This window comes from Paenibacillus sp. 1182 (assembly GCF_017833915.1).
GTDB lineage: Bacteria > Bacillota > Bacilli > Paenibacillales > Paenibacillaceae > Paenibacillus > Paenibacillus polymyxa_D.
In genome coordinates this window covers 115344-173014 of the sequence record NZ_JAFICR010000013.1, presented here as the reverse complement: position 1 = coordinate 173014, position 57671 = coordinate 115344, and the positions used below count along the sequence as shown (strand labels likewise).

The following is a 57671-nucleotide window of genomic DNA, read 5'->3' as shown; positions in this document are numbered from 1 at the left end:
CTCCTGACGAATCAATGACCGCGTTGTCGATGTTGTCTCCTTTTCCACGCTTCACACCGCCATCATTAATAAAAATAACAAAGGCCGGATCAGAAGAGGGTTCTTCCTTGGTGTATTTGGCGATGACATCGCGCATCACAGGCGGCTCATCATTACGACCGAACTTGGGCAAATAATCATTGGACAGAATATGTCTTTCAACATAGTTGTCAACATCATTTTCGGTAACGGAAGGTAACCGTGAAAAACGGTGATCATACACCCATACGTCCAGTACACCATCATCATCCAAAGCACTCGCTACTGCAACAATTCGTTCCAACACCTTTTGAACGGTACCATTTTTGTACAAACTTCTCATAGATCCTGAAATATCGAGCACCAATCCAACTCTCGCAGTCACATTCGTTAGATTCTTTTTAGTCAGTACCAGTTGCGCATTCTTTTTAAGTAAAGAAATACTGCTCATGTTCCCCACGCTCCTCTATGATGTTTGCGTTTGTACGTCTAGTACGTCTACTCTACCATCTGCGTCGTTCGTCGCCTCTCAGGGGAAAGTCGCTTAATTCTCCGAGTTGGTCATGTGCAGCCTTATAGATTCGAAGAATAGCTTGTACCTTGTTAAAATCATTGTCTTCGGGGCCGAATCCTTCCATATACATTTTTTGAATGATGTTTTGGAAAAAGTCCATACGTTCGCGGACGGAATCCTGCTCGATTTGCAGTACCTCTTCAAAGCTGTGTGTCTCGGCAAAATCAGACAGTTCATCAAATTCCTGTTCCTGATATCGATCTCCCCGAGTTTCGGGATTGAGATCAATAGAGGTACGCAGGGTTGATAATAAAATATTTTCGCGTGCCAGCATGACATGAAAATCTTTGTTCTTAAACAGATCCGTAACGATCAGACGGCACATTTCCTTGTTCTGCAGTAGAATCCCGTCAAAAGGATGCAGCGTCCACACACCGTAGTTAAAAAATAAATTAAAATTGAAGCTGCTGCTTCCATACTGATATACAATGTTAATTTTCGATTCGTCGATGATTTCAAATGAAAATTCCAGCATGCATTCTCCTTTTGGATTCCAATATTTAACTCTATCCTATCAGAAAATGCATGATTTTCAATAAAAAATTTTATTTCACAGAATCATTTAACTCCACAATTGAATCTGCTTTTTCGCTACTGGCAGCCACAAGTAAATAGACAATGACACAGCCCAAAATAAAAGACATCATACGCTCGCTCTCTCCTTTTGTCATTCGCTTTTTAAGAGTTTATGCACGAGAATGCTATGTATGTTCATCATGTCCTTTATTAGCTGCTGGCAAACCAAAAAAAGACGCCCTTCGGAGTCATCCCGGCGTCTTTTTCATAGATTGGTCTATTATTCTACATTGTCATCAGTTCAAAAACGAGCTAAGACCCTCAGAAGAATTACTATCCTTCAGCGGTTTGGAAGGTTCTTTCCCTTCGATCCCCAAACGTTGGCTAAGGTTGGCATTGATTGCTGTCATTTTACTTGTATAATCATGGCAGCTTTCAATAATCCGACGGTTTGATTTTTCAGACAGATCCAAAGCAGATACCAAATCACCAATCGCCTGATTCACAGCCTCCAGTGACATAGAAGGCTTGCTAAGCAGATCTGTCGTTCTCTCGGTCGTCGTTTTGAGAAGCTTCGCATTTTCCTTGAATTGATCTTCAATGGTACGGTTGGTCGCATCGACGGCTGAAATGATTTTGTCCTGATCCGCCAGCGCCATCGCGATCATAGCCGATACAGTGATCAGATTCGATGTTTTATCAATCGCATTATTTACAGAATCAATCAGTTTATCATTGTTATCATTAATAATATCCGTTGCCGCAATCGCCTGATTGTATAACAAAATCATTTCGGTCATAGACTGCGTACGAGTAACCACCTTGCGCAATCCCCGCTCCAGATGAGGCTTGCGGTTTTCATTTTCCGGCTTGGCAATCTCGGTCTCAAACAGTTCTTTCAGGCGATTACCAAAGGCGATCTTCGTCTGTAAATTGTAGATTTCTTCAATGGAGGCTTTCTTCAACTGTCTCATGCTGACGATGTTTTCTTCCAGATTATCCTTACCATCTCTCAAGGCAGTAATGATTTTCTCGATGTTCGTCTTCACCGACTGATACTTGTAAATGTAGTTTTTTAACGGGCTTTTACGCAGAAGCTTGCCAAAAAAACTCACATTTTTGCTCTGCTGGAGCGTTTCACATTCATCACGCAGCTTTAAGATCATATTGGATACCTCAGCCCGATCACCGGACATGAGGTCGTTTACCGGACGATCCAGCATTTTAAGGGTCTGCCCCGCACGTTCCTGCGTTTTAACCCCCAACTTACCGATATCATCCATTAAGGTATCCAAGCTCATGACATCGCTTTGTGATACCTTCTGAATCAGCTGTGAAGCCTCCTCAGTCACCTTCTGTTCATCTTCTTTTTTCAACTCAGCCCATGGGGTCGCCATACGCTACCTCCTATTCTAAAAAACAACTGTTCCCAAGTATAATCGTTGTTTTTCAGAGCAGCTAATTTGCTACTTTTTTATTTTCTTACAAATCGCCTACAATTCGGAACTGCTATAACGCTGGTGAATAAGCTCCGCTTTGCTCTGTAATTCCATCAGATCCTTATGCTCCACCGTGGATACAATTACTGATATTTTACTATCCACATCCCGTAATCCGTTTAACAACGTCCTCCGGTTGGTCCGCTTCGCATCGCCGCTGAGCCGAAGAAACGGATTAATTAGCCCATTCAAATCCTTCAAAATCAATCTCCGAACCGTATGATTCACTTCGCTGTTGTTCAGTTCATGCAAAAGCGGAATGACCCGCTGCAAACGTGCAAATAGAGCCAGCGCCTTCTCGACAATCTCGTTATCAAGCGCATCCTTCTGTCCCTCGGAGATCACCATATCCTCCAGTACCTCCAAATACTCCATCACCTGAGCAAATTCACTGCTCACCTGATCTGGTTGACGTACTTGTCCTGTCATAGACTCCGGTCGAACGGCAGCTTCCTTTTCATGCTGCTGTGTCTCACCGACCTGCTCCTGCACCACCGGAATCACGGAACCGGTCAGATTGGGGCGAGGATGGCGAACAGCCATGAGGGCGCTGTATCCTCCCAAACCAAGGATCGGAATCGCCAAACACACAAACAATGGCAACCAAAAACTTAGTAAAAGCGCAATCAGGTAGCTAACCACAGCAATCGTGGCACCCCACATTTTTGACGTCATAGCTTGTACCTCCTGACGTAAACCCTTACCATATTGTAGAAAACAATATTTGTGTGTGTCAATGTACGGATTTACGTATGGTGATTGGCTGCTCGATATGACTGGCTAAAATGTCGTATTGCGGATGAAGTGAACCGATCTCATGACCCAAGGCCGATTTCACCGCTAGATAAGGAAAGTTGATACCTGACAAACACGATACATGAAGTCCTCCGGACATCCGCGGATTGATCTCTAGCAGCTTGGCATGCTCGCCGTTATATTTTACCTGAATATTATAATTGTACGGAATATGATACGCCTCAGCGACCTTCTGTGCCACCTCCAACAGCTCGGGATGCTGCTCCAGCAGCCGTAATCGTCCTCCTGCCTTCCTACGCGGAACTGCCGCTAGCAGCTTTCCGTTCCGGTCAGCCAGGCAGTCAATACTGTATTCGTATCCCTCCAGCAACTCCATCACCATCAGATTGGGAAATGATTCTGTGGATGACAATACGCGGTGTGCTTCCTCAAACGAAATATGATTCAGCGCATGTCCGAACAGTTCGTCCAGCGGATTACGTTCATTGTCGATGATACGAAAGCCCATTCCGCCTTCTGCATTACATGGCTTAAAGCATACCTTATGCCCAAGTGCTATTAACGACTCATAAGCCTGTTTAAACTGCTCGGCATTGCTGGCAATGGCATAATCGGGAATCGTGACAATGTCCTTTTGACGGATGGATTCATAAAACAGATCCTTTTCCATCAGTTGCTCCAGCAGTTCGGTATCTTGGCATACCATCACTTTTGTCCCAATATCATCGAACAAATAAAGATGCTTGCTAATATCGAGCATATTCCACCGTGGGATAAAGACATCAATTCCGTGCCGCCTGCAAAAATCAGCGCAAAACCGTGCGTACTCCACACCACTGGTGCGAGGCTCTACTTCAGCTACATCACTGGCCTGTAACGCCATATGCTGCGGATCAGAGTGCGTCGCATAGATCTCGAACGGAATACCGTCCTCATTGTTACGAATAGCATTCATATAATGATACGCCACTGAAAACCAGCGGTTAAAATACACTTTAACCTTCTTCACAGAGCCACGTCCCCTATCTATTCTGAAAATGAAGTTTGAGCTGCGAACACACTCCGGTGTATTTCATGAACATACGCCATGATTTCGTTCGCTGCATAAACCCCCGACACTTCTGTAAAACGATAATTGACCTCCAGCTTATCCCGCAGTTGTTCCCGATACAATTCACCATGACGCGGAGCAATCGCATAATCGGCATAGTCCAGCAGACAACGGTCTAGCAAAGAGTCACCGGACGCAACCACGGTCCCTCCATTCGTGAGGTTACGGATATGCTCCACGGCTGCCTGTTTATTCACGGCTGCAGGTACCAAATACACCTTACGACCTTGAATGGATACCTCCCAGCCCATTTCACGCATGATTCGCGCCTTCTCCAGCACCTGTTCCAGCGGCATACGATCCCGTTCAATCATGAAAGCATAGAATAACTCGTCGCAAAAGCGTTCGTTTACCACCCAATCTTCATGCAGCACCTGCCCGAACACCTGACGTGCTTCTTCCGCGTGAGCACCATCACGGCGCACTTGTTCATGAATACGTCGATTCCACTCTCGATCCACCTCGCCTCCAACGATGATGTTTCCGCCATTACTCGTCACGGCATATGCGGGAACCAACTCCGTCTGAAACACGGTGATTCGTCGATACTGTTCCATCGTCCGAGTCGTCACGGGCATAAACATCACATCTTCAGGCAGTATCTTTAGCCATTGCAGGGCTTGTTCAGAAATAAAAGCCGATGTCGCCCCGTTTATCTGTTCCGCAGGCAACAGACCAGGGGACTCCAGCGGTACGCCAAGCGAACGTTTGGAGTAAATCAGTGTCTGATCCAGATCACTTGCGTAGATCATTCTTGTCCCCCCTTGAGCGGCTTGATAATTCCGCAGCAGGAATAAGTCAATCCTTCAAATACCTCTACGGGCACTCCACGATCCTTTGCCAGCAGCATAATATGCTGGAGATTCGGATTATCTTCGCGATCAATCAGAATTTTCCACGGCACTCTGCGCAGCAGTACACGAGTCGTCTCCCCCACTCCGGGCTTGACCAGATTGATATCCCGAATGCCAAATGCCTGCTGAATCGCCTCAATATCCCGTAAGCCCTGCCATGTCACCGCAGGCGGATTCAATGTCATTAGTTCAGCATATGCAACGGCCGCTTCAGCCACGTCTTGAAAATACCCGGATACCGTATCCACAAACGTATTGGACTGATCCACTGACCGCCAGGATTCATAAAATTTGGCCCCATGGAAATCGTCAGGGCCTATGAGATCGTCGCGTAATACCGTCCGACTCATTAAACCTGATACAGTCGAATTCAGACAAGCACTTGGAATCAAATAATCTTCTCGTGTACCAAAGGTTTCTGAACATCTGCCCGGATCGGCCAGCACCGCCAGATCATCATTTAGGCGCAACCCGTAATCCGCATTCATCTCACGGCAGGCCTCAATCAATACCTGGCGAATTGCCCCTTTCCCCGTCCAGCCATCGACAAACTGAAGTTCAATCCCCAGCCCATGCTGCTGTAAAATGTATAATATCGCATTCCGGTCAATGCCTTTGCCACGAATAATAGAAATGCTGTAATGCGGCAAGGATACGCTATACTTCCAGTCAATATAACGCTTGATCAGGATACCAATGGGCGTCCCTGCTCTAGCCAGAGAAACAATCGCCGTATTTAAGCCTCTTTTTCTCACAATCATCTCAGCCACAGAAGCTGCCGCTAATGCAACCTTTTGGGCAGATTGGGCAAGCGTTTCGTGAAACAATGCAATATACTCTGCGGTGGGCTCGTATTCCACTGGCAGCATTTCTGAATAATGGACGCCCGACTGAATCGCCTCTTCACGATCCTCCGTCCCTTTTTCCAACGTAACCCTACTCAAATCCTTCAATAAAAATGTGACATCCGAGGCAGGATAACTGCCTAGAGGTTTGGGCGGATGAATGTTCTTCTGTTGTATTTGCTCCATGAGTGCTTGCTTCATATCCGCGCTCCTTTACTCTCCTGTCTAGTTAAACCGTTAAAATAAACGACATGCACTTTATCGCAGCCCAGACGGTTCAAAGCCTCCAGCATGGGGTTCATCCGCTCTAGGTCCGACTCCCTTTCCATCAAAACGAATATTTCGTCATACTGACCAGGGTCTACATTATAAATAAAATTGCGTATCGTACTGTCCTCAGGCGATGGATATGTCACACCACAAGCGACTCCATACCCTTCTTCTCGGTGGGGATATACCGGGCTGCGTGTCGTCGATTGAAAATACACATCCGGGCCTAACTCTGCTGCAATCCGCATTGGAATGTACATGAATTCTCCCGTGCCCATAACCAGCGTGCGTTGCCCAGAACGAAGTTGCTTCAGTCGTTCGGCTGTACGCGTGATTTCTGCATCCAACGCTGAATTGTCAATGGATTGTAGACCAAAACGGCCTGTATATTTTAGATAAGGAGCTGTATTGGTGTACCCGTCCGTTGACATGGAGCTGTGTACTACCCGCTCAAAACCGGAAGCCTCCTGTTCAAAACGGTGGTCAATTATTCCAGAAGCATCTTTATTAACCTCTGCCATGCTAGTGGCTGCATGTTCTGGGTTCCCAGCCTGTCCAGCATATTCTGCGTGATCCAGTATTGGTACTCCCTGTACCTCAATCTTTCCTTTGAGCAAGCTTAAAGGCGTAATCGTAATGCCTAGCTCTACCTCCAGATCAGCGAAAGCCTGCTCGTCGCTGTCTGTCCGCCAATCCAATAACGAAGCAATCACATACTGTTTACGCGGAAAATGCTCCTGAATATCCCGTATGATATTAAGCGTTGTTTTCCCCGTCGTAATTTCATCATCTACCAGCACAATCGGGCCATCACCCGCAAAAGCACCTTCATCCAGTGCATAGCAACGATGATCAACAGCGTGCGAATGCTCTTCTTCAAACCGAATAATAGGCCGAAGGCCCGGGATATCCTCGCGTGTCGTATGAATATACGAGGTACCGTCGTCAAACAACCGATACATACTGTGTCCCAGTGCTGTAGCCGTCTCGGCAAAACCAACAAACTTGATCGGCTCCGTAAAAGCAAAAGCTAAACGCTCATCCATCAGCTTTCGATAGGCCTCTTTCGCATAGTCTGGGTTAAGTAGTCCTCTCACGGCCTCTCCAATCAGTTCATCCATCTGTTGTCCCGCTTGTGGGACAAGCTCCTTATATAGCAGGATCGCCAGCGCCGCACCACTGAGCAGAGAGGTGTATGGGTTTACCGGAATATGCTTGCCCAGCACCTTGCTGACAAATAAAAATGAACGCTTTTTATTGACCCGTGCCGCCATCGCAAACAGCTTGTCCACAGGAAGACGGAATGGATTATGAGTCTCCGTAATTTTAACGCTGAACTGCTCCAGGATTGGCAGCAGATGTGTTTTCGTGGTTGGGTAAGAGACTGACAAAATGTTGTTGTTCATGTAACACCCCGTATACTTTTGATCTATTGATAATTCGATGAGCCCAATTCAAATGCGGCTTAATTTCATTCATTTTGTTGGCATAGGTACTTTTGAATACACCCAGACTACCGTCGTTACGCTCAACAATTTCAAGTGCATCCATATACTCTTCATGTGTCACCGCATACATGGCCTGTACCGGCTTAATATGGGAGGGATGAATAATCGTTTTGCCGATAATCCCATTCTCTTTGTCCATCATGACTTCTCGGATCAGTCCGTCTACGGCATCTGAGATGAAGTCCATCCGCAAGTGTCGGCCCGGCTTCCCAAGTGCATCTTCGAAAGGAGATACTCTTAATTGAGGTTTAAAGACACGTTCTCGGTGAGAGAAATATTCCCATACAGGACCGGAAATGACGTAATTTGAGCCCACGCGTCCAAACAAGTTAATAATATCTGCGATGCAATCCCGAATGACGGCAATTTCATAAATCGTAATATCCGGGCTGCGTCTCAAGCCATACAGACTGGAAAAATCGGTTGCTCCAATGCGTACATTCAACACATATTCCTGGTACTCGTCTAAGATTTCTTTAATCGACAATAGCTCTTTCCAGCGGGTTTCCCGATAAATGATTTTGGAGCTTTCAAGAATCGGTAGCCCGTACAGCACAGGCATGTTGTTTTCGTTTCCTGCCCCTGTATGCATACTCCGGTTATATTCTGCAATGAGTGCAAAATACGCTCGTCCATTATCAGAAGAGAACTTGGGTAAGACAAAGCCCGTGAGCAGTGACAAAGATTCACCCAAACCGTTCAGTAGTCGTTCCAACTGCTCCACAGAGCGCACACGCACAAATAACAAAGGTAATTGCTGTTCACTCATCATCCCCGTCCGTACATAAGACAATAGTTGAAACAGCTGCTGCGCCAGCGATTGTTCCGCCTGCCCGACCTGCTGATCCCCTATCGCATCCTCCAAATCCAAAATGACCGTTGTTAACCCTTCATGTTTTCCATTTTTGATCTCTTCCGCTACTTCCGAGCGGGTCGCTGGCATGTACAAAGCCGCTCCTATCGCATAAGCCAATATACTTTTGGGAGAACGGTTATGAAACTCCAACGGTGGAGTATAAAAGATCGCTTCTACTTCCTCAGAGGTTAAATCATTAAAATATTTCAGGGCTCTTCCCCTCCTCTTGCTCTTTCTTGCCTGACTGAAGCCCTGTGCTCCGGGTATAAAAGAAATCCCCCCTTAGTTTCAGGAGGGATTTCGCTATACTTTGTACATTAAGCCTCTTTGTCGGCCTTTTTCTTTCTTTTCGCCGAGCTGATAACCATTGTGCCTACAAAGACAGCAATCAAAATGCCGAAAAATAAAATCTGCGACATATGAAAGCCAAAAGCAGCAGCCAGCATTTTACCCCCGATAATGGCGATCATAATAAAGGCTGTCTGTTCCAGTTCCGGAAATTTATCAATGAGCTTGAGGAACACTTGAGCAACGCCACGCATCATCAGAACGCCGAGAATACCACCCAGGAACAGAACCCATACTTTCTCGCTCACACCGAAAGCTGCAATGACGCTGTCAATACTGAAGGCAATATCCATCAGTTCGACCATTAATACCGTTTTCCAAAAAGAAGTAGGTTTGTTTTTCACTTCTCCATCACCTTCGGACTTGAATAAGCCCTTATAAGCGATATAGAGCAGATAAGCTGCACCCAGTACCTTAATCAGGGTGAACTTAATCAGGAATGTACCCAAGCCGATAGCCAGGAACCTGAATATATACGCACCCAAAATCCCGTAAAATAAGGCTCTCTTCTGTTGTTCCTTAGGTAAGTGTTTAACCATAACTGCGAGAACCAAGGCGTTATCCGCCGATAAAAGTCCTTCCAGCAAAATGAGAGTTCCTATAATCCCCCAACTCACTGGATCAGTAAGCGTACCTACAACATCACTCCATGAAAAGAAATGGCCGTAGTTTTCGCTGATATTTTTAAACAAATCATTCAACATGAAAAGAGTGCCTCCGATAATTCAATTTATTTGCTACCCTGCGACCAGCGCATGCCCCAGTTATAGGCCCGATCCAACTCACGATGACCGCCATAGAACTGCACGAGTCTTTCAATGCTAAACGTTTCATCGTTTACATTTTGGATCATGGCAATTGCACACATCCCTTTGCGATTGTCATGTTCATTCATGTGAACGATAATGTCCGGCCCATCCTTCTGGTACAGCGTGACTACCCCGTCCGCTTGTGACCAGTTCGTGACTCCTTCATAGATGAAGGTAAACACCAAAATTCGCTTAATTTCAGAAATTTTAGCACCGTTGATGCGAAGATTTTCCCCTGTTTTCACAGAGCCTGTTCGGTCGTCGCCATCCAGAGCAATGTACGGAAAGCGATTTAGAGAACCGAAAACTTCCCCGAGCGCCTGTACAACGCCTTTATCTCCATTCTTCATCTCATATAAGCAGCCCAGATCCAGATCGACACCCTTGGAGCCGCGATTAAAAAATCCCTTGCTTTGCTGCACCTGATTCCAGTTCAGATTGATCAGGATTTCACCCAATCCGCCTGAGCCCTTTTTCAGATTAATGGTGTCGCCCTTCTTCTTCAGCTCAATTTTCCGCAGATTCAGATTCACCGGTGTTGCAGATGGCTCTGGCTTCGGAGCAGGTGGTACTGGTGGCGGCGTTGGTGCTGGTCGAGGCGCTGGAGACGGAGGTGTAGGCACTGGCGTGGGCGGAGCCGGATTATTTTCCACTTCAATCCCAAAATTAACGCACAACGCATCCAATCCACCGGAAAAACCTGCGCCAATCGCGTTGAATTTCCATTCCCCGTTATGACGATACAGTTCACCAATAACAATCGCAGTTTCCACTGTAAATCCACTGTCCAAATTAAACCGCAAAACCTCTCCACTAACCGGATGAGCAAAACGAATGAACCCACCTTGAACCTGTCCAAAATTTTGCCGTTTCTGATCCGCATCATAAATCGTCAGCGTAAACGCAATCTTCTCGATGTTTGCAGGAATTCGCGTCAGATCAAGGGCAAATTGCTTTTTGTCACCGGACTGTTGTCCGTCTGAATAGGTGATAAAGGGCGTGGTCGGATTGTTATAAAAAATTAAATCCTCATCGCCCGATACTTTTCCTCCAGGACCTAGCAAAAATGCCGAAGTATCCAGCTCCAGAGACGCTGGGGACTCCCAGCCAATCCCTACGTTGACATGGGTCAGGCCCGGATTTGTTTTCGTCAAATCCGCCTTCTGTCCCTTTACTACGATAACAGCCATGATTGTGTCACCTTTCTGTCGGTTTGTCATGTGTCAGCGTACGCTAATGTAGCATTTTGGATCATTCGATTCCCAACGCACATAAGAACAATATAAAGACAAACTAAAGCGTTTCGATCTATATATTGCTGATTTGAAAATGCTCTTGGGATTTATGCAAAATGCTCAATGTAATAGCTTAAAAAGAAAGGGTAGCGCCCTATGGACACCACCCCAAGTGGATATTATTGAGCGTCCAAGCCATAGTTTTTAGCAAGCGCACCCAATCCACCAGCAAAGCCACTACCGATAGCCTGGAATTTCCAGTCTGCATTCTGACGGTAAAATTCACAGAATACGACGGCCGTTTCGGTGGAAAAATCTTCTCCCAAATCGTAGCGCAGCACTTCACGATCCGTTGCTGCATCTACCACACGCACAAAAGCATTGGACACTTGACCAAAGTTTTGCGCGCGTGCCTCGTAATCATAAATGGTAACCGTGATCCCGATACGATGGATGTTCGCAGGAATCTTCGAGAAATCAACGATGATTTGCTCGTCATCCCCATCGCCCTCACCTGTGCGGTTATCGCCTGTATGGGTAATCGATCCTGCTCCACCTGTCGGGTTGTTGTAAAATACAAAATCATCCGCAGCTTTGGCTTTGCCGTCTTCATAAAGTAGGAAAGCTGAAGCATCCAGGTCAAAGTCCGCGCCACCACTGTATTTATTCGTATCCCATCCAAGACCTACAACGACACGAGTCAAGCCAGGATTCGTTTTGGTCAGATCAATACGTTGTCCTTTGGAAAGGCTAATGGTCATTCCGCATACCTGCTTTCTTTGTATAGATTTTTTATGCCAAACCGTAATCGCGCGTCAATCCTGCAAGACCATCTTGATAGCCGCTACCAATGGCATTGAACTTCCATTCACCGCTATGACGATACAGTTCGCCTACAACAACGCCTGTTTCGATTGAGAAATCTTCTCCCAGATCAAAGCGGACCAATTCTTCATTGTTTGCTTCGTTTACGATACGAGCGTAAGCACGGGACACTTGTCCAAAGTTTTGGCTGCGTTCTTGTGCTTCATAGATTGTAATCGTAAAAGCGATCTTTTCAACGTTAGCTGGCACGCTACCCAGATCAATTTTAATTTGCTCGTCATCTCCGTCGCCATCACCTGTGCGGTTATCCCCTGTATGAACGACAGAGCCGTTCTCATTTTGTGGGTTATTAAAAAAGACAAAGTTCTTATCGGATTCTACTTTACCTTCCGCATTAGCCAAAAATACGGATACGTCCAGATCAAAATCTTTACCGCCATCGTATTTATTTGTGTCCCAACCGAGACCCACTGTGATTTTGGACAAACCTGGATTTGTTTTCGTCAAATCGATTTTTTGACCTTTGGATAAGTTAATTGCCATGAGTAAGAACCCCTTTTCACATTAAGTTTTGTATGAGCAACCTAAAATTACATATAACGCTGAGCCAGCACATCAATATGTACGGCATGGGTTCCTTCACCGATTGCAGCAAACTTCCATTCGTTGTTATGACGATAGAGTTCTCCACAGACCAGTGCGGTCAGCCCTTCATAATTATCAGATAAATTAAACGTCACCAGTTCCTTGGAATTAGCACCGTCCAGAATGCGGATATACGCTTTCTCGATCATGCCGAAGTCCTGTTTCCGGTTAACGCAATCATATATATTCACAACAACAAGCACTTTGTCGACATTGGCAGGAATACGTGCCAGGTCAATTTCAATTTGTTCATCATCGCCGTCACCTTGTCCGGTCAGGTTATCACCGGAATGCACGACAGAGCCACATGGACTTTTTTTATTGTGGAAACACACTACGTTATCTGACTGAGTCAGTTTTCCGTTGGCATCCAGCAAAATGGCAGAAGCGTCACAATCAATATTGGGTTGCTTCTTGAAGCCAAAAAATCCTTTGGACTGTACAGGGTCCCATCCCAATCCTGCTATAACCTTGGTCAGTCCTGTGTTTCCCTTGGTCAAATCAATTTTCTGGCCCTTGACCAGATTAATTACAGCCACTGATTAACACACCTCCCTTCCGTAAAATTTACAGACTAAATTCAGACGGATTCAAACCAAGCGCGCCGCAAATCTCAGCCACAATTCGCTGCTCATTGGCATCAAAGTCACCATCAGCTGCGCCAATAGCGCTACATACGCCAACGACGAGTCGGCCTACTTCTGGCTTACCTTTCAATTTACCAATCGCCTTCAGTGCTTCCTGTTTACCGATTTCAGGTGAAAACTCAAAGTTCGCTACATAGTGATTGAAACGGTTGATGACCTCACCCATATCAAACACTTTCAATTCTTCACTGATATTTATGTATCCGGCCATTTTTGTTTTCTCTTCCGGACTAATCGTACCGTCAGCAAATGCTACTAATGCACAGCCTGCAACAACAGCTTCCATAAAATCTTTATTCTTAAACTTCTTAACTTGGTCTCCAAGTCCTTTTTTAGTTGTATTCAACCAATTTTTAAATGTACTCATGTTTCCCTCCACAATTACGTATTTGGGTAAAGGTATCCTAGTTAATTTCTTCCTTTACTATAACCTGAATTACGATCTTTTTCTACAATAATATACAAAAATACGGTAAATCCGATCTATTTATTATTAGTATCCTCTCTATCTTTAGCCCTATTTTCTACATAAAAGGCCCTCTTCTATCATCCATCATTTGCTACCCCAATTGCAAGTCTGTGAAATGTCAAAATTGATAGAAAGGCACAGCCTTCCAATTCAACAGAAGCACTGTGCCTTTTACCATAATCCACGGTTCACCACCACTTTTTTTAAATTTGTATAGAACGCTTCAAGATCCGTGTGCTCAGGCAGTCCCGAAACTTGCCCATCTCCCAATTCTATAATAATCCATTGTCCTGCTTGTGTACGAGCAATATCCATTGTGAAAAATGGACTTTGGATTTGACGTGCAATCTGAATAAATTCATCCAGATCTGTAGGAACGGTCTCATATGCAGCCTCATCCCAGTAATTAACTGTAAAAACAGGCTCTCCGAACATGAAGAATAGACGATATTCTTTAGACAAGGGCATGCCACTTTTGGGGTGAAGGGTAAGAAATTCTAAAGGTACGAACTCCCTTAACACAACTCCTCCATTCAATTCTGTCCCCTGAAGTTCAACAAAACGACGAATCACCCGTTCCACATGCACCTGATCTGACGCATCCGGGATATAACAGGCGTCCAGCCAATCATGTTTCCGTGATTTAACGAAGTCCTTGACCATTATTGCTGTCGTTCCAAAAGGCATGACCGCCTCTCGAATATGCTCCGCATCCAATTGGTCCCGCTCCAGCCATACACTCCGAGGCGTAAAATTTTGAATTAACGAGTATGAATCGGGAAAATAGTGACAGTTCCTATAACTCTTAGCACTTGTCAGCATCCTGATTCGCTTTGCCTCCAAGGCTGCAGTCCAAGCACCATATACTTTGGGCCTTAACATCCATCCACGGTATAGCGCGTTCACGTACTCGCTTCCCTGATTAGCAACATACTCCCGCATATTCTTAGAAACAATATATGGGTTAGACCCTGATCCTTCCTGTTCATCCTCGATCAGATTATCGAAATTGACCAACCCTATATCAAAACCAAGACTCTGTGCAACCTCGCACTCTTCACGGTAATCCATATCTACACTTTTAGAATTTAGAGGATCGCTACAAAATAGAAGATACATATGAGTTCCTCCTTTTAACAAATGTATTAGCCTTTAATTTTATTTACCATAAATATAGTTATTTTCTATTTAATTTGCTCATTTTGTCTATAAATTTATAATCCCATCTCTCTGATCCGATCTGGGTTATCAACAGTTCTTTGAATTGTCGGCGCTCCAGTCTACTAGAAAAAATCCGCTTGGGGACCAATATAAATTTATGATTAGGCAGTAATATATAAAAGGCAGTCAGCGTATTAATGACCCCCTTTACTTCATCCCAGTTGTAACCCGCAGAGTACGTAAAATGAAGACCCTCCTTTGAAAACTCATAATCTTTTTCAATAGGCCATTGTGGGTGATTTAGGTAGTTAGCTTTCACTTCTTTAATAGTAAAGAAAGGAATAATTACAAAAACTAAGAATGGAAAGAAGAACATCGCTATCGTATTAGGATCTACTTCATTATCTACTATAAGCTTGTATGTAGCCATAATGACCAACAGAAACTGGATTGATGCCATCAACTTAAGCCCAGTAGACTTCTGATACTTCAAACAAAAATTAAATAACATGATATCTTTCAATGTTAGCCTGTACGTGTACAGTAATGTCTCTGATTGTTGCATATCGTAACTCCTCTCCCTACCCTCTCAAAACAACACGACTACTAATGGATGTTTTTTTCATTTACTATTTCTCCCTCTAAAACTAGTACTTTAATCTTTTTCGAATATTCAATTAAATTACCTTGGATATGTATTCTATCTATTTAATATATCGGAATTCAGAAAAAAATGGTAAACAAAAAACCCACAGACCTCTCCAGCTAGTGAGTTTACAGTTTCCACCTGCCGCTCACCTATTCCAGAAAAAAAGACTGTAGATTTTATGGGTACTCCTAAACACGTTATTATCGTTCACTGCTCAAGATCTAGTTATAATCTTCCCAATAGCGATACTCCATTTCATTCTCACCTTTGGTGACGATGATCATGTTCTCAATATGTCCAGTTTCTTTATTCGTTCGGTAGATCATGGTACGGGTTTCGCCCTCATCGGGTACAGAGAAAAGTACTTTGTCACTGAGCATGCCGCCACCAATGCCGACGACGTGTTCCCCCCAGCCGGAGGCTGCGCCAGTACCGATGCCCGAACCTCCCCCACTAACACCAGCCCCGCGCGACAAAATAAGACCTATTCCATATCCGGTGACGGTCTGGGCCGTTTTACCTAGAGCATGCTCTCCGGCTGATTGGGTATGCTTTTGGACCCAGTAATCGTATTTATCCGTATTTTGCTCATAACTCACAACATTCCCTTTTTTATCTATAGATATATCCGTTTTGCTTCCGTCTTTACCTGTCAGTTCAGTGACGGCGACAAGGGAATCGGATGTGATCTTGGAGGTCTCTCCTGTATTGTAATCTGTACGGGTAACGGAGTCCTCATATTGCAGCTGCAGGACATTCATCTGGTCGTGAATTTTCTGCATAACCTGCTTGTCGCCGATGGCCTCGGCGTTTTTCAGTAGTTCCTCATATTGATGATATTTAACCGCGTCTGCCTGCTCCCATTCGTCTATGTTTTTGGGCTGCTTGGCAATTTCACCACCATGATCTCCAGCCTCTCCACTGCCTGCCAGCGCTGCGCTAGCGCTCATTGCCGCAGCTAGGGCTGTCCAGAAGCCACGTGTGCTTTCACCATCCGCATTTCTAAATTTCGAAGCGATGCTTTTCAGCTCAATTTCAATGGATTGAACCTTATTTAATACAGAAGATAGTGTATATTTAGCCGTTCGATAGTCATTATAAAAACGATTCCTCTCCATACCATCCCACTGGTTGTGAAGGTAGTTCATTGTGCTATCCAGGCCATTTAACTGGTTATACAGTGTGCCGTGGGCATTGGCAAATTGGGAGGCCACGCTGTCCAGCTGCTCCGGTGTGACTTGGATTTTTGTCATGGTGATCACATCCCATCTATGAAATAGGAGATAGAAATTATATTTTACAGTAAGCCTTATTTCATATTGTAAGCTATAGAGGTCGGACATTCATGAGGATTTATACGTATTTGTGTATTCAGAAGCAGTTCCTTTGATATAATGAATCCATATGAGTTCATTTCGACAAATACATTATTGAAAGTCAGGTGTAGGGACATGTCAGACAAAAAAATTATCTTTTTCGATATCGACGGTACATTGCTGGACGATGACAAGAAAATGCCGTTAACGGCAGAAAAGGCCGTCTTTGCTTTGAAAGAGCTGGGACATGAGGTGGCCATTGCAACAGGACGTGCGCCTTTTATGTTCAAAGATATCCGCGAGCAGTTGGAAATTGACTCCTACGTCAGCTTTAATGGGCAATATGTCGTGCTCCGCGGGGAAGTGGTCGCTACCAATCCGTTGAACAGAGAAGCCTTGCAAACGATGACCGATCTGGCCCTCACACATAATCATGCCCTTGTATATATGGATCATATGGACATGAAGGCCAATATTCCTAACGATGAGCTTGTAGAGAAATCGGTCCAAACGCTTAAGGCCAAGATTTCAGTTGGATACGATCCGCTCTATTTCCAAGGAAGAGATATTTATCAGACGCTGTTGATGTGTACAGCAGAAGAAGAGCCTTTCTATGAAACGGTATTCAAGGCGTTTGACTTTGTGCGCTGGCATCCGAGTTCTGTGGACGTTGTTCCTCATGCTGGCTCCAAAGCGAAGGGTATTCGCGAAATTACGTCCAGACTGGGCATTGCCGCTGAAAATCAATACGCCTTTGGCGATGGCTTAAATGATGTGGAGATGCTGACAGCTATACATAACAGCGTCGCGATGGGCAACGGCTGTGATGAAGCCAAAGCCGCAGCTAAAATGGTCACAAAACGCGCAGATGAAGACGGTATTTTGTACGGACTGCAAAAGCTTGGTTTGTTAAGCTAACAGAATTGCTGATAGACTGGACATGTTTCGGGAAAAATAAAGTCTGTTTAAAGACTTACATATGAGAAAATAGGAGGTTGTCCTTAAATATGGAGACGGAAGGCTTACGCAATGTCGAACAGCTAGCCATGAAGAAGTACAAAATTTACAAGCAGAGCCTACTCCGGTATTTGGCACGTTCCATGCTGGCGAGTATGTTCATCGGGTTCGGCGTTATTGTAGCCTTCAAGACGGGCAACTTTTTTTACATGGAGCATTCTCCATTCACTTATCCCATGGCGGCGCTCACATTCGGAGCGGCTATCATTCTGATCGCTTACGGCGGCGGGGATTTGTTTACAGGTAACACCTTCTATTACACTTATGCTGCGCTCCGTAAAAAGCTACGCTGGGGACAGGTGCTTCGATTATGGGCTGCCAGCTATGGCGGTAATTTGCTGGGTGCGGGGGTATTTGCACTCCTTATTTACTTGACCGGGCTGTTTGACTCCTCCAGCGTGAACAGCTTTCTACTGAGCGTGGTTGAGCATAAAATGGAAGCGCCTGCAATGCAGCTATTCTTCCGAGCTATTTTGTGTAATTGGCTGGTCTGTCTTGCCTTTTTTGTTCCCATGTTTATGAAGGAAAATGGTGCAAAGATGTTTGCCATGATGCTGTTTGTGTTCTGCTTTTTCATTTCGGGATATGAACATAGTGTGGCTAATATGTGTACTTTCGCCATTGCGCTCGTGCTGGATCATCCGGGTACGGTTTCTGTCGCTGGTGTGATCCATAATCTCGTTCCGGTCACGCTCGGAAATCTGGTTGGCGGCGTGCTGCTTATGGGGGTTATGTACTATTCGGTGAATCTCCCGTTTTTAGACGAGGAAGAACACTAAAAAAAGAAGCCGTGGGACTTAGGTTCCACGGCTTCTTTGCGTTATTTTAGTAATAGATCATCCAGTGTTTACAAGTGCCTGCTTGCCTTTTATCCTTCTTGAGCAGGAAAATGGATAAACTCCTCCAACTCCTTGAACAACTTCTTGGGATTAACATTGTCAGGTACAACCAGAGTTAGCGGCTCATCCAGCTTCAGCACGTACATGCCTAAAATGGATTTGGCATCTGCCATGCCGCTTTTGCCATGAATCCAGATGTCATACGTAAAATTGGATACGATTTGATTGATTTTTTCAATATCCTTAACGTCTTTTACCTTGATGGGTGTCATCATTGCACAGCACTCCCCTGCATTGAATTGGGGCTTACGAAACAAGCCTTAACATCACTTTACCCCATATGAAGCCTGTTGCAAAATCTTAATTTAGAAAATGACATGCGGCGCAGAGCTGATTTTCCAGTAGCTGCCGACCTTTTCAAAATTCACGGTGATTTTCTCATTCGCCTGCTTGGTTTCTGCCGGATAAGGCACGGTCAGCAGGTAGCTGCGCTTCACCGGAGTCATGGTTACCATTTTCGCCGTAGCCCGGTTGAACTCTAACAAATTGCCACCATCTGCGTTCAACTGAGCTAATCTGCCATTAACTTCGACGAAAAATTTACCGACAAATTGCTCACTCGCCTGCTTTGTGTAGGCCTGCGTCAGATAGCTGATCAATTTGGTCTTTGTACCGATGTCCTCGGACAGATAGCGGTAGCTTTTACCGTTCAACTGGAACGACTTACCCACCGGGCTGCCACCACTGATTGCATATTGATAACGAGACTGCGCCTCCAACACAAGCGGAACCGCACTCTCGTGGTTCAGCTTGTCCAGTTGCGTCGGTTTCACGTTGGTAGCCGCTGCTGCTGGCGCTGAAGTGGACGGCTGTTGCGGCTTAGACGGCTTCACAGTCGAAGGTACGATCGGAGCAGCCGCGGGTGCTACCGATGTAGATGGACGCTGTGCTGGTGCAGACGGAGCTACTGGTGTAGCGGCTTTGGCAGAACCTGCGGCTGCAGCCGGGGGCGAGCTTGCTGGAGCCGACGGCGCTTGCGCCGGGGCTGGAGTCGTAGCCGGTGCAGACGCTGCTGGTGCTGGCACCTGACCCGGGGCGGATGCGGCCGGACTGGCAACGCTCGGTTGCGTCGCTTCCGCTGGAGCGGTCACAGCGGGCGCGGCAGCGGCGGCCTGTGCCACGCTCATAAGTGTGGCCGCAATGCATAGTGCGGATAGCTTCGTATTTAATTTCATACTTATATACACCTCCATAATCATATGTCTGCATAAACTGCAGACATTTCTATTATAAGAATTTCGCTTCTCGATTGGGTTGCTAAATTGTTTCTATTTGCCTTTTTTTGTTCATTCTGCACGAAGTTTGTCCGTATTTGCCGGGGACGGTTGCTCTGACTGTTTCACTTGCTTTGCCTCCATCTCTTCCAAAGATAGCGACAGTTGCTTAACAGATCGGTCCAGCTCCTCTAATCTGCGGCTCAAAGTGACGAGGATGTATTTTAACAGAATCAGACTTAATGCAGCAGGGAATCCGACATTAGTTACGAGCTCGATCATACCTTCAGTCGTTAAAGAACTCACAGATTCCGCCTCCTTTTTCATACATATATTCCACCGATAAGAACTAATGTTCCCATTTTTATGGAAAGCATACGTTATCTCTTGGGCTCTCATGACAAAAAGAGCTCCAATTCGCTTGGAGCCCTCTCTGTTTTTGTTCATTCTATTTGTTTTCAAACCACTGTCTAACGACATATCAAGGAGTATATATATTCGGCTGCTGGGGCTTGGACATCCCTTCTCCCAGATAAAACCCGGTGTGCGGCGGCTGATTATAAGCTACGTTTTGCCAGGCAACACTCAAGCGATACACTGGATCATGCATAAGCGTGTAAAATCGATGTTCTGACTCGTATGGTGTTGTGTAGATACGCAGCGCTGAATTATCACTTTTACGCCAAATGACTTCCTCACGCCAGTCACCGAACAGATCGGCCTGCAAGGACGGCGTTCCTTTGGTTCCGTTATTGGAACTCGTTCCTGTTGCCGTAAGCAAGTTGGAAGTAGTCGAGTTCGTGTAGTTCCACTTGTCTATCTTTCCAGCGCTTGATGAGGTATGATCCAGCAGTTCACGGAGGAGATCCCCATCCCACCAGATGCCAAAATTAATGGAAGACGGTAGCGTGTTGGTGATGAGCTGTCCCTTGGCTGAACGCAACCCAATACCCGGTGCCCACTGCTCGTTCCCTTTGGTCCGCGGGTCAATGTCTGCTGACATGCCTCTTCCGGTATCCTTGCCTGTATTTACGCCCCATAAAATATTTCCATTACGCGGATCGTACATGGCAGCTCCGTAGGTGGCATTTTTGTCCTCGTTCACCTTGAACACTTCATAGCCCGAACGGTCGGGGTCTAGATCGCCAACATGAAGTGCATCACCATGTCCCATCCCGGTGTTAACCAGCTTCGCTCCGTTATCGTCTACAACCAGCGAGCCATACACAATCTCATCCTTATCATCTCCATCCACATCCGCTACACTCAAGCTGTGGTTCCCCTGTCCAGCCGTTCCGGCATTGGTGGAGCTGTTGCTGTCAAAGGTCCAGCGTCGGCTCAGGTTACCATTCCGCCAATCATATGCGACCAGAACGGTGCGAGTGTAATACCCACGTGCCATCACTATGCTGGGTCTCACGCCATCCAGATAAGCAACCCCGGCGAGAAAACGATCTACACGGTTACCATAATTATCTCCCCAGCTCGATACCGTTCCGCGTGGTGGCACATAGTCAATCGTACTAAGAGCCTTGCCTGTATCACCTGAGAACACAGTGAGAAACTCGGGACCTTTCAAAATATATCCACTCGTGTTTCGATGATCAGCCGAAGCGTCCCCGATCTTTACACCTGTACCATCTACCGTGCCGTCTGCTGTTTTACATACGATCTCTGCTTTGCCGTCTCCGTCAAAATCATAGACGAGAAATTGCGTATAGTGGGCTCCAGCCCGTATGTTCCGTCCCAGGTCGATCCGCCATTTGCGCGTTCCATCCAGTTCGTAGCCATCCAAAAATACATTTCCCGTATAACCGGATTGCGAATTATCCTTGGCATTGGAAGGGTCCCATTTTAACACAATCTCATACTCGCCATCCCCATCGAGATCCCCTACGCTGGCATCATTGGCATGGTACGTGTAGCTCACATTATCCGGAGTTGTGCCTCCCGCGGGCTGCTGGATCGGAACATCCAGATAGTTGTTGTTCCATACCTTCACCGCAGGAGAAGCGGCCTGCTCTGCTCCATTGACCACGGCACGAACGGTATACGAAGATGAGGTCGAACCTGCCTTGTCCAAAAAGTTGGTTCTCGATGGTATCGGCGCATCATTCACCTTGCTTGTCCCTCTGTACAAATTAAAGCCGACCGAATCCGCTTCTGTGCCCAGCAAGCGCCAGCTCACCAGTACACCCTCAGGCACCTTAACAGCGACGGCTCCCCGGTTCAGCTTTTCCATTTGTCTCGTAGAGGCAGCAGAGACCTGGCTATCCATCGGGGTGACCACTCCACACAACATGACACCGAGACAGAGTAACGCAGTATACCGAAACCTTTTGTTCATCTGAATCATTAGCTCCTTTCATAGTTTGTATTTTCAATAAATTTATTTTATGTGACTGATAAGTTATTGTTGTTTAAATTCTATGATAGCGCTTACATCAATGTAAAGGGACGAATACGTCCTTTTTGTTCAAAAATCCGGGCTAATGCTTTAAAAATCAGAGGTCCATGAATAATCGTTCTTCATCCGCGATGCTCTGGATATCCTCCGAGCTGATGCTGATATACTGATAGCCCTCTGCCTGTTGTTTTTTCAATGCCAGTTCCTTCATAAAACGCGGGCTGCCCTCTCCGGCATCCTCATCGTAAACAAGCAATAAACCGTCTGTTTTGCGGAAAAGAAGTTCATCCCGTGCCCTAAGTTGCCATATCCCCTGATAAGGCTGGCGGCTGACTACTCCTACATAGTCAACTTCGGCACAAATCTGCTGAAAATATTCCTTTTTGTCCTCCTTCCATTTTTCGTCCATATTTTGATAAGCCATCATAATAGAGCATTTGAGGTGGGGATATTGCTGTTTTAGTGCAGTAACGACCTCACAGGCCCACAAGTCCACCCCATATTGGCCTGGGGTAATCACCCATTCCAGCCCTTCTTCAATCAGGGGAATAAGCCTGCCTGCAATCGCCTTTTTAATATATGGAATGCCTTCGTGCTTCTGACTGAAAATATTCAGCTCATGGGCACGATAGCCCGAAACGAGCAAGTTTTTCATCTTCTCAACGTCCTTCTCCGATTATCATAAAGGTTATTGTACCACTTCAGAGCAGGCCACTAAACACTTCATTTTTTGGAGGAACGAATGGAATATAACACAAAAAAAACGAACCTCTGCCATATAGGCTAAACAAGGTTCGTCTTTTGGAAACTTGGTGTAAATCAGAATTGCTTTTTTGGTGCTTAATGAATTCCTATTACCTCCGCACATCACTCCTCGGACGAGTTCGCGCGCCGATCTTGAATTCTAACATTGCTACTAAATATACCGGCATCACTACTTAGCTTGAACGACGGGTAACTAGGGTCTGCCTCAAGCCGCATTCTGCTATCGAACTGCTGTTCCTGCTGCTGATCTACCCAAAAAGAATAAGGCTCAGACTGTACTGCTTTATCAGTTGCATTGGGCGCGGTGACAACCAAAATGACGAGTACGCCATTGCATCCACAATCCTCGGTGTCATAAAACAGCTTGAACATTCCCGGTCGTCCTGAAAGGGCCATTTCTAGCCTTTCAACGGATAAGGAATCCAATTCCAAATGTATGCTCATGAGATGAACCCTCTCCTTTGTGAGTAAAGTGTGTGGAACCGTCAGCCCCAAAAAGACTAAATTTAAACTATATGTACATTATAGTCATGTTTTTGTATATGTCTATGTGACTGCACTCACTGCTATAAATGATCTCTTTTATCATTACCTCTTTGTACATAAAAAGGTGTAACCCTCCATAGTTGATGGGTTACACCTTTTTAAGAATTCATGACCTGTCTTCAAAAAAAACAGGCGATCGCAGACAAACATACCGTTTATGGTGTATGAATGCCGACAAATTGAAAGGTCCCTTTCGGGAACGCATTCCACTCATCTGGCTGATTATAGGCAGACGATCCATAGGATATTCCTGACTTGCGGACGAACGTTCCTCCTTGTGGAGTAAACTGTTCATGTGAATTTGGATTTCCTAATACATCCACCACTTGTCCTTGGTATTTTAAAACGTATGCAACAGTGTTAAATTCGTTCGGGTTGTAGAAATCGCCCTCATCATTGAAATACCAAGCATTCGTAATATCCATGAAATCATAGAAAATAGTGTCGATGATTATATAGGGCATGGCAGGATAAACCGGATTAATCGGTAGAGTGGTAACTTTCATTTGGTTTGTTTTCTTCATCCATTGATGAAACTCCAGTGAGTAACCGTCTGCCCGATGGGAAGGATCTCCATTCCCGTTATAATACAATTGCAAAACAATTCTTCCATCCCCGCCATCCACATATTGCGAGAAATATACAGCAGGCGCTTGCTGTGGTTCCTGTTGGACCTGAAATACGACAGCTCTTCCATCCGCTCCTACCACCCATACCAGTAAAGGTTCGGGGGAAAGGGGAATGGAGGTGCCCATGAGTTCTACAGGACCGATGAATGTCGATGATGGCGTTCCTCTATATACCAGGAATTTAGATTGTCCTGGGAAATAACTGGACAGATCCACGGTTCTGTGCGGCAAGCCGTATTTAACCCCTATCGGAGTGATCCCGCCGGAAACCAGTTCGGCATTGCGTGTATTCAACGTGTATTGCACAGAACCTCCCCGACCATCCGTGGCTGTAATGGTAACAGCGGCAAGACCGCTACCTGTTCCAGAAGCCACCGTTAAGATACTGCCATTAATTGATGCACTCACCAATGTCGGATCACTGGAGCTGACCGTAAACTGAAGCACATCTCCATCCTCATCGCTGAACAGCTGTTGCAAATCATAATCTCTTTGCTGTGTAACTCCGGGAGTCAATACCTGCTCGTTTATAGCCGCTACGACTTGAGGAGCTTGATTTAGCTGAGGCATGCTGACGGTAACCGGGAACGTCGCTCCCTCTGCACGTCCGTACTGATCATACACACTGAGTGTTACACTCGTGGTCCCTACACTTACTGGGTTTAACTGTAGTTTCTGACCATTCATATGGGCCGTAGCAATTCCTGGATCATACGTGTCTGCTGTCACTGACAGGGATGCTAGATCCCAGTTCAATAAGAACGGTGAGAGATCCAGTTCTGATGCAGCATCTCCCAATTGAAGCAACTGCTCAGGGATCGCTGTAATAACCGCATTTTCCAATAGATGAACCTGTAGGTCTGCGCTAATCTCTCCGCCTCTATCGTCTTTAGCCGTGATGGTAATCACGGTATTGCCGCTAGTCAACCCATGAATAACAAGCTGATCATTTTGAACTGTAGCATCTGCCACGGCTGGATCAGACGCACTGATCTCATAACGAATCGGGTCATGGTCCGGGTCAGCAAAGATGGTGGACAGATCCACAGTTCCGTCAGCCTTGCCTAAAATCAGATGTACAGCGTCTGGTGCACGGGTTACTACCGGGCTACTGTTAGGTATGGGCAAAACCGTTACAATCAAGGTAACTGTATCTGTTCCACCCTTGCTGTCATCTGCCGTCAAGGTAATACTTACACTCCCCGCTTGCAGCGACTGCAAAGAAAGCTGAGCTCTCATTATGGTAGTCTGCACGATGGAAGCATCCGAACTGATCGCTGTGAACACCAGTGGGTCGCCATCTGCATCCGTAAATATTGTTGAAAGATCCAGTGTCATATCCGGCTGGCCCAATGTGACGGTTAACGGCTGAGGGGCTTGTCCATGTGGAGCATGGTTAGGAGCGCCCTGAACCGTTAGCTTGAAATCAATCTGCTTTTGGCCTGTGCTGCCATCCTCTCCTTGCTGTCCGTCATTGGCAGTGACATGAACGCTCGTACTGCCCGCTCGAAGCGGACTCAGACGCAATTCATCCTCCGCAAGCACCACCGACGCTACAGCAGGATCATCAACTGTAACCTGATACGTTAAGCTTGCATTTTCCGGGTCCTGAACATAATCATTCAAATGCAGTACCGAGTCCGATTGTCCCACAGTAAGCGCCTGATCTGGTATACCTGCAGATACTGGCTGGCCATTCACGGTGATTTTGAAGGTAGACGACACCCTTTTTCCCCGTCCATCATTAGCCGATACACTGATGGATGCTTTTCCGACACTGACTGGCGTAAGCTTTAATGTATTGCCCGATACGGACGCCCGTACGATGCCGGATTGAAGAGAAGCTGCCGAAAAGGTTAAGGTATCCCCATCAGGATCGGTAAAGAATTGGCGTAAATCGTACAACTGTTCACCAGCGCCTTCTGTGACTACACGCTCTACTGAAGCATTCACGACTTCCGGTGAACGGTTAGCGCTGCTGGATGAACCAGATGAGCTTCCAGAAGATGAGGACGTACCTGTTACACTTGCCGCAGCTAGACCCGTAACAGCGTTGGAAGCTACTCCGGTACCCAGTGTGACCGCAGAAACCTGTACATTTCCACTCACATTTACCTTAGCTGCCGGGTTGCTGACTTGAATATTTTCAATACTGCCTGTCGTTTTCAATTCCAAGGCACCCGTCCCTGTGACAGTCAGCTGTTGGATTGTACTATTACCTGTCATCTCGACGGACTGGCTGCCATTTACCTGAACGGTCTGAACCGTTCCCTGAAGATTGACTTTGTTCGCCCCTTCATTAACATTCAGCTGCGGCAAGGAAGCATTCGCGCTAACCTCAATGCTTGCGCTGGATTGGACGTTCATGATCGTCGCGCTTGCGGTACCACTAAGTACAACGTGAACTTCTGGCTTTGTGACATCCATTTGCGTCAACGTTGAGCTATCAAATACAACTGTATTGTTATCTCCGCCATTAATATGGGTCTGTCCCTGCACCTGTACATCCTGTGCATAAAAATCCTGCTGTACCCGGGCATCCACCGTTAACTGCTGTTCCACATTCAAGTGCAGTACGGATGTAAAATCACCAGCGATCACCAAATCTCCGTTTAGCGTGGAGCCGTGTCCGTTCAGCACAATGTTGCCACTGAACTCCGCTTCGCCGTCACGAGCCGAAGTCCCGCTGCTGCGAAGCTCCAACCAAGTCACCTTGTCCACCGTCCGGCCTGTGGCATGGAAACGAATGCCCGCGTTGCGCAGCGCGGTCTGATTATCCGCGTGAAAAATGCCGCGCAGCGGCTCTGCCACGTCATACGCGATGCCATTGATCCGTATCTGCTTGCCGTCCATTTCCTCGAGCTGCGAAGCACGCTCCTGTGGAAACAAAGCAGATACGAGTAGGCTGGCCGCATCTACGCGGCTTACCGAGTCTTTGGCGTGTAGATTTCCGCCAAATTCACTCATCAGCCCGTTATTCAGCGCCGCCCGAATCATCGGGGCCGCCCACGGGCTGGCGTCCTTCCACGCCGTCGGCAGCGTCTGTGCCGACGGCGAGTCGGTTGTGCTAGCGGGCGTGCCCGCAGACGTCCCCGTCCCAGCGGACCTGACCAACAGCGCGACCAGTTCCTGGGCGCTGATCAGGTCATTCGGACGGAAGCGTCCGTTGGCGTCGCCCTGCATCAGCCCGGCCTTACGGGCTGCCTCTATAGCCGGGCGCCCCCAACTATCGGCGGGCACGTCCGTGAAGGAGGCAGCGCCGTCCAGGTTGCCCGTCGGAAGCTGCAACGCTTTGACCAGCAGTGCGGCTAGCTCCTGACGTGTGAGCTTCTGCCCAGGTCGGAGCGTTCCGGCGGGGTCGCCTTGGATAATCCCGAGTTCACGGGCTTTTTGCAGTTGTTCCAATTGCTGTGTTGTAAGCTGCTGTACGTCCGTCCAGGTGGCAGTATTGTTCCCTGTCGGCCCATTGGCTACGGAAGCCGCATCTATCACGGTAGCTTGCTCTGCTCCGGCAGGAAGCGAGGGGCTCAGCAGTAGCAATGCAGCTGCCAGCTGAGCGGTTAACTTCTTATTTTTCATGGTGTCATTCTCTCCCTACCGATAAAGTCACCTAAATTAACAGGGGAGTTCGTCCCCTCAACATTCCATTCGCCAGCTTGATATGGATCTGTATTACCAATGACCGTACCACTGTTCCGTCCCAAGGCCTGCCCTTGACCAATAACTGCCATATCAATGAGCACGTTGTTGTAGTACAGCTTAAGCGTAACGGGTTCCGAATTGTTATGTTGTAACTGCAGGAAGGTATAATACCAATCTTCCGATCCGAACGAACTCAAATCATTCGCAATTACAAAGGTTTGCCCAGGCATAATGACATCTCCGTCATTGGCATTTATGATAATCGGGTCTGGTTGGTCGGATCGCTCAATCCAGATTTTATTTTTCTCCAACGGTCTGTTGGTCGGATTGTACAATTCAATCGCCTGGTCCAGATAATCCGGTTCGCCTTGCCACACGACTTCGGAAATGAACAAATCTCTTTTCTCAACAATCACTGGAATCGTAAAAGATGTCGTTTCACCACGATTATCATTTGCTGTCATCGTAAGGAACGTCACACCATTACGCAACGGTTGTATGAAAAGTGTATTCCCTTCTACCTGCCCCCCTGCCACCAATGGATCAGAAGACACCACAGTATAGGTCAACATGTCGCCATCCTCATCAGAGAACATATCATTCAGCTGCAATATTTGCTGACCATCTCCCGGGTCCAAATATTGAGGTTCAGGCACACGGGTCACTACCGGACGATGATTTACGGGTTGAGGAGCTTCAACTTGGAGCATAAATGAAGTGAAAGAAACGCCCCCACGGCCATCATTCGCCGAAATCTCAATCATCGTAATACCAGCGTTATGCAGTGCTACAAATGAATCTTCTCCATTCTCCACCACACTGCCTACTTGGGGATTGGAGGAAGTGAGGGTATACGTCAAGGTGTCGCCATCCTGGTCCATAAATAACGAACCTGGATACAGCATCAGCTTGTCCTGTAACACATTAGTAACTACGATAGGTAAATGAGGCAAAGCCACAGGTATGTGATTCTCAGGCTGCGGATCAGGCAAAGGCGCATTCACCATAGCAGCAAACTGAAGCGAGGCTGTGCCTCCCTTGCCGTCATGGGCTGTTATCGTCATTAGACTAGTGCCGGCTTGAAGCGGCGTAAGTATAAGCTGATCGCCTGTAACTTCTCCTGTGGCCACCTCTGGCGAAGCCGATTCCACCGTGTAGGTCAGTGCATCGCCATCCTCGTCATTAAACAAGTCAGACAGACTAATCTGCTTGCCACCTTCATTTAAGAGCAAAGGAATGTCATTTAGGCTGTTGCTCGCGACAGGACTGTGATTAATGTCCTCCTCATAAGTAGAGCTGGTCACTGTATAGTTGAAAAACACGCTCGCTTTGCCGCCCTTTCCATCCTCTGCCGTAACAAATACCTGTGTGCTTCCTACTGATTTAGGTTTTAAAGTAAGCTGTTTATTTGCCACTTCTGCTTCTGCTACATATACATCCGAAGTGACCGCATGATACGACAACTCATCCTGATCGGCATCGTAAAACACATTTTTCAAATCCACCAGCGTATCTCCGGAACCCATAATGGCATATTGATCGGAAGGAACTATAGCTGAGACAGGTACATGATTAGGTGTTGGTATTGGTGTTGGCGTTGGATTCGTTGTAGAACTGCCACCGCCACCACCGGATGAACTTTTTTTAGTGCTTGTTGAGGATGTATCCGAAGATGCATCCAACGTGGTATCACGTATAATTTGAGTCTCTGTTCCCCGCTCCGCAAGACGGGTCTGTACAGTCTGTATCCCATTGGCAAGACGTACCTGTGTATCGGCAAAATTCAGTTTAAGCTGCTGCCATACACCACTTCCCTGGATCTGAATAGGCTCATGCGTATCTACGATCATTTCGTTTACGTCTGCATGAATCTCTACATTTTTGGCGCCCTGCATCAAGGTTACCTGAGGTAACGTAGCTCCTTGAATTCGCACAAAATCCGCTGCAATAGCTAACTTGCCTTTAAATTCTGACCCTTTGCTATATAAAGTCACCGGATGTTGGGCCGTACCACTTTGCACAATTTGAAGCGCCGACAGATCAGCTACGTTTCGGTTCGATGCCTGATAGGTCAGGGTAGCCCCTTGAAGCGCCGGCACATTGTCCGCTCCGAACAGTTGCTTCAATTGCTGGCCGATCAAATAGGGCTTTCCATCCATATAAGCGATATCCCCGTCGATACGAGAAAGGATTCCCGTCCGTTCACCCGATTGGAACACATTCACCAGAAAGGCTGCGATATCTTGACGTTTTACCTGTACTTTAGAGTCAAACCGATTATCCGGCGTATCCATTAACCCCAGTTTGAGAGCTGCTTCTACGTTGTTTTTGGCCCATGAACTCACCTGATCCCCATCAGAAATGTCTTGAACATCTCCGCCTTGAACATGGGTTCCTCCAATCGCTCTCACCAGAATTGCTGCCAATTCCTCACGGCTCACCGCAGCATTCGGGCGGAAAGCACCTGATTCATCTCCGGTCATTAGACCTGCCGCACGCACAGCTTCTATATAAGAAGCGGCCCAACTCCCCTGCGTATCCTTAAAAGTTACTGCTTGCTCCGTAGCGTCAAGCTTAAGTGCATTAGCCAGCAAAGCTGCCATTTCCTTGCGCGTTAACGGTTGATCTGGGCGGAAGGAACCATCTGGATAACCCGTGATTAGTCCTTGCTTCACAGCCTCCTGCACCGCCTGTAATGCCTGGGATGACATAGTGGATTGATCTGTAAAAGAGACTGTACTGGTTTTAGTCACAATCGCAGACGTCTCCCCTTTCGTTTCCGCATGAACAAGCTGGGGCCCCCATGCCATACCTGCCAGCAACGTCACCATCAGCACTTTTTGCCATTCTTTATTTGTTTCTTGATTCATCAGACTCTCCCCCGTAAACGGTTCATTCTTGTTATTAGTGAAAAGATCTTATCATCCGCCTCTGAACCAATTCTGAACAATATTAAAATTTTATTTTTTTCGCAGTCTGGATTTTGTAGCAAATGAAAAAAGAGCGCTCAGCCAGATGGGCTAAGCGCTCTAAAACTTCTATAAAACGTTGATGTACAGACCGTGTCAGAAAGCCGTAGGATTCCATTGAAAGGTAGCCGCGGACTTGGATGGAAGGGTAGATTTGAAAACCTTATTTCCCTGCCGAACCTTAAATGTCTTTGTGTTCTCTCCTGTATTGGCGGCAATCAGGACAAGCGTACCGTCCGGATTGCAGTAGGCGACCGTTTCGATACTTCCACTATAATGTGTAGAATCAATACGTACCGCACCTGGACGGACAAATTTGCTGGCGTGCCCAATCGCATAGTACTCCACATTTTTCGTAACTGCACCGCTTAACGGGTCGATGGTCACTACACCTCTACAGTTGGTGCACCCCCCATTGGTCGGCCCCCCGGACGGGTCAAGTGCGATATTCCAAAAGAGGACATTTTGCGACCAGTTTCGGGGTGCACCAATGATCAGCTTGGACATATCCCAGCTCAAATCATCTCCAAAGCCCGGACTCCACGCTCCCCCACTACATTCTGTCATATATACAGGCTTATCTGGAAAAGCATGATGCACATCTTTCATCGCCGTAGGTTCTCCTTTGTAGCAATGAAAGGCTGTTCCATGCGTATAGTTTCGAGCTTGTTCATCTCCTAACACGGTCTTGGCATATTCACTCCCTGTATCCCAGTTATGGTCAAAGGCAATAATCTGAGTAGATAAATGGTTTCGATTTAGGGTTGGGCCCAGATATTGTTTAATAAAATTCGCCTGTTCTGCTGCCCCCATACTCATGCTGGGATACTTGGACGTCGTGAATTCTGGCTCATTTTGAATGGAAATCGCCTGAATCGGAATCCCTTCGTTCGCATAAGCCTGTAGGTAACGAACAAAATAGTTAGCATAAGCCTGGTAGATGCGCGGATCGGTATAGTCCAAATACCAGCCGTTATAAATCTGCTCCCCATATTTCATCCAGGGTGGAGCTGTCCACGGGGTCCCCATAATCTTTAAATCCTGGTTTCTTCTCAAGATTTGCTTCAGCACGTCGATTACATCCCGATCCTTAGCGATGGAGAAATGATTCAGCTCATAGTCCTTGCCTGTTGCCACATCGTCATAGGTATAGCTGCCAGGCTGCCCCTGTTCATCTACGGAATAATCCGATGCTCCAATGGTATGGCGAATATAACTGAGTTGAATGCCACTGGCTGTAAACAAATCATTTAGCAGCTGATCACGCTGATTGGCAGACATGCCATGATTCATCAGGTAAGCGGACGAACCGGACACCGCTGCGCCAAACCCTTCCATCGTCTGGTAACGAATATCTGGCTTAATCTCAATCGTCAGTGTATCCGCATTCGCAGCCTTTTCTTTACTGCTATCCTTATCATTCTTATCCCAACGGATCGGGGCTTGTTGGGTTAGACGATTCGCCGGATCGGGTGTTGTTAGCCACATGTTGACATTATTTTCTGCTTTCGGCCCCGAAACATTCCGTATAGCCATACTGGCCAGGACCGCACAGATCAAAATGGCTACTACAGCTATAAGCAGCCAGATGTCAGTACGTCGTTGCTTTTGGAGTTTCTTCATCTAATATCCTCCTCTCCCCATCACTAGCCTGTCCCCACTCTCTCTACTATTTCAGCTTTCACTTGGGTTTCCCTTTGCATACCTGTTAGACGTTTACATACCGATAGCAAAAAGAGAGCCGGTGCTTGTGCCCGTGCTCTCTTGAATATAACCATTTTAAAACAAATGTAACGGGATTTACTTTTTTGCCTTTGCTGTAGAGGTAGCCGGAATCGTAACACTTCCTGTCAGTCGTAAATCCTGTGAGGAGCTACCCACATACATGGGCACTTCACCCGCCGGCATAACCCATGCTTTGGACTTTTCATCCCAATAAGAGAAAGCTTTCGGGTCGAGCTCAATGCGAACCTTCTTCTCTTGACCCGGCTTTAATTCTACCTTGGACCAGCCTGCCAGTTGACGGGATGGAGTCTCTACGTTTGTCGGAAGCTTACCGCTGTACACCTGTACAACCTCAGCTCCGGCTGTTTTGCCGGTGTTCTTCAATTTGAGCGAAACTTCGACGGAACTCATGCGATCGGATTCTTTTCCACTCGCATGCTGTTTGGTTTTCAGATCGCTATATCCGAATGTTGTATAGGATAAACCGTGTCCAAAGGAGAACGCCGGTTGAATACCCGATTTCTCATACCCACGATAGCCTACAAAAATACCATCTGAATAGTCACCTATACCGTTCACACCCGGAAACTTCTCTGGTGAGGATACAGGTGTAGACTGCTCGTTAACCGGGAAGGTTACCGGCAACTTGCCCGAAGGATTTACATCTCCAAATAAGACGCGCGCTATAGCATTCCCTTGCTCTTGTCCAGCAAACCATGCTTGTACGATGGAAGGGACTTTGTCCTGCCATGTATCCATTTGCACGGCTCTGCCGCTCATTTGTACGACAATGGTTTTCGGATTTACAGCCGCAACCGCACGGATCAGCCGATCCTGATTATTCGGGAGCTCCATATCGGAACGCTCAACATATCCCTCACTCTCATACGTGCGCGTAACAACAATCGCAACATCCGATTTTTTCGCCAATTTCACAGCGTTGTCAATCAGCTTATCTGACGTATCTGCCGGAGGTTCCCAGCCCAGACGAACCATACCACCGGAATCCCGACCATTGGTCGGATAATCAGCGCGGTATTCAATACGTATCTTGTGCTTTTCACCCGCTTTAAGGGAGATGTTTTTCTTCGTAGTGCCCAGCTTTTCACCTTGATTGTCCACGAAAAGCTTATCGTCGAGATACAGCTTGCTTGATCCCAAACTGGTTAATGACAATGCATAGTCACCATCCTTGGGAGCTGCAATTGCCCCTGTCCAGCGTGCAGATATCAAGCCGTTCAGTGTCGTTGGTGTATTTGGAACTTTAGGGGACTTCGCATTGAAGCCCTGATAATTATAAAATCCAAGGTTCATATTGACTTGGTCATCATTGCGTACAAGAATCGGATTGCCTTCCATCTTGTTATTCTTCCAGTATTCGCCTCGAAGTCCCTGTTCGCCATCTCCATAAGTCGCATATCCAACACTGATATCCTCTTTCTCATCAGATGTAGTCAACAGTGAAGACGGAACAGCAGATGGCCCTGGCATAATGTCTCCTGCAGAGATCGGGTCTGTGCCCGGTGCATATTGGACGGTAACTCCTTTGCCGACACGATTGCGGATGCCCTCTAACGGACTCACGGTATACGTCGGATTCACCAGCGAACTGCCTCCGCCTGCCACAGTGCCGTTATCTGCATCGGGGCCAATCACAGCAATAGACTTGAGTTTATCTTTAGACAATGGCAATGCATTGTTTTTATTTTGAAGCAGTACCATACTTTCCTCAGCCAATTGACGGGCTGTCTTGCCATGGTCATGGGCATCAATTTGGTTATTTTGAGCCGGGTGATCAAATAAACCTTTGCTGAACATTTGCACCAGAATGCGCCCAGCCTTATCATCAATCGTTTTTTCACTTACCTTACCATTCTTGACAGCAGCCAGCAGCTGATCTCCCCATTTTCCATAAGGAGTCCCCGGTGTTTCCAGATCCAAGCCACTATTTGCCGATTCGACTGTACTCAGGTTCGCGCCGTAATCACTCATCACGAAGCCCTTGAATTGCATTTCCTTTTTCAAGAGATCTGTCATGATGGTCTTGTTCTCACATGCCGATTCGCCATTGACCTTGTTAAAGGAGCACATAGCTCCGCCCAAGTCTGCCTTGGCAATAGCCTCCTGAAACGGACGTATGTAAATTTCATGCAGCGCACGGTCACTGACTTTGACATTTGTTGTGAAACGCTCTGTCTCCTGATTATTCATAAGGTAATGTTTGGCAGTCGCCAGAACAGGATGACTTTGTATACCTTTGACATAAGCGGTCGCCATTTGAGATTGCAGCAGCGGGTCCTCGCCCATAGATTCAAAGTTTCGCGATCCCCATGGAATTCGGGCAATATCCATCCCGGGTCCAAGCACCACATTATGAGTTGTATTAAAAGCCTCGTCTCCGAGCAAATCCCCATACTGTTTGGCAGCTTGGATATCCCACGTTGCAGCCAGCGCAATTGGAGCAGGCAACGCAGTCGATTGCTTGTCCTGCACATCCGGATTAGCGATACGTACACCTGCAGGTCCATCTGCCATCGTCAGCGCCGGAATGCCCAACCGCTCCATCGAATTATTATAGAATCCATAGTAATTGTTGACCTTGCCAGTCACCAAATCTATTTTTTCTTCCAGCGTCATTTCCTGTAGCAGCAGCGCTGTCCGTTTCTCAGCCGACAGGCTCGTGTTCATCCAAGGCCGATCTGTCCGGCTTCCTGCCGCTCCTGCAATATTCATAGGTCCGATCACGACAGCCGCGATCACTGTCATCATCACCATACGGAACAACCATGTTGATTTCACTTTCACGTTTGTAATTCCTCCTTGATGTTAGGTCATGAGGTGAATGCCTATTCAACGCTCACAGGCTTGCAAAGGCTCTCGATCCTGCGAGCTCCGACAAGAATCCAGAGCCACGGGATAAGCAAGCAAGTCAGCAAAAGCCGCATTGGCTCAAGTGACACGTTTACCACCCTACCGCACATTTTCGGAAATTTCATTGAAAGTTTTTGGAAATTCAATACTAGGACCTTCATTCTTTTTCATAAAAAGAGAGCGTTCACAATTCAGTTAACCGATGAATAAATTACACTTTTGTAACTTTTTAATGACGGTTTTTTAACTAATTTAAATCACAAAAAATGATTCATATGTCCCACTCTTGACTTACTCATATGGCGTTACCTAGCGTGCGACCAAAGTCGCTATTTGGGAATTGGAAAGACTTATGTATACAAAAATAACGCTCACAAACAAAAAAATTCCAGAGAACCTGAAAGGTCCCTGGAATGAATATGATTATTCAAACGGATACCGAAGTCCCCACTGTGAACGAATCTGATCCATCAGTTTCATAATTCCTAATGATTCATCTAAAGAAATAGTAGAACTTTCGAGCAAATCTTCGTTCAAGCAACGCCCGACTTCTTCTGCTTCAAAGGCATAGCCTGTAGAGGATCGGTCATCCTGAAAGTGTTGTGCCTCTTCACCGTCCACAACTAAAGTAGCCGATGTGCTGTTTAGGAATGACGGAATGTGAATATAGCCCTTGGTTCCATGGATGTATGCCTCATTCGTCAATCCGAGACGGACTGCCCCGTTAAGCATAGCCGTGCGTCCTTGCCCATAATCCAGCAAGATCGAAAATGTCTCGTCAACGCCTGTCTCCCCGATATGAGCAGTGCTCCATACATGCTCAGGTTCAGGACCGAAGACCATTGAAGCAAAAGAAACCGGATAAATCCCTGCATCTAACAGAGCACCTCCGCCCAGCTCAAGGTTCAAAAGCCGGCCCTCCGGGTTCCAATCTACCCGAAAACCAAATTCTGCCTTAACCAGCTTTACCTCGCCAATGTGTCCCGCATGTATCCACTCCTGCACTTGGCGAATCGGAGGCAAAAAACGTGTCCACATTGCTTCCATCAGGAATAGCTTACGCTCACGTGCAAAGCCGATTAGTTCCTCCAATTCTTTACTATTGACGGTGAAGGGTTTCTCACACAAGACCGCTTTGCCCGCCCGAAGAGCCGTCAGAACATTTTCTTTATGAAAAGGATGAGGAGTCCCTACGTAAATAGCATCTACCTCGGGATCTTGTGCTAATTCCTCATAGCTCCCGTAAGCTCGTGATATTTGATGCTTAGCTGCAAATTCGGTAGCGCTTTCAATAGTACGTGATCCAACGGCATACCCTTCTCCATTCGTAACATGCGCCAAATCCGCCACAAATTGATCTGAGATCCAGCCTGTGCCGACAATTCCCCATTTAATCTTTTTGCTCATACTTGTGTCCCTCCCAGCAATTTGGTTAACGTTGACTTACAACATACCCTTTTATTCTAGCAAACGCCTGTCCTAAACAAAAGAAATTCCTGCTCAGCGATAGTTTATATTGCGGCTTGGCAGCAAGACGACACGGCGGCCACTAAGTCACACATTTTGAACTGGAATTTCCCTCAGCATTGTTTTGGTTCAGGATCATTTTATTGAATAATGTATCTGTAAAACTTTTTATCCACTTTCATGACTGGAAAACTAATCGGCAATTCTCCTGGATCTACACTAACAAATCCATTCTTCTCATAAAATCGATGAGCTGCTACGAATTGTGGTGTTGTTCCAAGATAGATTTCTTCAATAGACCTTTCCTTAGCCCATCCTATGGCATGATGCAATAATTGATTCGAAACATTGAATGTTTTACCTCTATAATTTTGTTTTACAAACATCTTTCTGAGTGCTGCCTTACGGTCCCCAATATCTAACAAAGCTACAGTCCCCACTACGGTTCCTTCACGAAGAGCCACCCAGAAGTTGCCGTTACCACGCTGATAAAAGTTTTCAATATCAAGCAAATCTGGCTGATCCTCTTTGGTTATGGCGATATTATATTCATCTTTTTGAATATGTAAAATTAAATCGACAACTTGTGATTGATACTCAGTTGAGTACTCTTTTAGAAAGATACTTTTAAACATCGTTATGTTCTCCTATGATCGTCAATTGTTATACTGTTAGATTTCCATCAAACCACAGAACCTAAAATATTACCCATATCTCCTTATTCGTGCTTGATAAACGCTCAATATTAAATAACTCAACCTCCGCAACTAAACTAAGTTTCCACCTACACAGTCGAGGATTTGAAACCATTGTCTAGATGCGAACGTTGAGTTCATTATAAATCTATATACATCAGAATTCTATTCTACGCTTGAAGCTGTGTAAGAATTTGCGGGTCCTTGATCTTCTGATCCTCGGCCAACAACACTATTTTGGATAAAATCTCGGCTGTTCTTGGGTCTTCGTCCAGAAACGGCAGGAAGATGCGTCCACGATGCTGCGAATGCACCGGAATAATATGCAGCGCTCCCTTCGCTTGCTTATAGACACCCCCGCTTCCCAAATGCACAGCATATTCGCCAAGAGTCCCATCTACACGTGCATAATTCCCATCCACGCGTACATTGCTAATTTTCAGCAGGCGAAGTGATTCCTGCACAATGACCCTACGCATTTCAATCGTCGTCAGACTGGCCTCTGGATCAACGCCGCCTACATGGGCAACACTGACAACCAGATCCACGTCCCGCATAACTTCGGAGAACAGAACAGGAGGAACTTCGTCCAACGGTACGCTCTTATACGTTGTCCGATCAAAGAACTGCACGGTCTCCAGCGTAGGAGCCTCGGTATCTGCTGGTGAGAACCAGTCCGCCATGGCATACAGGTTGGCAATCAGATTCTCAGCATAGTACACCTTCTGGAGCCCATCCTCATAGCTGACCGTCCATTGGCGACCTTTCAATAGGGATACCGTCTTATTCGGCTGTACCTGGTGTCCCGCATATCGACGGGAAACGGTCGCGTTGGCACGTTCATCAGCATTCAGCAGGTACAGCTCACGGAACACCTGCTTAAATGGCTGGCGTATCTGACGGTCGAATAAGTCCTTCTGGAAGTCGCTCCAACGGCCACTTTCGAACAAGTGAAGGGGGTGAGCGATAATCAGCTTATCCTCTTCTCCTATAGAATGCTGTTCAGCAGAAGGATCAGTCAACACCAACGTATCCCCATTAAAATATCCGAGGTGCTCGCCAGCCTTGAAAACCAGTGTCCGCACCAACGGAGCAAGCACAGGATTACCCAGCAATCCTCTCAATTCCTTCACCATAAAGGTCGTGCCAGACTCCATAGAGCGCTCCAATTCCTTCCGAGCTCTGCGATACTGATCCACCAGATCTCCTTTAAGCTCCTTCAATGCCGTAATATACTCATCCTTCTTGAAACGAGCCGGAATGGATTTCAGCGTCTTGCCTTTGCTTACAATTTCAATATCTGCCGCTCCTTCATCATCAATGACGAGCTGCACCGTTGTAGCCTCGTCCAAAGCATGTGGCTCGAAATAAGACCGGAGATCATCCAGCTTGCGAGCCTCCATGTCCCAGACAAGACGGGTTACGTCATCATAACCTGCGTTACGTGCCAAATTCCCGAGTGCAATTCGTGAAACGAGTGCCTCACTAGCCTTACGCTGTGCCCCAAATTTTTTGCTTTGTTCCAGAAACCTTTGGATAAAATCATAACGTTCGCGTACATCTGGTTCAGGTGGCTGAGCAAGTGGAATCAAACTGTAGGTCAGCAAATGGTCTTTGTTTCGCTTGTCTTCCACTGATTTTTCCATTTCACTCCGTTTGAGCTTACCCAGCGTCGCATCCGCAAACAACTGGGATCGACGATGATTGGCTCCAGCCGAAATATACTTGGCACAATCGTACAGCAGATCAAAACGTTCCTCGCCCAACGTCTCGTAAGCCTCATGAAACCAGTGAATATCGAAGGCACCATCATTAAAATCTTGCGGAGCAATCGGCGAGTAATGAGCTACAATCGTTTCCTTCTCGGCCGAAAAACCTTCATTGATATGTGCATGGAAATACCATGCCGCACTGCGAAGTCCTTCCCATCCGAGATAACCCGCTACAATCTCAATCCACTGCGGGGCATACATTGCCGCCTCCAGCAGACGTTTATCTGTAATTTTAGTGTCCTTTAACTTTTCCTTGAGCAACGTGGCATCCTCGCCCTCACTCGGATAACATGCCTTGAGCAAGTGACTGAACGATTCCTTTTTGGTAATACGATCACCGTAACCGTACACATAACCACGCACGAATGTTTCCTTGTCGAGACCCTCCAGAATACGGATAAAATAATCCATGCCTTCAATTCGGTTCAAGCCCATAACCTTTGGCGTAGCCTCGGTAGGCAAATCGCCTCGAACCAATTCAACCTCTAACAGTCGATCAATAACCGTACGGCGTATCTCCAAAAATTCCGGGTTGCTAGAAATCCATGTATTGCGGGCATTGGTTAAGGTACTCATATGTCTTCTGCTTTCACTACCGGCCAGCAGTTCCCGATATACTTCCCCTACACCGATCAACCCTTTTTCATAGGCTTTGAAATAATCCTCCAGATCCAGCGGAGAATAAAAACGATTTTCCGCTCCTGGCAGTTCTGCGTAGTTCACAAAAGTATGGAAAAAGCGCTTAAAGGACTCATTATCATGAACCTGCCCCTTCTCCAGCGCCACCCACGGGCCGGACAATAGATGGAGCATTCCCAAATCCTCTGCTGGTCTGTCCTTAGGCACGCACTGCACTAGTGAATTTAAAGCAAGGTCAATTACGTCAAATGTTTGGTCACCGGATGTGTCCATAAAATAAGCATTAACTAATGTGCTTACCTGATCGGAGTAGGTCAGCTCTGCCATCCATCTTTGAACCTCGTTAATCCGATCCACAGGATACATTTGCTCAGCGAAGTCTTTACGCCATCCTTCCAGCAGCTTGTGCTTGCTTAGCTCTGAATAGTCCATTTTAAAAGAAAAGTATCGATAGTAGCGATCCAGCGTTCGGTCCATAGGCTCCAATCGGTCATAAAAAACAAGCTCCAGCAGTTCACGTGCTTCTATGCCGCTTTCCTGCAAATAACGGTCCCACTCCTCATAAAGAGGATATAAAGACAGCCTGGAATCTACTTCTTCATCGACCTGAACCAGCCGTAGAGGGCGAAGGTTCGTCCCAATAAGCGATGTATCTTTGTAGCCTGAATAATATTCCGCTGTATATTCCACATCACGATGATGATGAACAAGCTCATCCAGTCCAGTCAAAAACTGCTTGAGCTTCTCCAATGGACTAACAAAAACATCGGCCAATCTAAAATCATCCAGATCCACTTTCTCTTCCAACCAAGCTTCCTTGACATTCGGATCGTACAGGCCAAAACCGTTAGCCCCTGTATAAGCATCCTCCTGTCCCAGTTTGGACAGCAGTTGCTCCTCTTTGGCGGTAGGTTGCTGTATGATATCCGCCAAAGCCCGCAGGTTTTCATACTGTTCGGCACGATCCGGGTCTGCATATATCTTCGTCAATACCTCCAGTCCACCCAATCGTTGCAGCTCCGCCTTAGCACGCAGCAAGCGTTCCAATGAGCCAGCGAGCGGCTCTTCCGATTGTGAGAGCAACACACCAATGACACTTTGTCGCAATGAGCCCGTCTTGAGCTTTAGTAAGGCTTCCATTTGTTGCATTTCTGGTTCCGACAGCGTCAGCTTACGCGCCTTGGCCACAGCAAACTCACGGATACTCATACTTTTGTCCGACAAACTGGAAAAAATAAAATCACGCTGTACCGTATCCTCAGGATTTTGCACAAAATGGTTCAACAGTTCGCCACGCAGATTAGGGCTAATCTGTTCCTTTAAGGCTATGATTTCCCCAATCCAAGAAGCGTCCATATCATAGCCAGCGAGATATAGCATTTTTTGAATAGGTGCATCTGAGCGGTGATATAGATTTACAAAATCTAGCACCTTGGAGGGCTCGGTGGACTCACCCTTTTTTATATGTACAAACAGGTTATGAAGTCGTTCAAAATCCTTACGCCGCTCCTCTTTGCTCTCCAGCAAAGGAGTGCGCACCACTTTAACGATCCGATCCGCGACTGTCCCGCCTTCTATCCATTCATAAAAATAATTGCTTGTATAGTTCGTCAGAATCCAATATTGAAGCTCCGGATCTGTTTCATCCAGATATTCTCTCGCAATTCCGAGGCGCACATCCTTGTTGTCACTGTTAGACAGTACATACAGTGCTACGATCTTCTGGTAAGTTGCTCCCTGCTCCATGAGTTTCCGAACCTGTCCATACAGATCACGTTCCTCATGTACTGCGGTAGCCCACAAACTCATATACACTTCATTAGCATTTGAGCTGGTCAGCCATTCCTGGCGCAGTTCACTACGAGTCAATGCTTCATATGCCTGCTCGATCAGTTGGCGAACGACCCGTTGATTGGCGGATTCCAAGCCCATTCCCGTCCATACTGCAAGCGCCCGCACTACCGAGCTGTAACGAATGAAGCCTTGGTCGATGATCAACTTTAACAGATATATTAGAGCCTCCGGGGTTCCTTCATCCATTTGTTCCACAATACTTTGGCGCAATCCCTCTTGGAGTTTGGCAGCTGCCAGGAGCTCTCCGATCATGCGATAATTCTCCTCCTGATGACTCAGGAGCATGCCTTTAATCATATTGCGTGTAAGTAACGCCGCCTGATTATCCCCATAAATAATAGCTTTTAGCGCCTCAAGCACCTGTGAATTGCCGTTGTCTAGCTCGTAAGCAATCCAATCACCAATCGTTTCCTGAATCCGGTAATCCCTACCTGATTCATAATCTTTTTTCGTTAAATAATCCATTATAGAGAATCCGATACAGTCCATTCGGATCAACTGCACCATTCTTTTATAAACTCGGGAAGTATGGGCCGTAATATCTGAAGTGCGGAACGGTTTTCGCGCATACCCGGTGCTGTATGGATATTCAGTCACATGCTCTGTTAGATGTGCGAATACATCGCCCGCTGTTTGTCCAATTAGAGCACGTAATACCTCTGTTAGTGGCTTAAACAGCGGTTCTCCGCTTTCTGTCGCCCGTTCTTTTAATATTCGCTGACATTCGTTAAATGGCTCCTCGTTCTCCTGTATGTAATGAAGCTTACTCAGTTCCACAACATACTGAGCCAACTCCTGTTGTTGTCCCTCCAGTTGCGCCGCGCGCTCCTTCAGTGTGGTGAAATATTCTTGCTCATTGTTCTCTCGATGCATATTTCATTTCCCCCTCTACCATAGGCCTCCAGCCAGCATTGTGAAGCGTATAAATACAATTTCATTCCCATCCTTAAGTGCCAAAGGAGCATCCAGTTCAATAGTTTCCTCGTCACACACAAAAACTCTGTATAAACCATCTTCAAAGGCCTGCATCGCTGTGTTCACAGCATCCTTAATATCCGGGACACCATCATTATATACGGAACCGAATCCTACTTTGCCTATCTCGCCTTGTGCCTCAACTTCCTCTCCCGTGAGGAATGGAATCAGCGCGACACTCTCCTGCTTATCCCGCAGCTTTTGAACATTCAAAGCAACGGTTGCAGTAATCAAATCTCGCAATGTTTTTGGAGCAGGACTCAGTTCTATTTCCTGTCGTGCGAGTGCGGGCTTGCGTTTTCCCAGACTTTTTACAGTTACAAGCAGCTTCATGTCGTTCCCCTTCCTTTTTATTCACGCTTTTGACCCGTTGTCAGCTGAATTTTTTGACCCATTTAAAACACCGTTAACGAAATCGAAAACGAATGTTTGTTCGTATATTTATTTTAATAGGTTCCTTATCATTACTCCATCACCCTTTATGACCAAAATTCATAATGCTGTAATACACTAAAATCTTAAAAAATAAGACTTTGTACCCTGATTTCGATGAAATTTATCCATATTAAGGATGAAAAAGAAAAAAACCTGCACAAGGGAGACCATCTGCTCTTCACAGACTTCACTCCATTATACAGGTCAAATATCATCATAAATAATGTTTCAATACTTATTTAATTAAAATGCTGGAACAACGCTATCCTTGTAATTGTCCTCAAAAAATTTACGCACTTCCGGTCCGGTCATTCGCTTTGCCAGCTTTTGAATGGCATCGGAATCTGCATTATCCTTACGCGCTACCAGATTAATGGCAAAGTGCGTATCGTCTTTTTCGGTAATCAGCGCGTCCTTCTTCGGTGTCAGACCGAGCGGCTTGGCATATGCGGGATACATGGCAGCCATGTCCACATCATCCAGTGAGCGCGCCAGCATCAACAAATCCACTTCTTTAAACACAAACTTTTTCTTATTCTCAATAATATCAGCCTGTGTAGCATTATAGCCTACGCCTTCTTTAAGCTTGATCAAACCGTTTTGCTCCATCATTACCAAAGAACGTCCTGTATTGGCCGGGTCATTGGCAATGGCAATAGTCGCACCTTCGGGCAGGTCTTTAACGTTCTTGTATTTTTTGGAGTACGCACCATAAATGGCGTTGTAAATTGGTTTTATCGCTACCAAATCAGACTTGTTGCTTTCATTATATTGTTGCATAAAAGGAGCATGCTGAAAGAAGTTAGCATCCACTTCATGGCTTGCCAATGCGTTGTTCGGTTGGATATTGTCTGAAAGCACGACGATTTCCAGATTGACTCCGTCCTGTTTAAGCAGCGGCTTCACGATATCCAGCACATCTGTCATCGGTGGGATGAGCGTCGCTATTTTCAGGGTCACTTCTTTTTGGGAAGTCGCTTCTTTAGACTGTGTTTCTTGTGTAGCCTGCTTTTGACCACCGCATCCGGCAACCAGTAGCATAACGACAGCAAATAGTGTAAGTAATTTCAAGTTCGTTTTCATGTTGTTTTTCCGACTCATTCGATGTGGAACCTCCAAAATTAGTTGTGATCGGGAAGATAAAAATGAGTTACAGCATAGCCGCTTCGCGTGCAGATTGTTCTTCCGATCGCTGACGCTTCTCCAGAACAATTCTGCCCGCTCCGCTTTTGAGGCACTGTAAAGTCATTTTTATTTCCCATAGTGGGCGGTGCAAGTGTTAATGAAGAGATTCATAAACCATTTACCGCTTGTCGATCCGGCGGGATATGGTGCTTCCAGTGAACTGGATCGTTTGTACGAAAATAATCATGACGACGATGGTGAACGCCATCAAGCCTGTTTCAAAACGCTGGTAACCGTAGCGGATGGCAAAATCGCCTACCCCGCCACCGCCCACAATGCCCATCACCGTGGAGTAGGAGATGAAGCTAATGGTGGACGTGGTCAAACCCAGTACAAGCCCAGAACGAGCTTCCACGTACAGAAATTTGAAGATAAGCTGAAGAGTGGATGCCCCCATAGAAGTAGCGGCTTCAATTACACCCTTCGGCACCTCAAGCAATGATTGCTCCACCAGCCTCGAATAATAGGCGATGGCCACCACTGACAAGGGAACCGTAGCAGCCATCGTACCCAGCGCCGTCCCTACGACCAGACGTGTAAATGGAATCATAAACACGACGAGCAGCAAAAACGGGAACGAGCGAATGACATTGACCACACTGTTCAATAGGGTGAACAGCAGTCGATTTTCATATTTTTGCCCTTTGCCGCACAAATACAAAATCGTTCCTGCCGGAAGCCCTAACAGTACAGCTGCTGCGATAGAAATCCCCACCATAATAAACGTCTCTCCGATGGCTTTCCATATCTCAGACTGATATTGCGCAATGATGTTCAGCATTTCATTCATCAGCTTCACCTGCTTTCGCTGTTGAACCTACCGCAGCGTCAGCTACACGTTGCGTGGAAAGCAGCTGTCCATCCCGCATTTCTGATACATGGGTACAAATGTTGCGTACCACGTCCATATCGTGCGTTACAATTACAATGGTAACTCCCAGTTCACGGTTGATCTCCCGTAACACGCCCAGAATATCCGCGGTCGTCTGCGGATCAAGCGCCGAGGTCGGCTCATCACACAGCAGCACCGCAGGTCGATTCGCCAGCGCTCTGGCTATCGCTACACGTTGCTTTTGGCCTCCGCTCAATTGTGCCGGATACTGTTCTGCTTTATCAGCTAAGCCGACGAATTGCAGGCATTCGCGCACACGTTCTGCTCTCTCTTTTTTCGCGACACCTGCCAGCTCCAACGGCATTGCTACATTTCCACTGACCGTCCGATTGTGAACAAGATGATAATGCTGAAAAATCATCCCTATGGATCGCCGCGCTTCACGGAGACGTTTTTCCGGCATGCGAGTCAGATCTTCCCCGTTCACAACCACGTTTCCCTCATCCGGCCTTTCCAATACATTCATCAACCGGAGCAAGGTAGACTTACCGGCACCGCTGGCACCTATAATACCGTGGATTTCCCCCTCCTCCACTTGAAGGGACACGGATTGAACCGCATGAAATTGGCCGCTTGAGGTGGTATAATGCTTGTTTACCTGATGCAGCGTAATCATGAAACCTGGCCTCCTGATGATCCATTTCTCAGGGAAAATGTAATAAGCCCGCCAGCCCAGGCGGGTCTGTACGAGCCGTCAATTCCCATTGCATTAATATACCACAGAGCAGAAAACGGGCAAAGCCTTTTGACAACAATTAACGTACATCCCACACCCCTACATAAGGAAAGCAAATCCCAAGTCCCCAAGCCAGCGTAAGCATGACGACAAAATAGAATATGAATACAATATCTATAGCCGAATAGCCGATCGCATAATAATACGTTCGCTTGGTTTCATTGGTAAAACCCTTGGCTTCCATAGCAATAGCAATGCGCTGGGCACGCCGAATACTTTGAGCGAGTAGCGGAATCGCATACCTGCGAAGCGTGGCATACATATTCCATTTGGACACATGCTGATGTAAACCTCGAATACGGTGGGCTTGTCTCAATGCCTGGAATTCCTCCACCATCATAGGCATCAACCGCATGGCTGCCAAAAAGCTGTATGCATACTTCGGAGGGAGCTTCCATTGCTGCATCAGTGAATAAAAAAGGTCCACTGGACGAGTCGTTAAACCAAACAACAAACCTACCGCAGCCATACTCAGCGCACGAAAGCCCAGATGCATGCCTCGGTAAAAGCTTTCCTGCGTCACATGGATCAAGCCCCATGTCCACCAGGTCGTCACCCCTTTGCCGAACATCATCATGCCCGTTGAAGTTGAAATAAACACCAATATAAAGGGAGACCCGTATAGCAGCAGCCTCTTCCATGGATGGCCTGACCAGACAAGCAGCAACAGCATAGCACACGCAACATTAAACATGACATTCGGATCATGAATGACTATAACGACCACAAACAGGATGGAAAACATCACGAGCTTTAGGCCCGGATTCACGCGATGCAGCCATGTTTTATGATGGGGAAAGGACAGGTTCATACTGTAGTTCCCCTTTCTGAATCCGCCATGTATCGGTACAATATCGACGGACAATTTCCGGGTCATGGGTGACCATCACAATGGCCGTGCCCGCCGCTCTCAGCTGCTCCAACATATCCAGCATGACAAAGGTATTACGCGCATCCTGCCCAAAGGTCGGTTCATCGAGCAGCAGCACTTCCGGCTCACGAATCATAGCCGTAGCAATACTCAACCGCCTTTTTTGGCCTAACGAAAGCTGATACGGATGCCGCTCGTCCAGCCGCTCCAGTCCGAACTGTACGAGCATCCGATCGACCCGTTCCCGGCACTGTTCAACGGTATACAAGCTCTTGGGTAACGAATACTCTAGTTCCTTTCGTACGGTATGCGCTACAAATTGCAGCTCGGGATTTTGAAACGCGAACCCGATACGCTCTGCCAGTTGTTCTGTACTGCCTGCCTCAATTCCGCGCACGCTATAACGTCCCTGTGTGCGAAGTAAGCGCATCATGGAGAGCAGTAGCGAGCTTTTGCCAGCCCCGTTTTCACCAACCACGCCAATCCAGTCGCCAGGCTTCACCTGCGCATGCTCCACATAAATCACTGAACTTAAACCGCGGAGGCCGCTAAAATGTTCTAGCTCCAGCACATCAGTCCCCGCACCATTCTGTTGCGTCACTGCTTCACTCCAACGTGGCGAAGACGCTTCATTCCATACTCCCGGATACCACACGCCGTACTCGGACAATGCCTGCCGGTGCACATGAAATACTTCTTGGGCCCTTCCATCTGCAATGATCTCCCCTTGAGCAGAAAGCACCACAATCCGATCCACATCATGGACAATTTCATTAATTTTATGCTCCACAATCACCAGTGTCTGGTCTACCGAAATGTTGCGAATGGTATCCCACACCTGTGTAGTGCCTTCCTCGTCCAACAAAGCCGTGGGCTCATCCAGAAAAAGCACTTCTGGCTCCATAGCCAGCACAGACGCAATCGCCAGCCGCTGCTTCATTCCCTGTGACATGCTGCCAATGGGCATATGTATATCATCCGTCGATAGACCCACCTGTATCAGCAGCTCGCGAATACGGGATCGCATCTGCTCCCGGGGAACCTGATTATTTTCCAACACAAAAGCCAGTTCCTCATCTGCATATGACATACAGAACTGCGTATCAGGATCTTGAAATACAATACCTGAGACACTTGGGATTACAGCAGCATCGCATTTCATAGGCACTTCTATCGTGCGTGGAATCAGACCGCTTAACACTTGGAGCAGTGTTGATTTACCGCATCCACTCGGTCCCAGTAGCAGCAGCTTTTCCCCCTTGCGGACAGACAAAGACATATTGTGAAAAAGCAGCTCTTGCTCACCGGGGAATTTCAACCGTAGCCGGGTGATCGAAGCCACCACATCTTCGGTTGCCCGGCTCATCAATCCAGCCCCTTATAATCTTGTTCCGTTGCAGGCCTCAAACTTCGCGTGACTCCGGTTACCTCCAATGCCTTAGCCAGATAGAACGCGAATACCCCGGCAATCACAATACTGCCAATCATCCGAAATCCAATATACAAAACATAGTTCCAAGTCGATAGCTGATCAATATACCCGTAGCTGAAGTCTAAAATCAGAGAAGTGACAGCCGCCCCAGCCGCAGCTAGCGAAGCAACCCACAGGTTTGCGTTCCGATACAGAAAAGCCGCAAAAAACAGCTCCGCTCCCAAGCCTTGCAGCAGGCCATAGTACAAGGTGGACATACCCCATTCGCTTCCCAAAAAAGCACTGACCGTTGCCGCTGCCACCTCTGCCAAAATCGCAACACCCGGCTTGCGAATGATGAGATAAGCAAACGTACCTGCCATAAACCACATGCCATACATCAGTTGCTCGGCGTGTAGACCCAATGGTTTCATCAAATCATAGGCAGGTCCCCATATTTTGTAGATCAACCCGAACACAACAGCGATCACAATCGTGACCAAAATATCCGTCAGTTTCAACCCTTTGGACGCTCTTACAGCAGTATTCATTATTGCGTGCTCCCCTTTTTCCTTATAGTTGGCCTCTTGGCCATGAAAAAAAGCTTGTCTGGAGCTGAATCTCCAGGCAAGCTTTATGCGCAGTAAAAGGTGAAGCACCATACAAAACATCATTCGTCGATATGCCTTATATAACCAGTAGTCTAAACTACTACACTGATACCCAGCCAAGTCAGGATCAAGGTAAAATGCTAGGACATACATTGAATCTATCGACAACCGCAAAAAAAAGCGGCATTCCTGTATAGTGTTCTTGGTTTCTCTACGCTGGCATTACCCAGATCAGATTTCACGGTCAGTGGCAAGGGCCACCCTCTCAGCCTGACTTTCTCAAGCTCCCGACAATGCTTTTTAATTCACTATAATATATACCACATCTATGGCTTTGACAATCCTATAATCCGAAGAAACGTTTAGCCGTTTCCGTCGTCGCGATTTCGATCTCCATCATGCTTCGACCTGTACATTCGGCTATCGTAGCAGCAATGTGAGCGAGATACATGGGCTCATTACGCCCTTCTTTAGGCTTCACAGGCAAATTACGCGGGGTCAAAAATGGAGCATCCGTTTCAATCATCAGACGGTCCAAGGGAATATCTCTGACCAGTTCACGCAGATGCTTCCCCCGCCGTTCGTCGCAAATCCAGCCGGTGATTCCGATATACAGTCCCATTTCTACATACGTACGCAATTCCTGTTCCGTGCCGGTAAAACAATGCACTACCGCTTTATCAACAAGCCCTTGATACTCCCGAAGCATAGCGACAAAGTCCTCATGTGCATCTCGTTCATGCAGAAATAACGGCATTTTCAGCTCACCCGCCAGTTGGATTTGCTCGCCAAACCATCGGCGCTGCACATCACGTGGCGAAAAATCACGGTTATAGTCCAATCCGCATTCCCCTATGGATACGACCTGCGGCTGACCCGCCAACTGGCGGAGCTGCTGAATCGTGTCTGCACTGCAGTCTTTGGCATCATGGGGATGCACGCCAGCTGTCGCATACAGCTTGCCCGGATAACGCGCTGCATACTGAGAAGCTTCCCGACTGCTGCGGACACTGGTCCCGGTAATAATCAGCGGTGAAATCCCTACAGCCGCGGCTCTCTCTACCACCTGTTCCCGATCTGCATGAAACGAACGATGCATCAAGTTCACACCAATATCAATTAACGGTGTACCCCTTTCCATCTCAATCCCTCCCTCGCAAACTACAATCTTGGATCAATCGGCTCTGATTCCAGAGATAGTGCGGCAAGGACGCATTCATGAATACGATCTACCGTATCCTTGCGGACAAAACGTTCCACGCCTTCCATACCAAGCGCTCCTTCCATCAGGGCATGACGCTCCTTTTTGTTCGTTCGACGCTGCTTCAGACGCTTTAAATTCTCAGGGGCAAGATAATCCATACCGTAAATGATGTGCAAATACTTCCGGCCTCTCACCTTGATTGCAGGCTGAATCATCTTGTCCCGATTTTTCATCAAAAAGCGTTCCGGCTTGATCACAATCCCCTCATGACCATCCTCTGTCATCTCGTTCCACCAACGAATGACCTCTTCCTCGCTTGCTTCGTCCGTGATCACGCGATACTCTGTCTCCATAAACAGGGAAGACAGCCCAGCCAGCTCCCGGTTTTGCTCCATATGCCAAATATGAGAATGGTCGAAAAAAGTCTTTCCGCTGTGTGCCAGCGTATGAAACGGTGCGATACGAATTTCATCCAGACCGTCCACATCCCAGCAATATTTTTGAAAAGCCTCTTGAAACGTCACGGCATTCGCGTACTTCTGTTCCATTTCCTCCAACCAGTCTCCAACCTCTCGGCCCGCAACCTTCGCCTGCTTCAGCTTGTCTACCAGCTTACTGCGATCCAGCAGAGCTGCTTCACCCACATGCGCATACTGTGCAGCAATCAATTCCCGAGCCTTGAGATTCCACGGTACAATTTCCGCATCCAGCAACACAAAATCCGTCTGGTTCCGTTCAAAATATCCGGCAGTCCGTAGATCCACATTCAGCTTTTCCAGCACTTGCTTCCCAAGGCTTTGTTCAAAGAAAGCTCTCCCGCTCCGACTGTAGATCGTGCCCAATGTCGGGTAGCCTACATACTCGACAGCGGCCTGTTCGTTTTTGAATAATAGCAAAATAGCCCGGCTACCCATATGTTTTTTCTCGGCCACCATCGTTTGTACCCCTTGCCCGCGATAATAAGCCAGCGCTTCACGCGGATGCTCCAGATAACCTTCCTCTGCAGACACCGCTGGAGCAGGACTCATGGTCGGTGGAATATACACCAGTTCCTCTATCGGTACTGTCACATGTGACACGGCATCTATAGCGGTTTTGACCGATTCTCCTTGAACGCGCACTTCGCCATACGATTCCGTCAGTACACTGTAACCAGCGATGAGCTTGCGTAAATTCGGCGGGGAAAACCGTTTTCTCTGCCACCGGACAAGTGGGCTATCGGGATCATTCGCATAATTCTCATGTGCCGGAACGCTGACAAATTCCTTTTCCGGAAAACGATAAGCGGTTAGCATACCGCCAAATACCACACCCTGATCAATATTCACCGTCTGATTCACAAGGGTAGGCTGCGGTCTAGGATCATGTCCCCATACTACTATTTCTCCCGATTCATGGTCTACGAACCAATCTTTGCGGATTGGTTTTCCGTCTGCATCCTGTCCTTCCGTATCTCCATAACGGCAATAATCAGAAATACGTGCCGACTGTTTGCCGATAAAATGATCCTTAATCCCCGCATGAGCCACGACCACGTGTCGCAATCCATTCCTGCCAAAAATAAGATGTGAGGGTGCATGTAGCAGAAAGTCCCTTAACTCGCTTCTAAGCTGTTCCGCCGCTGCCTTGCCCGCTTTTTGTTCATACTGGGCCAGTTCCTCTGCAAATCGTTCATCCCCATGACTGAGAGTCACCTTTCTTCCATCAAGGTAACGGCCGATTTTCCAGCCATGATTGCTGTCAATCATATACGCTAGTCCAGCATCCACGTGCTTTTTCCAGAACTGCACCGCTTGTAACGATTTGGGGCCACGGCTCATCACATCCCCGACAGATACCAGTCTTCTGCCATCTGGATGATGGTATAGTCCTTCCGTATCTTCCGTATATCCTAGCCGCTCTATCACTTCCAGCATCTCACGGTAGCACCCATGGATATCACCAATGATGTCAATACCTGAGCCAATCTCATGAAACAGTGGCTGCGCACGGCGAACAAAATTCATTTCTTCTATATCCTTAAGGATATAGCAAGCGTTAAAGCCTTCCTCACGGATCCCACGCAGGTTCCGCTTTAACAGCTGTGCCTGCTGCTTGACCCGTTGGCGGCCACGCGGATGCTCCCTGCCTAAATCACGTTCCAGCAGCACAGCTTCGGATACATCCAGTACCAAAGCCATTACAGGAACATGCGCCTTGGCTGCCAACTGTACATATTTTTGACGGTCCTCAGCATACAAATGGGTGGCATCCACAACCGTCAGCTTATTCAAGCGACAGCGCATAGCCAGAATCGTATCCATCGCCTCAAACGCCTTGGCTGACATTTGCTGATACTCATAGAACAGTACGTCCGATTCCAGTCTTGCAAGTCCACTCCAGTCTATAAATTCCGTATCTCCGACCAGCTTGCGAAAATGATCCGAGGATACCACTTCTGTCTCCAGCAGAATCCCTTCGCTCACCAGCTTGTCTAATAATGTGGTTTTCCCACTGTTGGAGGCCCCCACCAACACAACCAGTCCAGCATGCGGTAAATGAATCGTACGTTTGGATGAATTGCTCATGCTTCCTTCTGCTCCTTTCTGCGCGTAAATATAGCCATTTGGGTCGGTTGTCCAAAGCCTTCGACCTCTTCTCCGATCCCCTTCAGCGCTACCGAATAAGGAGCTTCCACAATCCACTGCTCACATCGTTCCTGAAACTCGCTTCTACTCCATTCAAAACGGTGATCGCCATGCCGCATCTCTTGCTGATTCATACGATACACTTCATTATATTCACGATTGGGAGTCGTCACGATCAGCACGCCCGGCTGATACTCCGTTACAATCGTCTTCATCACCCGGTTCAGACGATGCTCATCCACATGCTCAATGACCTCACATAGGATCATCACATCTTTTCCCCGCAATTGTTCATCATAATAAAAGAGAGAGCCCATCATGGGTGTAGGACTGATCGCATCGGCATGCCTTTCCAGCTTGTTAAAACGCTCCACGGCTCTCAACTGTGCATACGCAGACGGCTCCACCGCCCAAATCTCTTCAACGCCCGTCATTCGGGCCATCCGAGCCGATAGCTTCCCTTCCCCTGAACCCAAATCTACGATTTTCTGTCTGCGAGGCAGCTTGCGAATTACGTCCATAATAGCTTGATACCGCAGCTCATTTAGCCGTACTGTAGGCTGTTGCTTCCCTTCCTCATGTGGCTGTTCTGGCTGTTGAATCTGTTCGTGCTTATCCTTTTGAGCTTGGACAGTATCCTTTTCAATATATTTTTTAATACCTATTTCATCATAATCAGATTGCTCAAATTGCTCAATCAGATTGGTAAAACGAAGCGTGCGTCGAATGATAAGCTCGCGTAGCGGATGCGCTGACAGCCAGCCTTCACCGTAACGTCTCAGCTTGTCAAACTCTTCTTCACTGATATAGTAGTGCTTATAGTTATCCAACACCGGAATCAACAGCAATAACTGACGTAGCGCATACTGCACCGTCTGATGGCCACTTAACGTGACATATCTGACAGTGCTTCGATTTTTCAGCTGAAAAGAATAGTCTGCTTCCCCTCGTTCTATGTCCACTTGATAGCCCAGCGGAGCAAATAGTCCCTCCACCACAGAATCCGGTAAATCCGAAGCAACAGGCCCAAACGATAACTCCAGCGCGAAAGGATGCGTCACCCATTCTGCATACTCTTCTTTGGGTTTGCCGTTCAGTGCCGTACCAAGCGAGCCACGAATATAGGTGCAAAATAAGCTGCTGGTTACAAACTCCCGGTCATTAATATATTGTGTAATATCATAGCTATCTGGACTGTTTTTGACCAAATCTATCGAATCTGGCGAAGCCTGAATGACGATTTCTGCCTCTTCCTCGGTAAACACGGTGTACACCATGCGTACACGCGCACCCTTTTCCGTGCGATCATACGTATTGTAGGGATTTTTGGCAAGCAAGTGCGAAATCATCCCAGCATTGTTTCCGGTTGCTTTTAGCGTGATGTGCATACTCTACTTCTCCTTCCCAGCTTATACTTTCCATACTTCATTCACCGCAGCGCGGAACATATCATCCAACTGCTGATCACGTCCACTCTCCATATGCTGAAGCAAGGGCGCCTTTTGTTCAAAATAAGCAATTTGCTGCTGGATAAAATCATTCACCACCGAAAGCTGTGGCTCCACATCCAGCTCCTCGCCCGCTTTTTTACGATCAAGCAAATGTTCGATCACCTGATAAAGTTCGGTATGTGCCGGAATGAGTTCCTCTAGCAATTCTACGAATTCCATTGGAGGCATGCTGTTGTGACGTTCAATCCAGCTACAGGCCAGCAACGGGCGCAGCACGTAAAAATACTTTTTAATCTTCACCTGTTCTCCCTGCAAATAATCCCGATAATTTCCCCGCGCCATATTCAGATAATGGTACATGCAGGACTTCGGAGAGAAGGTTAACGGCGAGATCGCACGAATCTGATCAGCCACTGCATATTGCTCCAGATAGGAAATCGGAGATTGCAGCCATTCCAGCAAAGGCGGATTGGATTTGCGAAACAATTGGAGCGCCTTTTTTAAATCCCAGCCGTTTATATCCAGCAAATCGCTGATTGGCCGTTCAATCACATCCCGCTTATCAAAAATAGATAAATACCATTCTATGGGTCTTACATAGATAAATCGTACATCATAGTCACTGTCCTGTGAAGGAAACCCCCACGCCCGACTACCTGATTCACAGGCGTATACAATGCGCACCTGCTCCGCTTGCTCCAACGCGCGCAGCTCACGCAAAATCGTCTCACGCATTTCCGGTTGAATGAAACCCTGCCCATGCTTCATATCCGTCATGTTGTTCCCTCCCTTATCATTAAAGTATTTCCCGAATCTGTTCTCTAATCGACTCCTCCGTTTCATCTATCGATAAGCGGCGAAGACGCTCTGTCGTTTCCTCTCCCCACATCTCAGAAGGCCATTCCTTGAGTACATGAAGTGCTGCATGACGATTGGAGATCACCGGACTCCAAAGTCCGGCAGCAACTAGCTCTTGTCCCATTCCTTCGTAAGAAGACAATAGCTGAAGCAAAATACCCAGACATTGATGCGCTTCATACTCCGGTCCAAAGCCCGGCACATCAGCAGGACCAGAAGCAATTTCTTCCAGAGGCAAGTGCTTTTCTGCAAAAGCCACCAGCTTACGAGCCCGCTGTTCATCCTCTGTCTTGATGAGTTCAAAGTATAGATTAGGCTTGACTGGATATTTACTTAATTGATCAAATAGCACGGGCCATACATCTAGTGCTAGCATTCGAGCTACGCGAATGGCGCAGTGGAGATGCGGTGAATCTGCATACTGCAGTTCCTGCTCTACTGGCTTCACCCACTGCGGATCGTCCATCATCTGCTGGCATATTGACGCGTAACGTTTACGTAATTCCGGCGTCCATTCATGCTCATAACGTGCCTCCCATGAATCGTCTTCTTCATCGAGAAAATCCGCAGTATCCATGATGATCGTAAAATGCTTCACAGTCGTACACATGGTCTTAGCATGGCGAAGGTAGTTGCCTATGACCATAGTGGCATGCTCATAATCGTCTATACTTTCCGCAGGTCCGCCTGCTGCCAGCAAAGCCGATAGAATATCACCCGCCCCGTCAAACAACTCCTGATCAATGTGCGGTACAGCGATGGCTGTATGCAGTTCGCCTTTATGAGCACACTCATAAGCAAGATACTCATACATGACATTGTTGCGGAATCCTTCCCTTAATAACCAGTCACGTATTTCCTGCCGCGCAGGCTCCAGCCGTTCTACTACGTGAATACGTCCCCAGCCATGTACCTGTGAGGCTAAATTATACAATTGTTCGTTGGCCTGCTCCGAAATATTACGGATAGCTACAGCTGCATATAGCGTGAATTCATCATGCTTGGCTAGTGTTAAAATAAGTTCGTGGTGCTGATCCGTCTCCAGTAATCCAAGCAGCGCAATACCGACCTTCACCACATTGCGATGTGCTCCGTGTTCAGCCAGCCAACGTGCTTCCTCATACAATCGATCCGGCTGAATTGCTGGATGCTCGCGCACCGCATCTAGCAGCGGATCAATCAGGCTGAGCGCATTTTCCTCCATCAAGCGTACATACGTCTCACGTCTCGTCTTCATCCCTGGCTTGCGGCATTGTCTGGACAACAACTGCGCCAGATCCTTAATTTTGTCAGTCTCTCCATCTCCGCCAGCGCCATGATGCCCAAATGCTCCATCCAATCCTCCTGCCACCCAACGCATCGTGTGACCTGCCCAGTATTCTTCATCATCTGGCAAATGATCATCCGTAAGCCTGCCCTGAGGGTCCAGTCCCTGCTTAATCGTTTCATAAATCGAAAGCTTACCTACCCATGGATATAACACTTCATTTTTGAATCGTCCAAACATGTTGTATCACCCTTCTGTTATGTATTGCTTCTTACTTATCGTGCTACCTTATATCCCTATAATCCTTTATTTTGGAAGTCATGAACATGGTGAAAGTATTACAAGGATGAATAATTTCCCTTTTTCCTACATCCCTTCCCTGTTAGAATAAAGGGATACTTACTTTCGGAGAACGGCAACAGAAACGGGGAATGCATCATGGCGAGAGAGAGTTTTGATAAAGAAATTCAATTCCTGCGTATGCTCACATTAACAAGCGGCGCCTATAATCGGCAGCAATTCGCAGATAGACTGGGCATTTCGGTACATACCTTTGATAAAACAATCCGGCGTCTCAAGGAAATTGTCCAATCGGTACAACAGCAGTTGCCTGCGGAACACGGACATGATTTTAATGAGATGCTGCGCTTTAATTATTACGAATCGGCTGATCCATTATTGTTATTTCTGTTTCGGGCCAAATCGCTCAAGGAATCGGAAAGCGTCCGCTTATCCCTTCTGCTGACAGCGCTACAGTCACAGCCTATGACCACCATGGAACTATTGGATGCTTGCTGCAACGGGCTGCCTTCCGACAGTTCACTACCGGATGAGAAAACGATTCGTTCCGATCTGAAATATCTGGTTGAAGTCGGCGTCGTTCGCAAGGAACCCGGCGGCAGACCTTACCGCTATGCTGTCCGCAACGATCTGGTGACAGAACTGACGGACGAGGAGCTGCTGGACTTATATGATTTTGTAGACATTATGGCCAACACCCAGCTCCCCTCTGTACAGGGATATCTGCTGCGAGATCATCTTAAAAAAGCCATGCGCCGTCAGCTCGGAGATCGGGAGATGGCCGAACCTTTTTTATATAAATACCACTATTATTCACGCATTCTGG

46 protein-coding genes and 1 riboswitch (2 of these 47 cut by a window edge) are annotated in these 57671 nt (G+C 46.9%); of the genes, 3 read left to right on the top strand and 43 right to left on the bottom strand.

The features are described 5' to 3' along the window. The 18 genes from JOD82_RS23385 to JOD82_RS23300 all read right to left on the bottom strand — a co-directional run. Positions 1 to 469: the 5' portion of a vWA domain-containing protein gene (locus JOD82_RS23385; protein WP_029517556.1), read on the bottom strand. The gene continues 209 nt to the left of window position 1, outside the view; only the first 469 of its 678 coding nucleotides appear in the window; it begins with the start codon at positions 467 to 469; the stop codon falls past the left edge of the window. Positions 470 to 521: 52 nt separating this feature from the next. Next, on the bottom strand, positions 522 to 1067 hold the full coding sequence (locus tag JOD82_RS23380) for a hypothetical protein (RefSeq protein WP_029517557.1): 546 nt from the start codon (positions 1065 to 1067) through the stop codon (positions 522 to 524). A 337-nt stretch (positions 1068 to 1404) separates the two neighbouring features. Then, on the bottom strand, positions 1405 to 2505 hold the full coding sequence (locus tag JOD82_RS23375; RefSeq protein ID WP_039272510.1) for a toxic anion resistance protein: 1101 nt from the start codon (positions 2503 to 2505) through the stop codon (positions 1405 to 1407). 96 nt (positions 2506 to 2601) lie between these two features. Next, on the bottom strand, positions 2602 to 3282 hold the full coding sequence (locus JOD82_RS23370; protein ID WP_209950007.1) for a hypothetical protein: 681 nt from the start codon (positions 3280 to 3282) through the stop codon (positions 2602 to 2604). A 58-nt stretch (positions 3283 to 3340) separates the two neighbouring features. Continuing rightward, positions 3341 to 4372 (bottom strand): ATP-grasp domain-containing protein, encoded by a 1032-nt coding sequence (locus tag JOD82_RS23365; RefSeq protein WP_029517560.1) that lies wholly within the window; start codon positions 4370 to 4372, stop codon positions 3341 to 3343. A gap of 17 nt (positions 4373 to 4389) precedes the next feature. Continuing rightward, entirely contained in the window at positions 4390 to 5226 is an 837-nt protein-coding gene (locus tag JOD82_RS23360) for an HAD family hydrolase (RefSeq protein ID WP_209950006.1), read from the bottom strand. Beyond that, positions 5223 to 6374, bottom strand: a complete 1152-nt coding sequence (locus JOD82_RS23355) for a cysteine protease StiP family protein (RefSeq protein ID WP_029517562.1) — start codon at positions 6372 to 6374, stop codon at positions 5223 to 5225. The genes JOD82_RS23360 and JOD82_RS23355 overlap by 4 nt, the downstream gene beginning before the upstream one ends. Beyond that, complete coding sequence (locus tag JOD82_RS23350) at positions 6371 to 7717, bottom strand: phosphoribosyltransferase family protein (RefSeq protein WP_029517563.1); 1347 nt, start codon at positions 7715 to 7717, stop codon at positions 6371 to 6373. Before JOD82_RS23350 ends, JOD82_RS23355 begins: the two co-directional genes overlap by 4 nt. Positions 7718 to 7769: 52 nt before the next feature. Continuing rightward, complete coding sequence (locus JOD82_RS23345; RefSeq protein WP_029517564.1) at positions 7770 to 8957, bottom strand: HpcH/HpaI aldolase/citrate lyase family protein; 1188 nt, start codon at positions 8955 to 8957, stop codon at positions 7770 to 7772. 167 nt (positions 8958 to 9124) lie between these two features. After that, entirely contained in the window at positions 9125 to 9859 is a 735-nt protein-coding gene (locus JOD82_RS23340; protein WP_029517565.1) for a TerC family protein, read from the bottom strand. 26 nt (positions 9860 to 9885) lie between these two features. Then, positions 9886 to 11154 (bottom strand): TerD family protein, encoded by a 1269-nt coding sequence (locus JOD82_RS23335; protein ID WP_029517566.1) that lies wholly within the window; start codon positions 11152 to 11154, stop codon positions 9886 to 9888. Positions 11155 to 11378: 224 nt separating this feature from the next. Then, positions 11379 to 11960 carry a TerD family protein gene (locus JOD82_RS23330; protein ID WP_069012934.1) on the bottom strand — a complete coding sequence of 194 codons (582 nt, stop codon included), beginning with the start codon at positions 11958 to 11960 and terminating at the stop codon, positions 11379 to 11381. Positions 11961 to 11991: 31 nt separating this feature from the next. Further along, positions 11992 to 12567, bottom strand: coding sequence for a TerD family protein (locus tag JOD82_RS23325; protein WP_013308970.1), 576 nt, complete (start codon positions 12565 to 12567; stop codon positions 11992 to 11994). Between the two features lie 47 nt (positions 12568 to 12614). Continuing rightward, positions 12615 to 13208, bottom strand: a complete 594-nt coding sequence (locus tag JOD82_RS23320; protein ID WP_069012933.1) for a TerD family protein — start codon at positions 13206 to 13208, stop codon at positions 12615 to 12617. A gap of 28 nt (positions 13209 to 13236) precedes the next feature. After that, the gene (locus tag JOD82_RS23315) at positions 13237 to 13683 is read right to left on the bottom strand and encodes a tellurite resistance TerB family protein (protein WP_013369616.1); all 447 of its coding nucleotides are present in this window, start codon (positions 13681 to 13683) and stop codon (positions 13237 to 13239) included. A 273-nt stretch (positions 13684 to 13956) separates the two neighbouring features. Continuing rightward, positions 13957 to 14904 (bottom strand): ATP-grasp domain-containing protein, encoded by a 948-nt coding sequence (locus tag JOD82_RS23310; RefSeq protein ID WP_209950005.1) that lies wholly within the window; start codon positions 14902 to 14904, stop codon positions 13957 to 13959. 58 nt (positions 14905 to 14962) lie between these two features. Next, complete coding sequence (locus JOD82_RS23305) at positions 14963 to 15511, bottom strand: YcxB family protein (RefSeq protein WP_069012931.1); 549 nt, start codon at positions 15509 to 15511, stop codon at positions 14963 to 14965. Between the two features lie 305 nt (positions 15512 to 15816). Continuing rightward, positions 15817 to 16848, bottom strand: coding sequence for a WXG100 family type VII secretion target (locus JOD82_RS23300; RefSeq protein ID WP_209950004.1), 1032 nt, complete (start codon positions 16846 to 16848; stop codon positions 15817 to 15819). Positions 16849 to 17046: 198 nt separating this feature from the next. Here JOD82_RS23300 and JOD82_RS23295 point away from each other — a divergent pair, with 198 nt between their 5' ends. Next, the gene (locus JOD82_RS23295; RefSeq protein ID WP_029517570.1) at positions 17047 to 17829 is read left to right on the top strand and encodes a Cof-type HAD-IIB family hydrolase; all 783 of its coding nucleotides are present in this window, start codon (positions 17047 to 17049) and stop codon (positions 17827 to 17829) included. A gap of 89 nt (positions 17830 to 17918) precedes the next feature. Next, on the top strand, positions 17919 to 18707 hold the full coding sequence (locus tag JOD82_RS23290; protein ID WP_039272492.1) for a formate/nitrite transporter family protein: 789 nt from the start codon (positions 17919 to 17921) through the stop codon (positions 18705 to 18707). A gap of 89 nt (positions 18708 to 18796) precedes the next feature. On the opposite strand, the gene JOD82_RS23285 is transcribed toward JOD82_RS23290, so the two are convergent. From JOD82_RS23285 to JOD82_RS23165, 25 genes are all read right to left on the bottom strand, one after another. Further along, positions 18797 to 19042: an HPr family phosphocarrier protein gene (locus JOD82_RS23285; protein WP_209950003.1), complete on the bottom strand. Its 246-nt coding sequence runs from the start codon at positions 19040 to 19042 to the stop codon at positions 18797 to 18799. A 90-nt stretch (positions 19043 to 19132) separates the two neighbouring features. After that, the gene (locus JOD82_RS23280; protein WP_209950002.1) at positions 19133 to 20002 is read right to left on the bottom strand and encodes a DL-endopeptidase inhibitor IseA family protein; all 870 of its coding nucleotides are present in this window, start codon (positions 20000 to 20002) and stop codon (positions 19133 to 19135) included. A gap of 111 nt (positions 20003 to 20113) precedes the next feature. After that, positions 20114 to 20347 (bottom strand): hypothetical protein, encoded by a 234-nt coding sequence (locus JOD82_RS23275; RefSeq protein ID WP_039272563.1) that lies wholly within the window; start codon positions 20345 to 20347, stop codon positions 20114 to 20116. Between the two features lie 175 nt (positions 20348 to 20522). After that, on the bottom strand, positions 20523 to 22388 hold the full coding sequence (locus tag JOD82_RS23270; protein WP_397376031.1) for a rhamnogalacturonan lyase: 1866 nt from the start codon (positions 22386 to 22388) through the stop codon (positions 20523 to 20525). 157 nt (positions 22389 to 22545) lie between these two features. Then, on the bottom strand, positions 22546 to 23103 hold the full coding sequence (locus JOD82_RS23265; RefSeq protein WP_069012927.1) for an SLOG family protein: 558 nt from the start codon (positions 23101 to 23103) through the stop codon (positions 22546 to 22548). 212 nt (positions 23104 to 23315) lie between these two features. After that, a complete protein-coding gene (locus tag JOD82_RS23260) occupies positions 23316 to 23657 on the bottom strand; it encodes an iron-sulfur cluster biosynthesis family protein (protein WP_029517576.1) in 342 nt (113 codons plus the stop codon). A gap of 257 nt (positions 23658 to 23914) precedes the next feature. Then, complete coding sequence (locus JOD82_RS23255; RefSeq protein WP_209950001.1) at positions 23915 to 27967, bottom strand: S-layer homology domain-containing protein; 4053 nt, start codon at positions 27965 to 27967, stop codon at positions 23915 to 23917. Continuing rightward, a complete protein-coding gene (locus JOD82_RS23250; RefSeq protein ID WP_209950000.1) occupies positions 27964 to 30900 on the bottom strand; it encodes an S-layer homology domain-containing protein in 2937 nt (978 codons plus the stop codon). The genes JOD82_RS23255 and JOD82_RS23250 overlap by 4 nt, the downstream gene beginning before the upstream one ends. A gap of 195 nt (positions 30901 to 31095) precedes the next feature. Next, entirely contained in the window at positions 31096 to 32622 is a 1527-nt protein-coding gene (locus JOD82_RS23245; RefSeq protein ID WP_209949999.1) for a glycoside hydrolase family 30 protein, read from the bottom strand. Between the two features lie 177 nt (positions 32623 to 32799). Further along, positions 32800 to 35529, bottom strand: a complete 2730-nt coding sequence (locus JOD82_RS23240; protein ID WP_209949998.1) for a beta-glucosidase — start codon at positions 35527 to 35529, stop codon at positions 32800 to 32802. Positions 35530 to 36018: 489 nt separating this feature from the next. Further along, positions 36019 to 37002 (bottom strand): Gfo/Idh/MocA family protein, encoded by a 984-nt coding sequence (locus JOD82_RS23235; RefSeq protein WP_209949997.1) that lies wholly within the window; start codon positions 37000 to 37002, stop codon positions 36019 to 36021. Between the two features lie 200 nt (positions 37003 to 37202). Next, positions 37203 to 37697, bottom strand: coding sequence for a GNAT family N-acetyltransferase (locus JOD82_RS23230; protein WP_069012922.1), 495 nt, complete (start codon positions 37695 to 37697; stop codon positions 37203 to 37205). 230 nt (positions 37698 to 37927) lie between these two features. After that, a complete protein-coding gene (locus JOD82_RS23225) occupies positions 37928 to 42895 on the bottom strand; it encodes a DUF4132 domain-containing protein (RefSeq protein ID WP_209949996.1) in 4968 nt (1655 codons plus the stop codon). Between the two features lie 15 nt (positions 42896 to 42910). Beyond that, positions 42911 to 43330, bottom strand: coding sequence for a hypothetical protein (locus tag JOD82_RS23220; RefSeq protein ID WP_165150009.1), 420 nt, complete (start codon positions 43328 to 43330; stop codon positions 42911 to 42913). A 345-nt stretch (positions 43331 to 43675) separates the two neighbouring features. Continuing rightward, positions 43676 to 44533, bottom strand: coding sequence for a MetQ/NlpA family ABC transporter substrate-binding protein (locus JOD82_RS23215; RefSeq protein ID WP_039272474.1), 858 nt, complete (start codon positions 44531 to 44533; stop codon positions 43676 to 43678). A gap of 202 nt (positions 44534 to 44735) precedes the next feature. After that, positions 44736 to 45407 (bottom strand): methionine ABC transporter permease, encoded by a 672-nt coding sequence (locus JOD82_RS23210; RefSeq protein ID WP_039272472.1) that lies wholly within the window; start codon positions 45405 to 45407, stop codon positions 44736 to 44738. Then, positions 45400 to 46125 carry a methionine ABC transporter ATP-binding protein gene (locus JOD82_RS23205; RefSeq protein WP_165150007.1) on the bottom strand — a complete coding sequence of 242 codons (726 nt, stop codon included), beginning with the start codon at positions 46123 to 46125 and terminating at the stop codon, positions 45400 to 45402. Before JOD82_RS23205 ends, JOD82_RS23210 begins: the two co-directional genes overlap by 8 nt. Before the next feature lie 139 nt (positions 46126 to 46264). After that, positions 46265 to 47056, bottom strand: a complete 792-nt coding sequence (locus tag JOD82_RS23200; protein WP_039272469.1) for an energy-coupling factor transporter transmembrane component T family protein — start codon at positions 47054 to 47056, stop codon at positions 46265 to 46267. Continuing rightward, positions 47031 to 48482 carry an ABC transporter ATP-binding protein gene (locus tag JOD82_RS23195; protein ID WP_165150005.1) on the bottom strand — a complete coding sequence of 484 codons (1452 nt, stop codon included), beginning with the start codon at positions 48480 to 48482 and terminating at the stop codon, positions 47031 to 47033. The genes JOD82_RS23200 and JOD82_RS23195 overlap by 26 nt, the downstream gene beginning before the upstream one ends. Further along, complete coding sequence (locus JOD82_RS23190) at positions 48482 to 49078, bottom strand: ECF transporter S component (RefSeq protein WP_029517589.1); 597 nt, start codon at positions 49076 to 49078, stop codon at positions 48482 to 48484. The genes JOD82_RS23195 and JOD82_RS23190 overlap by 1 nt, the downstream gene beginning before the upstream one ends. Before the next feature lie 250 nt (positions 49079 to 49328). Next, positions 49329 to 49438: riboswitch (TPP riboswitch) on the bottom strand. 43 nt (positions 49439 to 49481) lie between these two features. Further along, the gene (locus JOD82_RS23185; protein ID WP_029517590.1) at positions 49482 to 50279 is read right to left on the bottom strand and encodes a TatD family hydrolase; all 798 of its coding nucleotides are present in this window, start codon (positions 50277 to 50279) and stop codon (positions 49482 to 49484) included. 20 nt (positions 50280 to 50299) lie between these two features. Then, on the bottom strand, positions 50300 to 52909 hold the full coding sequence (locus tag JOD82_RS23180) for a polynucleotide kinase-phosphatase (protein WP_209949995.1): 2610 nt from the start codon (positions 52907 to 52909) through the stop codon (positions 50300 to 50302). Next, complete coding sequence (locus JOD82_RS23175; RefSeq protein WP_209949994.1) at positions 52906 to 54357, bottom strand: 3' terminal RNA ribose 2'-O-methyltransferase Hen1; 1452 nt, start codon at positions 54355 to 54357, stop codon at positions 52906 to 52908. The genes JOD82_RS23180 and JOD82_RS23175 overlap by 4 nt, the downstream gene beginning before the upstream one ends. Before the next feature lie 21 nt (positions 54358 to 54378). Next, positions 54379 to 55197, bottom strand: a complete 819-nt coding sequence (locus JOD82_RS23170) for a nucleotidyltransferase domain-containing protein (RefSeq protein WP_029517593.1) — start codon at positions 55195 to 55197, stop codon at positions 54379 to 54381. Between the two features lie 19 nt (positions 55198 to 55216). Then, entirely contained in the window at positions 55217 to 56785 is a 1569-nt protein-coding gene (locus tag JOD82_RS23165; RefSeq protein ID WP_209949993.1) for a limonene hydroxylase, read from the bottom strand. Between the two features lie 198 nt (positions 56786 to 56983). Here JOD82_RS23165 and JOD82_RS23160 point away from each other — a divergent pair, with 198 nt between their 5' ends. After that, positions 56984 to 57671 carry the 5' portion of a helix-turn-helix transcriptional regulator gene (locus JOD82_RS23160; RefSeq protein ID WP_029517595.1) on the top strand. Its footprint extends 638 nt past the window's final position, so the window shows 688 of its 1326 coding nt (coding positions 1–688); its start codon is at positions 56984 to 56986; its stop codon lies beyond the right edge, outside the window.

Bases quoted from the DNA above. Each gene is read 5' to 3' on its own strand.
- JOD82_RS23380 (WP_029517557.1), bottom strand. From the start codon at position 1,067: ATGCTGGAATTTTCATTTGAAATCATCGACGAATCGAAAATTAACATT.
- JOD82_RS23375 (WP_039272510.1), bottom strand. From the start codon at position 2,505: ATGGCGACCCCATGGGCTGAGTTGAAAAAAGAAGATGAACAGAAGGTG.
- JOD82_RS23370 (WP_209950007.1), bottom strand. From the start codon at position 3,282: ATGACGTCAAAAATGTGGGGTGCCACGATTGCTGTGGTTAGCTACCTG.
- JOD82_RS23360 (WP_209950006.1), bottom strand. From the start codon at position 5,226: ATGATCTACGCAAGTGATCTGGATCAGACACTGATTTACTCCAAACGT.
- JOD82_RS23355 (WP_029517562.1), bottom strand. From the start codon at position 6,374: ATGAAGCAAGCACTCATGGAGCAAATACAACAGAAGAACATTCATCCG.
- JOD82_RS23350 (WP_029517563.1), bottom strand. From the start codon at position 7,717: ATGGCGGCACGGGTCAATAAAAAGCGTTCATTTTTATTTGTCAGCAAG.
- JOD82_RS23340 (WP_029517565.1), bottom strand. From the start codon at position 9,859: ATGTTGAATGATTTGTTTAAAAATATCAGCGAAAACTACGGCCATTTC.
- JOD82_RS23335 (WP_029517566.1), bottom strand. From the start codon at position 11,154: ATGGCTGTTATCGTAGTAAAGGGACAGAAGGCGGATTTGACGAAAACA.
- JOD82_RS23330 (WP_069012934.1), bottom strand. From the start codon at position 11,960: ATGACCATTAGCCTTTCCAAAGGACAACGTATTGATCTGACCAAAACG.
- JOD82_RS23325 (WP_013308970.1), bottom strand. From the start codon at position 12,567: ATGGCAATTAACTTATCCAAAGGTCAAAAAATCGATTTGACGAAAACA.
- JOD82_RS23315 (WP_013369616.1), bottom strand. From the start codon at position 13,683: ATGAGTACATTTAAAAATTGGTTGAATACAACTAAAAAAGGACTTGGA.
- JOD82_RS23310 (WP_209950005.1), bottom strand. From the start codon at position 14,904: ATGTATCTTCTATTTTGTAGCGATCCTCTAAATTCTAAAAGTGTAGAT.
- JOD82_RS23305 (WP_069012931.1), bottom strand. From the start codon at position 15,511: ATGCAACAATCAGAGACATTACTGTACACGTACAGGCTAACATTGAAA.
- JOD82_RS23300 (WP_209950004.1), bottom strand. From the start codon at position 16,848: ATGACAAAAATCCAAGTCACACCGGAGCAGCTGGACAGCGTGGCCTCC.
- JOD82_RS23295 (WP_029517570.1), top strand. From the start codon at position 17,047: ATGTCAGACAAAAAAATTATCTTTTTCGATATCGACGGTACATTGCTG.
- JOD82_RS23290 (WP_039272492.1), top strand. From the start codon at position 17,919: ATGGAGACGGAAGGCTTACGCAATGTCGAACAGCTAGCCATGAAGAAG.
- JOD82_RS23285 (WP_209950003.1), bottom strand. From the start codon at position 19,042: ATGATGACACCCATCAAGGTAAAAGACGTTAAGGATATTGAAAAAATC.
- JOD82_RS23280 (WP_209950002.1), bottom strand. From the start codon at position 20,002: ATGAAATTAAATACGAAGCTATCCGCACTATGCATTGCGGCCACACTT.
- JOD82_RS23270 (WP_397376031.1), bottom strand. From the start codon at position 22,388: ATGAACAAAAGGTTTCGGTATACTGCGTTACTCTGTCTCGGTGTCATG.
- JOD82_RS23265 (WP_069012927.1), bottom strand. From the start codon at position 23,103: ATGAAAAACTTGCTCGTTTCGGGCTATCGTGCCCATGAGCTGAATATT.
- JOD82_RS23260 (WP_029517576.1), bottom strand. From the start codon at position 23,657: ATGAGCATACATTTGGAATTGGATTCCTTATCCGTTGAAAGGCTAGAA.
- JOD82_RS23255 (WP_209950001.1), bottom strand. From the start codon at position 27,967: ATGAAAAATAAGAAGTTAACCGCTCAGCTGGCAGCTGCATTGCTACTG.
- JOD82_RS23250 (WP_209950000.1), bottom strand. From the start codon at position 30,900: ATGAATCAAGAAACAAATAAAGAATGGCAAAAAGTGCTGATGGTGACG.
- JOD82_RS23245 (WP_209949999.1), bottom strand. From the start codon at position 32,622: ATGAAGAAACTCCAAAAGCAACGACGTACTGACATCTGGCTGCTTATA.
- JOD82_RS23235 (WP_209949997.1), bottom strand. From the start codon at position 37,002: ATGAGCAAAAAGATTAAATGGGGAATTGTCGGCACAGGCTGGATCTCA.
- JOD82_RS23230 (WP_069012922.1), bottom strand. From the start codon at position 37,697: ATGTTTAAAAGTATCTTTCTAAAAGAGTACTCAACTGAGTATCAATCA.
- JOD82_RS23225 (WP_209949996.1), bottom strand. From the start codon at position 42,895: ATGCATCGAGAGAACAATGAGCAAGAATATTTCACCACACTGAAGGAG.
- JOD82_RS23220 (WP_165150009.1), bottom strand. From the start codon at position 43,330: ATGAAGCTGCTTGTAACTGTAAAAAGTCTGGGAAAACGCAAGCCCGCA.
- JOD82_RS23215 (WP_039272474.1), bottom strand. From the start codon at position 44,533: ATGAGTCGGAAAAACAACATGAAAACGAACTTGAAATTACTTACACTA.
- JOD82_RS23210 (WP_039272472.1), bottom strand. From the start codon at position 45,407: ATGAATGAAATGCTGAACATCATTGCGCAATATCAGTCTGAGATATGG.
- JOD82_RS23205 (WP_165150007.1), bottom strand. From the start codon at position 46,125: ATGATTACGCTGCATCAGGTAAACAAGCATTATACCACCTCAAGCGGC.
- JOD82_RS23200 (WP_039272469.1), bottom strand. From the start codon at position 47,056: ATGAACCTGTCCTTTCCCCATCATAAAACATGGCTGCATCGCGTGAAT.
- JOD82_RS23195 (WP_165150005.1), bottom strand. From the start codon at position 48,482: ATGAGCCGGGCAACCGAAGATGTGGTGGCTTCGATCACCCGGCTACGG.
- JOD82_RS23190 (WP_029517589.1), bottom strand. From the start codon at position 49,078: ATGAATACTGCTGTAAGAGCGTCCAAAGGGTTGAAACTGACGGATATT.
- JOD82_RS23185 (WP_029517590.1), bottom strand. From the start codon at position 50,279: ATGGAAAGGGGTACACCGTTAATTGATATTGGTGTGAACTTGATGCAT.
- JOD82_RS23180 (WP_209949995.1), bottom strand. From the start codon at position 52,909: ATGAGCAATTCATCCAAACGTACGATTCATTTACCGCATGCTGGACTG.
- JOD82_RS23175 (WP_209949994.1), bottom strand. From the start codon at position 54,357: ATGCACATCACGCTAAAAGCAACCGGAAACAATGCTGGGATGATTTCG.
- JOD82_RS23170 (WP_029517593.1), bottom strand. From the start codon at position 55,197: ATGACGGATATGAAGCATGGGCAGGGTTTCATTCAACCGGAAATGCGT.
- JOD82_RS23165 (WP_209949993.1), bottom strand. From the start codon at position 56,785: ATGTTTGGACGATTCAAAAATGAAGTGTTATATCCATGGGTAGGTAAG.